The following is a 57,510-nucleotide window of genomic DNA, read 5'->3' as shown; positions in this document are numbered from 1 at the left end:
ACTCTTGTTTAACGAGCTTGGTGACCATCTCACTGACCGAAGCCGCGGACACGTTCAGGCTCGCAACGATTTGCTTGTTGCTGACCTTGCGCGTGTCGCCGCCCAATTCCAAAATAATCTTGAGATAGTCCTCTTTATTCGGAGTCATTTTTTCCCTCACTTTTGTCTACGGATTACATTATAGCAAATATCCCCGGCGATTTTCGGACTAGAAGTTAGGTCAGCCGTAATTTTTCCGGACGTTATTTTCAGCAAGCGGCTTGTAGCCTGTTTTGCCGGAGAAATTGGGACCATTACGGCGCCGCAGCTGGATATTGTTCAGTCCCAGCGCTGTTTTTAAATCAAAATAATTGCGTTTTTTGGAAAAATATCGTTGACAAGCATTAGAGTTCGGGGTTAAGCTAGCGTCAATCAGATGGCAATGAAAGAATAAGTACTTCGGGTACGTGCCCAGAGAGCTGACGTTGGTGCGAGTCAGCCACTACCCCCGGAGGAAAATGGTTCTGGAGCCATAGTAGTTGCGAGCTGCGGTTAGCGACTTCCGGGAGCGCCCGTTAACGCGCTAAGGTATCGCGTCATGAAGACTGACGCCGTACCTAACGAGTGGCTAGTAGTGATGCTAACCAAAAAACGGGTGGTAACACGAGTAATCGTCCCGGAGAACACGAATTGTGTTCTCCGGGACTTTTTTTGTTTCCACGCCCCTGATTGCACATATTGTAGTAACCCACACACATTCACAAAAGGAGTTTGACATTATGACCAAACAGAAGCTTACCTACAAATTCGACCAAGTTGGCTCTTACCTGCGCCCAGCAGCACTGAAGGCCGCCCATAAAGATTTCGCCGCCGGTGACATCACCGAGCAGCAATTGACCGACATCAAGCACACCGCGATCGAAGCCGTTGTCGCTAAGGAAGTCGCCGCCGGCCTGCACGGCATCACGGACGGTGAATTCAACCGTTCTTGGTGGCACCTCGATTTTCTCTGGAACCTGACCGGTGCCGCGAAGTTCGACTACCACGCATCCTACAAGTTCCACGGCAGCAAGACCCGGACCGACAACGTTGAACTCGTCGGCAAGATTGCAGCCAACCCAAACCACCCATTCTACGCCGACTTTGATTTCCTGAAGTCCATCCTGCCTGCTGGCGTGGAACCCAAGGTGACGATCCCATCTCCAAGCATGTTCTTCCGTGACAACCGGTCCGATAACTGGCACAAGTTCTACGCGACCTGGGGCGCTTACCTGAACGACTTGGCGCAGGCCTACCACGACACCTTGCTCCAGTTCTACGCCCGCGGTGCCCGCTACATCCAGCTCGACGACACCACTTGGGCATTCCTCATCGCCCGGCTCACCGAGAACCAGGACGACCCAACGGAATTCACCAAGTACGCCCAGATTGCTGAGGACATCGTGTACGTCGTCAACAAGGTGCTCGCTGACCTGCCAGATGATTTGAAGGTATCCACCCACATCTGCCGCGGGAACTTCAAGTCCACCTACCTGTTCGAAGGTTCGTACGCACCCGTTGCCGCTTACCTCGGCCAGTTGAACTACGACGCCTTCTTCTTGGAATACGACAATCAGCGTTCCGGGGACTTCGAACCACTGCAGCAGATTTGGAACGGCCGCGACAACGTAGAAATCGTCCTTGGCCTGGTCACCAGCAAGTTCCCTGAATTGGAAGCCAAGGACGCGGTCAAGGCCCGCATCACTGAAGCCACGAAGTACGTGCCCCTGAGCAACCTCGCCCTTTCCACCCAGTGCGGCTTCTCTTCTACCGAAGAAGGTAACGAACTGACCGAAGCCGACGAGTTCGCCAAGTTGAACCTCATCCGCGAAATCAGCGAAGAGGTATGGGGTTAATCCCAGCACCAACTAACTAAAGTATTCGCAGAGCAGCGTGGCTACTCTGCCCATGGGCGCAGCTGTGTGTGGGTACGTCCATGGGCAGGTTAGCCACACTAACCGCACCAACATTCATGAATTGGCAGTTATGTAGACTGATTGCGCAGTCAGCCTGCAATTAATCAAACCCGACACTAAGTAATTCGGCGCCACCGCGGGCCCCCTGGCACACCGCGTGCTTAGTGTTAGTCAACCACAGCACCGCAAAATCATTTGTCCTAGGAAGGAAAAATCACATGACAGAATCCAATTACCGTTTTGAAACCTTGCAACTCCACGCCGGCCAGGAACAACCTGACCCCGCAACTGGCGCCCGCGTAACGCCAATCTACCAGACCGCGGCGTTCGTCTTCAAGGACGCCAAGCAGGCCGCCGACCGCTTCGCCCTGCGCGATGCCGGTAACATTTACGGCCGTCTGACTAACTCCACGAACGCCGCCCTTGAAGCCCGCATTGCGGCACTTGAAGGCGGGACCGCCGCAATCTCCCTGGCTTCCGGGGCTGCGGCCGTGACCGCGGCGCTGCTCAACGTGGTCGGTTCCGGCGACCACATCGTCAGTGCCAGCACCATCTACGGCGGGACGTACGAACTGTTCTCCGAAACGTTCAAGCATCTTGGCATCGACGTAACCTTCGTTGATCCCGACGACCCGGCGAACTTCGAAGCGGCCATCCAGGACAACACTAAGGCAATCTTCTATGAATCACTCGGCAACCCGGCCATCAACATCGTCGACTTCGACGCGGTGAGCGCCATTGCCAAGAAGCACGGAATTCTGTCCATCGTCGACTCTACCTTCGCAACACCATACCTCATCCGGCCATTCGACCACGGGGTTGACGTGGTGGTTCACTCCGCGACTAAGTTCATCGGCGGTCACGGTGCCACCCTGGGCGGTCTCGTGATTGAAAAGGGTGACTTCGACTACGCTGCTAGTGGCCGTTACCCTGGCTTCACCACCCCAGTCCCATCCTACAACGGCATTGTGTGGCAGGACCTCGGCAGTGCGGCCTTCACCACCAAGATTCGCGCTGAACACCTGCGCGACACCGGCGCCACGCTCGCCCCACAGTCCGCATGGCTGCTGGAACAGGGACTGGAAACTTTGTCGCTGCGCGTTGAACGCCACGTCGCTAACGCCCGCAAGGTAGTGGAATTCCTCGAAAACAACGACAAGGTTGCCTGGGTTTCCTACCCCGAAACGGCCGACTCCAAGTACAAGGACCTGGCTAAGAAGTACTTCCCGAAAGGTGCGGGTTCAATCTTCACGTTCGGCCTCAAGTCCGGTGAAGAAGGCGCAGTTAAGCTGATTAACCACCTCAAGCTGTTCAGCCTCCTCGCTAACGTTGGGGACGCCAAGAGCCTGATTATTCACCCGAAGTCCACGACGCACGCCCAGTTGTCGGACGAGCAGCTGAAGACCGCCGGCATCACCCCAGACCTCATCCGGATCTCCGTCGGGATTGAAAACATCGACGACATCCTGGAAGACCTGCAGCAGGCATTGGATCAGATTTAAGTATATGTAAGAATCCCCCGCAGCCGAATGCTACGGGGGATTTTTGTGGCTGGCAGAATTAATAACGGTGCCCCGGTGCCACCACAACGCCAGCAACCTAAAACCGCGGTAACTCAACAATTGGTCGTTGAGTTGCCGCGGTTTTCTTTTTACCGGTGGTTAGTGCAAATTGAATTACACCCGCCGCACGTCGAAGTGGACCCCATTTTTATAGCCACTGCCCATGATGACAATGAGCACCACACCGATGACGGCCCAGGCCCCGGCATAGATGAGCGAGTTCAGGAACCCGCCGGCAACGGCAATAACCATGACGCCCAGCATAATGCCCATCTGCAGCCACTGGATTTTGGCCGTGCCGCCCTTATTGGTGGGGCTGAACTCCTGACTGAACGGCAAATCGGCGCCGAACATCATCCGGCCGAAAGTTATCGTCAACGCGTACATGAGCACAATCATCGCCACTGAGGTCAAAAAGCCTTTAACCCCGCCAACCGCACTGAAAATAACCAGCAAAAACAGCATGAGTGGCAAGCAAATTCGCGCAAACATCGCGTTGATAATTCCGCGCAGCAGCAATCCGTGCTGCTGCAGAGGGACCCGCTGGAATAGACGCATGGCTAAGGGCTGGGCGGAGAAGTTCAGACTCCACAGGCCAAAGGGAATGCCCATGAACAGCCCGAGCAACATGTACGGTGCAAACTTGCGTATCAGCTCCAGCGAATTGCCCAAAGCATCCCCAATGGAAACAAAGGAGAAGAGTAGGATAATCGGAATAATCATCCCGTACGCCAGCTGCGGGTACACACGCAATTTGAACTCGCGCTCTTCCCGGATAATTGACCAACCGAAGTCGAAGTAAGTGCGTTCCGCCTGCGAGCGGGCGAACAGCTTTTGCGTCAACCGGAAGTACCAGCCTTGCTTGTGCCGCGTGCCGTTTGAATTGTTGAGTTTTTCCAAATACTGTTCGAAATTACCCGCATTCTTGGCGTACACGCCGGTCAAAACGACCGTCACTAGCACCGCCATGACGCTCATCAATACGCTAAGTAGCGTCACCTTGCCCATGGCCAGGAGCGGCAAACCGGCAAACCACATCGGGACAACCAAAATGTAGTACCAGATAAAACGCGGCGTCACGTCCGAGGTCAGCAGCATGTTCGTGCTGACCCGTGGTAAAATCTGGCTGCCCACGTAGATGCCAATCATCATCGCAATCTGGACGATGTTCAGAATGTTCTTGAGCCGTTCACCGTCGAAGTAGCGGAGCACAACCAGGTACAAGAACAGCGCGAGGGTGAAGGAAAAGAGCGCCAGCAGTAAGACGGCCACCAATTGCCCGAGAAACGCCAATATGCCAAAGCGGATGAAAATCGGCACGAGTCCTGGTAACCCAAGCGCCGCCACGGTGAGCAGCAGGTACATCCCCACCACCGTCAGCCGCGCCGCATTGAGGGTGCGGTTGCTGACGCCGCGGACGGTGAATATCGGGTGGTCGTGCGGATCCAGCATCATCCCCGAAAAACTCGTCAGCATGCTGAGGAAGGTCATGACAAACAGGATGCCGAAGTACGCCGATAGCATGTAGAACACCGGCCCACTGACCAGGTAGACTGCAAACAGCACCCCAATGACTAGGTACAGCAAAAATGAGGTGCGCAAGGGGTGCTGTGCCGGTTTGTTGGTGTTCACGGTGGCACCCAGGCCTACGTGTTCGCGATTTGCCAGCTTGAGCTTCACGCCGACAATCAGGCGGTACTGCGCGTAGTCAATCCCGAGGCGCGTGATGACGCCCTGAAACCGGTCGAGAACGGCCATTACCTGGGGCATGGCCTCCCCGCTAGATTCGTAATCACTCGGAGTCTGATTCTGCATCGGCTTGAGCATTTTCATCATCAGCACCTCCCATCACGATGTCGACGAACGCTTTGGCCTTCTCGCCGTGCTCCGCAAATCCAGTCATTTCGTTGAACAGCTGTTGCAGACTGGTGTCCGGGCTCGCCGCCAACTGATTGAACGGGCCATCTGCAACCACCGTCCCGGCATTCAGCAGGATAATCCGGTCCGAGAGTTTTTGCACCACGTCCATGATGTGACTGGAGTAAAAAATCGTTTTGCCGCGGTTGCGTAACTCCTGCAGGATTTCTTCTACCACCAGCACCGCGTTGGCATCCAGCCCGTTCAGCGGTTCGTCCCAGAACAGAATGTCAGGGTCGTGCAACAGACTGGCGATAATCAGCACCAGCTGGCGCATCCCCTTGGAATAGGAGGCAATCCGGCGGTCGAAGGCGGCACCCAGCCCGACAATCTCGGCCAGTTGCTGTGCTTTGTAGTCCGCCTCACTTTCAGGCAACCCGTACAGCTGCCCCACCAACTGCAAGTATTCGCGGGCGGTCAACGCCTCGAACAGGTCGGCCCCTTCTGGCACGTAACCGATGCGGCGCTTGTACATTGGGTCATCCCGGTCGACGGCGCGGCCGAAAATCGAGACCGTCCCCGCGTCCTGGTCGAGCAGACCCAGAATGATTTTGACCGTGGTACTCTTCCCGGCCCCGTTCTGCCCGATGTACCCCACAATCGTCCCCGGCGCGATTTTTAAGTTCACGTCCCGCAAAACTTGCTTGCCGGCAAACGACTTGGCAATGCCATCCAGCTCAATTGCATATTGCTCCATAATAATCCTCCTTGCATACCCGGCGGAAACCCCAACATCCGCCACCTCAGTGCATAAACTGCACACGATATTAGAAAAAGTATGCGCTTGCTTGGCGCACTTGTCCACTGGTTTACATAGATAACTGCTGTTATATAGTTGGCTAAGTTCTACCCGCTGCCTATAACGCATCACAGTTAACTGATATACCTATTATCGCGGGCCGCAGTCCACTATAATAAAGTAAGATTCATTAATCCGTCCGTGTCCATAACCCAAGCCGGGCGTTATCACTGGAGGTTACCATGACCGTAATTTTAAAAGCAAAACCCGTAATTGAATCCTTAACAACCAGCCTGACCGCGGACGCGGCGCACGTCACCGCTACGCTGGGCCGCAAGCCACACCTGACCGTCGTCCTCGTCGGCGATGATCCGGCCAGTGCCATCTACGTCCGCAACAAGCAGCGCCGCGCTGAAGAAGTGGGCGTGCAGTCCGAGACTATCCGTCTGAACGCCGATGTTTCCCAGGCTGAAGTGGTGGCTAAGGTGCAACAACTCAACGCCGACCCGGCCGTGGATGGCATCATCGTCCAGCTGCCCTTGCCAAATCAAATCGACGCGGACGTCATCATCAACACCATCGCTGACGCCAAGGACGTGGACGGCTTCACCCTGGCTGCTACCGGCCGGCTGTGGACTCTGCCAAAGAACAGCCAGGCAACGGTCGGCCCCTGCACGCCTCTGGGCATTATGGCCCTGCTGGATTACTACGGCATTGACGTTGCCGGCAAGAACGCCGTGATTGTGGGCCGCTCCAACATCGTCGGCAAGCCGATGGCGGCAATGCTCTTAAACCGTGGGGCCACCGTCACAATTGCCCACTCGCAAACCACTGACCTCAAGGCAGCAACACAGACTGCCGACATCATCGTCGCCGCAACGGGCCGCCGCAACCTCATCACCGCCGACATGGTCAAGCCTGGGGCCACCATCATCGACGTCGGCATGAACCGTTACGTTGATGCCGCCGGCAAAAAGCACCTCACCGGCGATGTCGATTACGCGAACGTCGCACCCATCGCCGGCGCCATCACCCCCGTGCCGGGGGGCGTGGGCCCAATGACAGTCAACATGCTGCTCAAGCAAACCATCGCGGCCGCAGCACGCACCGCAGCTGAATAAGTGCAAAAAATAGGAACTGGCTGCACGGCAATTGCCGCGCAACCAGTTCCTTTTCGTTTAGTATTTAATGTCTGCAATCGGGTGTTTCTGCGTCAACGCGTGCACCGCACCGGCCACTTGTTTCATTGCGGCATCATCATTGCGGTGCGCAATTGCTTGCACAATCAGTTGCCCAACGGCATAACAATCCGCTTCATCAAAGCCGCGCGTGGTAATTGCCGCCGTCCCGAGCCGCACACCACTGGTGCGGAACGGGCCGTTCTGCTCACCTGGGACCTGGTTCTTGTTGGTGGTAATCATCACCCCGTCGATCAGGTCCTGCACTTCCCGGCCGGTAACCCCGTAGCCGGTAACGTTCACGAGGGCCAAGTGGTTATCGGAACCACCCGAAACAACCTGCAACTTGGAGCCATCCGCAGTTAACCCGCGCACCATCGCCTGCATGTTCTTAATAATCTGCTTGGCGTAGGTGGTGAATTCGGGCCGCAGTGCTTCACCCAACGCCACGGCCTTAGCCGCAATCACGTGTTCCAGTGGGCCACCCTGAATGCCAGGGAAGAGTGCGGAGTTCACTTGCTTGATGTACTTTTCTTTGCACAGAATCATGCCGCCACGGGGGCCACGCAACGTTTTGTGCGTCGTCGTGGTCACGATGTCGGCGTACGGGACGGGACTCTGGTGCACACCGGCGGCAACCAGGCCGGCAATGTGGGCCATGTCGACCATCAGCAGCGCGCCGACCGCATCCGCGATTTGCTTGAACCGGGCGAAATCAATGGCGCGACTGTACGCGCTGGCACCGGCCACAATCAGCTTGGGCTGAACTTCCTCAGCCTGACGGGCAATTGCGTCATAGTCCAGCAAGCCGTTAGCGTCCAGTCCGTAGTGGAAGAACGTGTAGGTTTGGCCGGAAAAGTTCACATCGGCACCGTGGGTCAAGTGACCGCCATCGGTTAGATCCATCGCCAGCACGATATCCCCGTCGTGCAAAAGCGCCCGGTACGCGGCCATGTTCGCCTGCGAGCCAGAGTGCGGCTGCACGTTAGCGGCCTCGGCGCCAAACAGTTCCTTGGCGCGGTCGATGGCGAGCTGCTCAACGACGTCGATGTACTGGTTTCCGCCGTAGTAGCGCTTGCCCGGATAGCCTTCGGAGTATTTGTTCGTCAGCACGGAACCCTGTGCCGCCCGCACAGCCGGCGACACTATGTTCTCGGACGCAATGAGTTCAATGTTGTCCTGCTGCCGCTGCTCCTCGTTTGCGATTGCCTGCCAGAGTTTTGGGTCTTGTTGTTTGAAATTAGTCATGAATATGCTTCCCTTCTTGTCATACGGTTCGGCCACTTGCGGCCTACAACTACATTAGTAATCAGACGTTGCGACACGTTTGTGCGTACGATCGGGGTACTTCACTGAGATCTAATCTTTGGGCTTTTGTCCTCCACATTTGGTTGTTACGTTTTCTGCAAGCTTTATTATACCGGATTGACTACCTGAAAAACCATCTTTACTTACAGAAAGTTATTAAGTCATGTGATTCGTTGCAAAAATAAGGTGACGGGCACGCAAAAAGCGAGGCGCACGCGCCCCGCTTTTGTTAATTACTTGTCTTCGGTAGTTGTGTCTTCAGCCTTAGCTTCGTCAGCCTGAGCTTCACCAACTGTGGTTTCTTCAACCTGGTCATCCTTGGCTTCGTCAGCAGTTGCGTGCTTAACTTCAACCTTGGAAGTGGATGTGTGCGTAACCTGACCAACAGCCTGGAGGGCGAAGGTGAGGAAGACGCCGTTAGCATCGAGAACCACGGTCCCCTTCTTCAGGTTAACGGAGTCGATGACACCGTGCAGGCCCCCAACAGTGACAACTGTGTCGCCCTTCTTCAGGCCGTTGTACATCTGCTGCCGCTTCTCCTGCTGCTTCTTAGGACCACGAACTGATGTGAAGTACATCATCACAACCATAATGATGATGAAAACAATCACCACAATACTATTTCCGCCCATATTCTACTGCACCTCATTTTTTCTTAATGTCATATTCCACTGTAGCAAACTTTGCGCCATAACGAAAGCGTAATCCCATATCTGTCACCGTTAATTGGCGAAAATTTAGTTTTCCGGAAAAATCCGGCCCATATGTGCATATCCGGCCTTGGTCACGGTCCGCCCCCGCGGCGTCCGCTGGATGAACCCAATCTGCAGTAAGTACGGTTCGTAGACTTCCTCGATGGTCGTCATTTCTTCCCCAATATTGGCCGCAATCGTGCTCAGACCCACGGGACCACCGGCGTACTGATCAATCATGAGCGCCAGAATCTTCCGGTCCGTGCCGTCAAGCCCGCGGTTATCCACCTGCAGGGCATTGAGCGCGGTATCCACCAACTCGGCATTGGCCGTGTCGAGGTCCGCCACGTCGGCAAAGTCCCGCACCCGCTTGAGCAGCCGGTTGGCAATCCGCGGAGTGCCGCGGGAACGCAGCGCAATCTCGTGGATACCATCCGGGTCGATATTCAGGTTAAAGATGCCGGCAGAACGGGTCACGATTTGGCTGAGATCTGCCGTGGTGTAGTAGGCCATGTGCGCAGAAATTCCGAACCGGTCGCGCAGGGGCGCCGAGAGTGCACCCGCGCGCGTGGTCGCGCCAATGAGCGTGAACGGCGGCAACGGGAAGTGGACTGGGTGGGCGGCGGGGCCTTGCCCCACCACGATGTCGATGTAGAAGTCCTCCATCGCGGAGTACAGCATTTCCTCAACCACCTTAGGCAACCGGTGGATTTCGTCAATGAACAACACGTCCCCCGCCTGCAGTTCGTTCAGCAAGGCCACGAGGTCCCCGGGCTTGTCGATTGCCGGGCCACTAGTGGTGCGGATGTTCACCCCGAGTTCATTGGCAATCACCAGTGCCATCGTGGTTTTCCCCAAGCCAGGCGGGCCATACAGTAGCACGTGGTCCAGGGACTCTTCGCGCTTCTTGGCGGCGGTGATGTAAACATCCAGCTGGTTCTTCACGGCGTCCTGGCCGACGTATTGCGCCAGCGTGCGCGGACGCAGCGTTATATCCGCAGCCGTATCCGCGTCTTGGGCGCCGGAATCGAGCAAGCGTTCATCTTCAGCCATGGAATCTCCTTTCTGCGCAACCAGTGCGGCTTATTTTAGTGTTTCGTCAGCAGCTTCAGCCCGGCACGCAGATAGGCGTCGGTATCATCGAGCTGCTCTTTGACTAGCTTTGGTTCAATCTTCTTCACTTCGCGCTCGGTGAAGCCCAGCGCGGTGAGGGCGGCCAGCGCATCGGCGAGTTTAGCACTCGCCGGCGCCGCGCTATCCGCCACTTCCGGTGTGAACAGGTCGAGGTGCTGGTCGATTTTGCCCTGCAAATCCAGGATAATCTGTGCGGCGGTCTTTTTGCCGATGCCGGGGAACCGGGTCAAGAACGCCACGTCATTGGCGCTAATCGCCTGGGCCAGGCCCTGGGTGTCGACGTTGGCCAGAATCGCCAGTGCACTCTTCGGCCCAATACCGGTCACGGACAGTAACAGGTTGAATAACCGCTTTTGTTCCTGGTCATTGAACCCGTACAGACTCTGCTCGTTTTCACGAATAATTAACTGCGCGTAAACCAGCGTGTCCTCCCCGACGTGGAAGCTGTATGGATTGGCAACCAGCAATCGGTAGCCGACCCCATTCACATCAATAACCACACAATCCGGCGCAATCGCGGCGACCTGCCCGCGGAAAAATTCGTACATATTGTCCTCCATCACGCCGGTACTCCCAGCCATTTCACTTCACGAACGTATATTCGCTTCTAATTCTAGCACAAGGCTGCAGCAATTACAGCATGCGGACCAGTGTGCTAATGGGCAAGCCCATGACGTTGTAGTAATCCCCAGCGATGCCCTTAATCAGCAGGGCCCCGTCGTCTTGAATCCCGTACGCTCCGGCCTTATCCCGGTAGGTACCGAAATCTAGGTACCGCTCGATTTCAGCGGGGGTCAGCGGCCAGAAGGTCACCGCGGTGGTAACCACCACGGCGTTCTCGCTGCCGTCTGGGCGGCGTACCACCATGCCGGTGTGGACGTGGTGTGTCCGCCCCGCCAAGCGGGAAATATCGGCGTACGCGGCCGCGCGGTTTGCCGGCTTACCTAACAGTTCAGCCCCCAATGCGACCATGGTGTCGGCCGCAATCACCGTGGCGTCAGGGTTTTGGGCTGCCACGGCGCGGGCCTTAGCAATAGCCAGTTCCTTGACGTAAGCTTCCGGGGCAAGGACTGGTAATGCGCGCTCGTCAATTGCCGCGGGCTGCACCGTAAAGACGGGAACAATGCGCGCCAGCAACTCCTGCCGGCGCGGCGAGCCACTTGCGAGAATTATCATTCACTCCACCGATCACTTTCATGGCTATCCTGAATCCGCTTGAACATCTTCTCGAGGTCGGTGTTGCTAAACGAGACCAGAACGGGCCGGCCGTGGGGACAGTTGTACGGATTTTCTGCTTCCGCCAGCTTCGTCAGGAGGGCCTGCGCTTGGCGTGCATCGAGGTGGTGGTTCGCCTTGATTGCCCGCTTACAGCTCATCATGATGGCCGCCTTCTCGCGGAACGCCGCTACTGAAATGTGTCCGTCAGCGAGCACCCAGTCAATCATTTCCTTCAGTGTGTCCTCTTCCTGGCCCGGCTTGAACCAGGTCGGATGGGCACTGGCGATGAAACTATTCTGGCCGAATTCTTCCAGGTCGACGCCGACTTCATGGAGAACATCCCGGGCCGCACGGATTTTCAGCGCGTCCCCTGCCGGATAGTCGAGCACAATCGGCGTCAATAATTGCTGCTGAGCAGGCTCAACCTTGCCGATTTCGACCCGGTAGTACTCGTAATTAATCCGCTCTTGGGCCGCGTGCTGGTCAACCATGTAGAAGGCTTTTTCCGTTTCTGCCAGCAGGTACGTACCGTGCAACTGACCGAGATAGCGCAAATCCGGGAAGGGTTCCGTGCTGCCCGTGGCACCAATGGCAACGGGCGCGGCCGCGGTTTCGGGAGCGGGCAGATTGCCAAACGGTTCGGTCTGCGCCGGCTGGGCGTACTTCTTGTCCCAGGCTGCTAGTCGGTCCGGTTCCGTGAAAATGCTGGTGCCGTCCAAATCATCGATACCCAGATCCACCTTTTGGTCATCGGTGGTTTGCTGGTCATCTTGGCTAGCAGCGCGCTGCTCGTCCGCTGGTGCCGGTGCTGGTGCTGGCTGGGCCCACGTTTGGTTTTGCCGCCGCGCATTCACGTCGGCGGGCATGCCAAAGAGGGAGCGCCCGGTGCTCAAGGTGCGCGCTTCTGTCGCATCGGCCCCGCTGTCGCGCACCGTGCTGACGTCACGCTGCACGTTGAACGTAGTCTGCTCGGCCTTCTTTGGTTGTACTTGTCGGTTCAGGTTGTGCAACGCATCGGGAATCAGGTTCTGGTTGCTGAGGCGAGCATAAATGCTGGTTTTCAGCAGGTCCGCCAGTTCACGTTCCTTACTGATGCGCACCTCTTGCTTGGTTGGGTGCACGTTGACGTCAACCAGCTTCGGGTCCAGTTCAATGGCGATGACCGCCACGGGGAACCGGCCCACCATGAGCTTAGAGCCATAGCCGGCGATGATGCCCTTCACCAGGTTGTAGTTCTTGAAGTAACGGCCGTTAATGAGCAGGGTAATATTGTTCCGGCTCGACCGGGTTGTGTCTGGCAGGCTAACGTACCCGGAGATGCTGAAGTCGCTGTCCGTCGCCGCAATTGCCAGCATCGACCTAGCAATGTTAACTCCGTACACGCCGGCAATGGTTTGCTGCAAATCGCCGTTACCCGTCGTCTTGAAGGCCACCTTGTCCCCGTTGCGCAGGGTGAACGCAATCTCCGGGTGGCCAAGCGCGAGCCGACTCACGATATCAACGATGTGACTCAGTTCGGTCGCTTGCGAGCGGACATACTTCAGGCGCGCCGGCGTATTGAAGAACAGGTCCGCGACCTTGATGGAAGTTCCCTGGCGGAAGGCTTGACTGTGCTGGTCAACGAGTTTGCCCCCGACCAGATGGGCTTCGGTGCCCACGCCGGCCACCGTTGCGGTTGCCAGCGTCACATCCGCAACGGAGGCGATGGAGGCGAGCGCTTCACCACGAAAGCCAAGCGAGTGGATGGCAAACAGATCCCGCACCGTCGCAATTTTGCTGGTTGCGTGACGCTTAAACGCAACGGGGACGTCTTCGCGGTCAATCCCGCTACCGTTATCCATCACTTCCATCAGCGTTAGACCGGCATCGACCACCCGAATGTCAATCTGGGTGGCCCCGGCGTCGATGCTGTTTTCCGTCAGTTCCTTAATCAAGGACGCCGGGCGTTCGATGACTTCCCCAGCCGCAATCTGGTTGGTTAAGGCTTCGGATAATTCGTGAATGTGTGGCAACTAATCACTTCCCTGCTTTTAGTTTCTGTTGCAATTCATACAGTAAGTTCATGGCGGCCATCGGGTTGGCGCCCATGAGGTCAAAGTTACTCAGTTCTTTCAGTACCGCGTCCTCGCGCTTGCTGTGCGCGGGTTTAACGGGTGCTGCCGGTTCGGGGGCAAACAACTCCAGCTGTTGGTCCGCGTCCGCATCCGCAGTTGCCGGATTGTCGGCCACCACCGGACTTGCCGGCGTCTGCGCGTCCGCGTATGCATCCGTGTGCGCAGTCGCCAGTCCGGGCAATGCACCGTGTTTGGCCGCCGGAATTTCTGGCTGGTCGCCACCTTCCAGGGCGGTCAAAATCGTGTCGGCCCGTTGCAACAGGCTGTCTGGCAACCCAGCAAGTTTCGCCACGTGAATCCCGTACGACTTGTCGGCGGGGCCATTGAGCATTTTGTGCTGGAACACCAGGTTGCCGTTCTCGAGCGTCGCGCCCACGTGCACGTTCTTCAGGCGCGGCAGGGTGTCTGCCAGTGCCGTCAGTTCGTGGTAATGGGTGGAAAATAGGGTCTTGGCGTGCACGTGGTTGTGCAGGTATTCAATGATGGCCTGGGCCAGCGCCATCCCGTCGTAAGTGGCCGTTCCGCGTCCGATTTCGTCGAACAGTACCAGACTGCGGTCGGTCGCGTGGCTCAGCGCTTCATTTGCTTCCAGCATTTCGACCATGAAGGTACTCTGCCCGTTGGCGAGGTCGTCCGCGGCCCCGATGCGGGTGAAGATGTGGTCGAAAATCGGCAGGTCCGCACTGGTTGCGGGCACGAAACTACCCGCCTGCGCCAGAATCACGATCAGGGCCATCTGCCGCATGTACGTACTCTTCCCAGACATGTTCGGCCCGGTAATCAGCAGCATATCGACATCCCCGCGCATGTCCACGTCGTTCGGGATGTAACTGGCCTTGCCAATCACCTTCTCCACCACGGGGTGCCGCCCCGCTTCAATATGCACATCGTGGCTGGTCATGCTCATCTGGGGCCGAACAAAGTGCTGGTTCTCGGCAATCTGGGCGAAACTCTGGAGCACGTCCAGTTCAGCCACCTTCGCCGCCAGCGTTTGCAGCCGTTCAATTTGGGCCTTGATTGCTTCCCGCAGTTGCAGGAACAGCTTGTATTCCAGCGCGGTTGAGCTAGCCTCGGCCTCCAGGATTTCGGATTCCTTCTCCTTCAGTTCCGGGGTCATGAACCGTTCGGCGTTGGTCAAGGTCTGCTTGCGGTCGTACCGGTCTTCAGGCACCAGGTCCAGGTTGGCCTTCGTGACTTCGATGTAGTAACCAAAGACCTTGTTGTACTTAATCTTCAGGTTGTGAATCCCGGTTGCTTGACGCTCTTGTTCCTGCAAGTTGGCCAGCCACGTCTTACTGTTGCGGGAAACGTCGCGGTAATGGTCGAGCTGCTCGTTGTACCCATCGCGAATCACGCCCCCATCGGTCACCGAAATCGGTGGTTCGTCGGCAACGGCCCGGTGGATGAGGTCAGCGATGTCCCCCACAACATCCAAGTTTTGGTACGGCGCCATACTCTTGGCGTTCATTCGGCTGAGCACGTCTTGAATGCTTGGCATCTGGTCCAAACTGGTGGCCAGTTGCAGCAGATCCCGCCCGTTGACGGTGCCAAATGCAACCCGACCGGCGAGGCGTTCCAAGTCATAAACCTTCGTCAAGGCATCCGCAAGTTCAGTGCGTTCAAAGAAGTTATCAATGAGCGTTTGCACTTGCTCCTGCCGGGCGGCAATCGCGTTGACATCCAGCAACGGCCGTTCGAGCCAAGAACGGAGCATCCGGCCACCCATTGCGGTTCGGGTGTTATCCATCAGCCCGAGCAAACTGCCGGCTTTGCGCCCAGTGCGGCTGTTGCTGACAATATCGAGGTTGCGCCGGGCGTCAGCATCCATGTCCAGGAAGGCCGCCGGCGCGTAGGCCTTTGCCTTTTGGATGTGCGCCAAACTGCGCTTTTGGGTCTCCAGCAAGTAGCGCATGAGCATCGTCACCACGCTAATCTGGGCGCTATCCGTCAGCGTCTGGGTCACGTAGCTGATTTCGGCGTGCTTGCTGCCATCGTCGGGCTGCACACTGAGCATCCGGTCGCTGGTTTGCAGAGCATTCGCGACAGCATCATCCAACTGCTCTGGTACCACCACTTCCACCGAACCCAGGGCGGCCAGTTCGTTTTGCACACTGAACATGTCTGCGAGGGTCGTCACCTGCAGTTCACCGGTGGATAAGTCGCTGTACGCAAAAGCAAAGCCGGACTCTAGGGGCAGCACGGCACTCAGGTAGTTGTTGGTCTTGGCCGCACCCGGCTGCACGTTCATCGTCGTGCCGGGGGTCACCAGCTGAATGACGTCGCGTTTGACCATGGTGCCCGTCGGTACTTGTTTCGGGTCTTCCATCTGTTCACAAATGGCGACTTTGTACCCCTGATCAATCAAAATATTAATGTAATTGTCCACAGCGTGGTGCGGCACCCCACACATCGGGATGGGGTTATCTGCGGACTTGTTCCGCGCAGTCAGCGTGAGTTCAAGGAGCTGCGAACCCTTAATGGCGTCGTCGAAGAACAATTCGTAAAAGTCACCAATGCGATAGAACAAGAACGCGTCCGGATATTGGTCCTTCACGGCCTTGTATTGCTGCATCATTGGTGTGTCGGTTACTTTCTTGGGCATAATATTCCCTCTCAATTATCATTTCCGCATTGCACGCAAAAATCGCGCGTCTATAGTACATTTTCCCGCGAATGCCGCAAAAAGTCCACGGACAGAATGCAGATACGGACTAAAAGACCAAAATTCATGGCAATGGCCGTCCGTTGCACTTTTCTTGAAACCAAACATACCAAAATGCCAACTATTTGCCATTTTCACGCAGTTTTTTTCATTTCCTTCATAATTTCTACATATTTAGCGACGAAAATGTACCTTGTAAACAAACACGCACGTACCTTTGGGGGAGTATCAATGACAAAATTAACGGAAGCATTCAACACCCAGTTAGCGGCCCATCAGTACAGTCGCTTCATCAAGGATTTAACCGCTGACCAGTGGTTTACCGGCAGTGACATCGCCATCGCCCGGGACCAGCTGCGCACCAAGTTGCAGGAACAGGGCGTTCATAGCGGCGACCTCGTCCTCATCAGCCTGCCCAATTCAGTCACCCACGTGGTCGCACTCATGGCCACGCTCGATCTGAACGCCATCGCCTACACCATTAACCCGAACATGCCGGCACCGGAGCTTGCAGAAATTATTGGTCGGCACCACTACGCCGCGGCCATCTTCAATCCGGACCACGCGGACGCCACCGCCGAATTGCAGCGCTTGACCGGCGTGACCTTCACGCCTGTGGCCGCCCAGCTGCTCGGCCACGCGCAGCAAGTCTTCAGTCTCGGCAACCAAAAGCAGGACGCAAATCCGCTCTTCACCCAGTTCCAAGCGCACGCGGACAGTCCGCTCGGGGTGCTCATGTACACCAGTGGCACCACCGGCTTACCCAAGGCGGTAGTTCTCACGCACAACCAATTGTTCGCGGCGGCAAAGGACATCAGCCAGTCGCAGCAACTAACGGAAAACGACCGGTCGCTGCTCATCTTGCCGCTGTTCCACATCAACGCGCAGGTCATCACCGTCCTGTCCACCATTATCTCCGGGGGCAAGTTGCTGGTCGCCCCGAAGTTCTCCGCCAGCCGCTTCTGGTCCACGATTGAACGCGAACAAATCACTTGGGTGTCCGCTGCTCCCGCCATCATCGCGATTCTGCTCAAGACCAAACCGGCCGTGGCACCAGTGACCCCACAACTGCGGTTCATTCGTTCGGCCAGCGCGCCCCTCTTACCCGCCGTGCAGCAGGAGTTTGAAGCGTACTTTGGCACCCCCATCCTGCAAGGTTACGGCATGACGGAAGTTGCCAGCCAGATTACCTTGAACCCGCTAGGTGCCAGCAAGTCTGGTTCCGTTGGTAAGGCCACCGGCACCGAGCTCACCATCCGCCGCGACGACGATACGGTTGCCGCACCTGGCGAATCCGGCGAAATTTGCCTCCACGGCGATCACGTCATCACCGGCTACCTGGATCCGCAGTACCACGCTGATTTCCAGAATGGCTGGTTCCACACCGGGGACGTCGGGTACGTCGACGCTGAGGGGTACCTCTTCATCGTTGGCCGCAAGAAGGAACTAATCAACCGCAGCGGGGACAAAATTAGCCCCGTAGAAGTCGAGAACGTCCTGATTCAGCACCCTGCAATCCGCAGTCTGGCCATCGTTGGTCTGCCCGACCCGATTTACGGTGAAAGCGTAGCGGCCGTCATCATTCCGGAAGACGACTACATCGGTAGCGCAGAATTATCCGCAAACCTGCAGGACTTCGCGGCCACGAAGCTGGCGAAGTTCAAGGTGCCAACGCGGTTCTTCTACACCGACCACCTCGCTGCCGGCCCCACCGGCAAAATCCAACACACCCGCGTCCGCCGGGAACTCATGAACAATCTCGCAAATGCTTAACCAGCAAAGGAGCTCATTATGCAGTTAGCTGAAACTACCAAACCCACCCGTGTTTCCCGTGCCGGGGGCGCAGTGGTTAAGTCCATCCTGCCATGGACCATTCCAATTCTCATCATCATTTTCTGGCAAATCGCATCCAGTATCGGCCTGATTGATGCCAGTGTGCTGCCCGGTCCCTGGGCAGTGGTCAAAACCACCATCCAAAGCGCCAAGACCGGCGTGCTCGAACGCAACATGGCGATTTCCCTTTACCGTGCGGTCTCCGGCTTTATCATTGGTGGTCTGATTGGTTTCATCCTCGCCCTGTGCACTGGCCTGTCCAAAACCTTGAACCTGTTGCTGGACTCGTCCGTGCAGATGCTGCGGAACATCCCGCACCTGGCGCTGATTCCGCTGGTCATCATCTGGTTCGGGGTTGGTGAAGCTTCCAAGATTTCCCTGGTTGCCATCGGGGTGCTCTTCCCCATCTACATCAACACGTATCACGGTCTGCGTTCCGTTGACCCGAAGCTGATCGAGATGGGCCGCTCCTACCAGCTGTCCAAGTGGGAACTGTTCCGCAAGATTCTGCTGCCAGGCGCGCTGCCAACCATCCTCGTCGGGGTCCGGTACGCACTGGGGGTCATGTGGACCACCCTGATTGTTTCTGAAACCATCGCCGCAAGTTCTGGGGTTGGCTACATGTCCACGAACGCCCAGAACTTCATGGACATGCCAACCATCCTGATGTGTATCGTAATTTACGCCATTCTCGGGAAGATTTCTGACTTAATGGCTAAATCTCTAGAAAACTCACTACTGCAGTGGCAGCACAACGGAATGGAGGACTAACCATGACCGAAGCACTTCTTGAAGTAAACGACATCCAAAAGTACTACGGCGACGCGCACGTACTCCGTAACATCAACTTCGACATCCAGCCCGGCGAATTCGTCGCGCTCGTCGGTCAGTCCGGGGGCGGTAAAAGTACCCTGCTGCGCCTCATCGCCGGGCTCGAACACGCCACGTCCGGTTCCATCAAGCAGGATGGCACCGAAATTAACAGGTTGAACGCGCACAGCCGGGTTATGTTCCAGGACGACCGCCTGCTGCCATGGCTGACCGTCAGTGAGAACCTGACGTTCGGGGCTACCCATTCAAAAGAGCAAAAAGAGCACGTGGCCAAACTGCTAGCCCGCGTGGAACTGACCGATTTTGCGGATGCATACCCCAACTCATTATCCGGGGGCCAGCGGCAACGGGTCGCACTCGCCCGTGCCCTCATGGCTAATCCGCAGCTGCTATTACTCGACGAACCCCTCGGTGCACTCGACGCGCTCACCCGGCGCAAGATGCAGGATCTCATCATGGATCTCTGGCAAGAACGCAAGATGACCACGATTCTGGTTACCCACGACGTGAACGAAGCCGTGCGCCTCGCTAACCGCATCTTCGTGGTCCGCGACCACCAGATTGCGTGGGCCGGCAGCAATGATCTGCCCTACCCCCGCACCGATCAGGCTATCGCGCCCCTAGCCAACACCATTTTGAACGAAATCATCACCGAAGGCTGACCATACTAATAGAACGCCGCCGTGCTCACGGGCACGGCGGCGTTCTTTTTTGCATTAACAGATTAATCATCAGGGAACAACGCTGCAATCAAGGTTAGCATGAACATGAGTAGACTAGCGAAGACGCACAACCAGGTGGCGGCACCGACGTGCTGCATGCTCACGTGCATGCTGTTGAAGGCAAAATTGACCATGCGGTTAGTGCAGACGGCCAAAATTAGTTGCAGCGTGAAGTTTAGTCCCGCTGCGCACGCGGCAAAGATGCGGGTGAAGCGAGTGCTGACCAGCACGCAGAGCAGCACAATCAGCGGCATCCAGATGAGCAGCCCTTCCAGCAGGGCGAGCGGCCACACGCTCAAAACAAAACGGTTAGTGAATGCATTGTCGGCCGCCACTAAGATTTGCCACACCGAGGGACTGGTGGTGCTGTAGCCAAAATTCAGGTAATCGGGCACAAAGAGCGCCGCCAGGTTGATGATGGCAACGATGAAGGTCCCTTCCAGAACGCCGATGTGAATGCGCGGCGCGTGCACGCTAATTTTCTGTAACATATCCCCAAGCTCCCCATTTGCATAACCTAATCCACCGTTATTATAGTGGTTTACCAGCCGTAAACACAAGTGGGCTAGTTCACCTCGCCCGGCGCTTAGCGTATACTGAAACCAGAGATAACCAACCGATGGAGGAAATTATGCGTAAAATCCAGCAAAAAGCCAGCCAAATCGCCGCGGCCAGCCCCCTGTTCGCCTGCCCCGTATGCAGTGAACCACTGAGCATCACCGACACCAGCCTAATCTGCAGCCAGAACCACCGCTTCGACCTCGCCAAGAAGGGAACGGTGAATTTTCTGAATGCCCCTGTGGCCACCGAATATACCGAGACCATGCTTGCGGCGCGGCGCCGCGTCTTGCAGGCCGGTTTCTTCGATCAATTCCTGAACGCCATCGCGGATAAGCTGACAGCCACCGACCGCGTGCTCGACATCGGCTGCGGCGAGGGTACCCCCACCGCCAAGCTGACCCCGGAAAGCGGAACGGCCGTTGGCTTCGACATCTCTGCCCCCGCCATCAAGCTCGCCGGGGCCCTGGATACCAGCGCCATCTTCTGCGTGGCCGACCTTACGCACCTGCCATTTACGGACAATTCTTTTTCGGCCATCACCGACATTTTCTCCCCCGGCGCCTACAACGAATTCGCCCGCGTCCTACAGCCCGGCGGTAAGATTTACAAAATCATCCCGGCGGCCGGCTACCTGCGCGAACTGCGCCAGGCACTGTACGCCGACACGCCCAAAGCCACGTATGATAACAGCAAGGTTCTGAACCACTTCATGGAGCGGTATCCGGACGCAACGCAAGAATCCATCAGCTATGACTTCCCCGTTCCCGGCGCCCTGTTTGCCGACCTCGTCGAGATGACACCGCTGAGCTGGCAGGCACCAGCCGCAAAACGCGCCGCCCTGCTGGCTAATCCGCCCGCAACCATCCACGTTGACGTCCTGCTGCTGAGCACCACGGTTTAACCTAAAGTTTACGGTAACATGCAAAAAGAGAGCGGAAAATCCGCCCTCTTTTTTTGGTTACTTCTTCAAATGGTAAGAATACGTCGCCAGAATGATGTTCTCACGGCTGGAGAACGCCCGCCGCAACCGGAACGTGGTCTGGTTGTGCAGGATGTCCTGCCAGCGCTCCTTAGGCACAAACTGCGGAATGAGCACGGTGGTGGTGAAGTTGCGTTTAGCCGCATTCCGGGCAATCATGTCCACGAAGCGAATCGTTGGCCCCTCAACGGAACGGTAGGACGAATGGACGTCAACAAACCGCACATTCGGGAAGTCCCGCTTGAATTCATTTTGCGTTTCTTGTTCCTTATTCGGATTTTCATCCATCGACACGTGCATCGCAATCACGTAATCGCCGATGGTCTGCGCGTAGTTCAGCGCCCCGCGCGTAACCCGGGTGACGTTGCCGACCAGGACGATAACGGTACTGCCGTCGTAATCGTGCAGCGCCACTTCTTCAACTGAATCAGGCAGGCGCAGCTGCTCCGCCACGTTCTGGTAGTGCCCGTGGATGCGGTAGAAGATCCACAGCAATACCGGCATGATGATGAAGAACGGCCAGATGTCCCCGAGACGGTAAACGAACAGGATGACCAGGATGGCGAAGGAAATCAGCGCCCCGGAGAAGTTGGCGATGGTTTTGCCCATCCACCCCTTAGGCCGGTTGCGCAGCCAGTGAATAATCATCCCGGTCTGACTCAATGTGAACGGAATGAACACCCCGATGGCATACAACGGAATCAGACGTTCAGTGCTCCCGTGGAAAATCGCAATCAGAATAATTGAGCCGATTGCCAGGGTCATAATCCCGTTCGAGTATCCAAGTCGGTCCCCACGGTCTTGGTACATGTGGGGCATGAACTTGTCCTTCGCCAAGTTGTAGGCGAGGACCGGAAAGGCAGAGAACCCGGTGTTCGCGGCGACCGCCAGAATCAAGGCCGTCGCGAACTGGATGATGTAGTACATGACCCCGTGGCCAAAGGTGAAGGCCGCCACCTGGGACAGCACGGTTACCTTCGCTACGGGTACAATCCCGTACCAGTAGTTCAGGAAGGTGATACCGGCAAAGAAGAACCCGAGGATGGATGCCATGATTGCCAGCGTGGACGCCGCATTGTGCGCCCGCGGCTTCTTGAAGAACGGGACCGCGTTACTGATGGCTTCAACCCCAGTCAGGGATGATGACCCACTACTGAAGGCTTTGAAAATCAGGGCCGCACTGATGCCGGGAACGACACTGCCGACCACCCCACGGGCTTGCATCGGGATGTCCCCGGTCACAATCCGGAAGAGTCCCCAGATAATCATCGCCGTGATGGACACAACGAAGAGGTAAACGGGAATCATCAAGAAGTTAGCTGACTCACTCATCCCCCGCAAGTTCATCGCCATCAGTAGCAAGACGATGACGATGGAGATGACGACCTCATGCCCGTAAAGGAACGGAATCGCCGAGGTGATGGCCTCCGAACCCGCCGAGACGGAAACCGCCACGGTGAGCATGTAGTCAATCAGCAAGGAGCCCCCAGCAAGGAGCCCAGCGTTTTGGCCCAGGTTCTCGCTTGAAACAACGTATGCACCGCCACCACCAGGGTAGGCGTGAATGATTTGCCGGTAAGACAAGGTCAGGCTAAGCAGCAAGACGAGCACGAACGCAGCGATTGGGATTGAGTACCAAATGGCCGCGGCTGAGAGCGTGGTCAGAACGAGTACAATCTGTTCGGTCCCGTACGCAACTGAAGACAGCGCGTCAGAACTGAGCATCGCAAGTGCTTTTAACTTGCCTAACTTTTGCCCACCCTATTCGGACGACTTGAGTGGCCGCCCGATGAGGAAGCGTTTAAGTTGTTGCATTTCACTAACTCCTGATTTTTAAGATATGGTAAACAAACGATATGTTAACACTCTATTCCGGAAAATGCTATATCAAGTGTTGGCGGCGGTGAAAACACCCGTCGCGCCCTCAGCCTTTTTTCATAAAATGGGTTGTACGCACCCCGTAACACTCCGGTAATGTCATCATAACCGATGCAGCACCAAAAAGCCCATACAAAAAGGCGAACGAAGAGGAATTCCGTTCACCCAATGATTAATTTGCTTCTTCCAGACTGTTCACACCCACATTGTCCTGAAGCTGGGTAATCAGCTCCTCGAAGTTATCGGACACGAACACGTTGTCCAGCACGGAGGCGTTCGCGAATTCCTGATCCACGAACTTGTCCAGTAAGTCCACCATGCCGTCATAGAAATGGTTCATGTTGAAAATACCGATTGGCTTAGCGGGCAACAAATCGATTGCCATCCAGGACAGTGCCTGCGAGATTTCCTCGAGCGTTCCGAGGCCGCCGGGAAATACGAGGAAGGCGTCTGGTTCTGACAGCAACAACCGCTTGCGTTCGTCGATATCCTTGGTCACAATGTTGCGCGTGGCGTCGTACCGGGGCACCTCACTGGCAAACAAGCCTTCGGGGGAAATCCCGGTGACCGCGCCCCCTGCGGCGAGAACGGCCCCACTAATTGTGCCCATGATTCCGGACTGGGAACCACCATAGATGAGCTCGATGTTGCTGCGGCCCATGTACCAACCCAGGGCGGTTGCAACCTGTTCGTAGCTCTTCTTCTTGCCAAAGCGGGCGCCGCAAAATACAGAAATCTTCAACTGCGTCACTCCTTCTTGCCGCTTTTATACGGCTTGATATTTGAAAGTTAATAAGTATCTAGTTTACTCTATTTGGCAACAATAAAACAACCCACCAAAATTGGCGGGTTGTTTTGTTGGTACGATTTTAATTAATTCATGGAAGGCAGAATTACATCATGCCCATGCCGGGGTTCATGCCCCCAGCTGGTGCTGCAGGAGCTGCTTCCTTAGGTTCAGGCTTGTTGGCCACAACGGCTTCGGTGGTGAGCATGAGGGCTGCAACAGAGGCAGCGTTCTGCAGTGCGGAACGGGTAACCTTGGTTGGGTCAATAATCCCAGCAGCGGCCATGTCTTCCCAGGTGCCGGTTGCGGCGTTGAAACCAAAGCCGACCTTTTCACCCTTCAGACGTTCAACAATGACGGAACCTTCGAGACCAGCGTTGGCAACAATCTGGCGGACAGGTTCTTCAAGGGCACGCAGCACGATGTTGATCCCGGTCTGGACATCGCCCTCTTCGCTGAGCTTAGCAACAGCAGGAATGGCGTCAACCAGCGCAACACCACCACCAGCAACGTAACCTTCTTCGACGGCCGCACGGGTAGCGTTCAGCGCGTCTTCAATCCGGTATTTGCGTTCCTTCAGTTCAGTTTCAGTTGCGGCACCAACCTTGATGACGGCAACCCCACCGGCGAGCTTAGCCAGGCGTTCCTGGAGCTTTTCGCGGTCGAAGTCACTTGTGGTTTCAGCAATCTGGGACTTGATGATGTTCACGCGTTCGTCGATGGCATCCTTGGAACCAGCACCTTCAACAATCGTGGTGTTGTCCTTGGTGATGGTAACCTTGCCGGCCTGGCCGAGCTGTTCAAGCTTGGTGTCCTTAAGTTCAAGGCCGAGGTCAGAGGTGATAACCGTCCCGCCAGTCAGGGCAGCGATGTCTTCAAGCATTGCCTTGCGCCGGTCGCCAAAGCCAGGTGCCTTAACCGCAACCACGTTGAAGGTCCCACGAATCTTGTTCAGAACCAAGGTTGGCAGTGCTTCACCATCAACATCATCGGCAATGATGAGGAGCGCCTTACCCTGCTGCACGATTTCTTGCAGCAATGGCAGGATGTCCTGGATGTTACTAATCTTCTTGTCGGTAATCAGGATGTATGGGTTGTCGAGGTCGGCTTCCATCTTGTCGTTATCGGTCACCATGTACTGAGACAGGTAGCCCCGGTCGAACTGCATCCCTTCAACAACGGAGAGTTCGGTCTGAATCCCCTTGGACTCTTCAATGGTGATAACCCCGTCGTTACCAACCTTCTCCATCGCGTCGGCAATGAGGCTCCCAACTTCTTCGTTAGCGGAAGATACGGAAGCAACCTGCGCGATTTCCTTCTTCGTGGATACCTTGTGGGAGTTCGCGTGCAAAGCGTCAACGGCGGCGTTCGTTGCCAGTTCAATCCCGCGACGAATACCAACTGGGTTAGCACCGGCGGTCACGTTCTTCATGCCTTCACGAATGATGGACTGGGCCAGAACCGTTGCGGTCGTGGTCCCATCACCTGCGATGTCGTTCGTCTTGGAAGCAACTTCGGCCACGAGCTTTGCACCCATGTTTTCGAAGTGGTCTTCCAAATCGATTGACTTCGCGATGGTCACACCATCGTTCGTGATTTCTGGTGCGCCGTAATCCTTATCCAAAACAACGTTGCGCCCCTTAGGACCAATCGTGGTCTTAACGGTGTTCGCCAACTTATCGACACCGCGGAGCATTGCCGCGCGTGCATCTTCAGAGAACTTAATTTCTTTAGCCATTGTTCAAATTCACCTCAAAATGTTCAGTTATAGTTTCAGCGCCAATGATTTAATCCAGCGTCGCGTACTACTTATCTTACTTAACGATTGCCATGATGTCCTTGTCGTGCATCACAAGGTACTTCTGGCCTTCGTACTTCACTTCAGAGCCAGCGTACTTGTCGTACATCACAACATCGCCCTCGGCTACGGACATTGGCAGGCGCTTACCATCTGGTGATAATGCACCAGCGCCCACGGCAATTACCTTACCGGTCTGTGGCTTCTCCTTAGCGTTGCTGGCAAGAACGATGCCACCCACAGTCTGTTCCTCTTCTTCGGCCACCTCAACAATGACACGATCTCCTAATGGTTTTAGCAAGACAATCCCTCCATGAAGAATATTTTTTAGCACTCATTCGTTTCAAGTGCTAACACAAGTATTACTATAACATGCACGGCTTCGATTGCAACCCCTAATAATTGCCACTTGGGCCAAAAAAGCGGGCTGAATGCCGTCATGACGCGTGTTTGCTGATTTTAGCACTTTTTTGCCACGAGTGCTAAGTTGCGGGTTTCTTAACAAAATTCGGGCGTTTTAGCTGCGTTTTTTGCAAACACGCTACCGGTTAACGCCAAAAAAAATCCCCCACGCACACCGCGCAGAGGATAAATGCCTATTCTTTAGTATCCAAGAAGTAAATGATGGTTTGGAGTTCAGTGGCTAAATCAATGTTTTGCACGTGCACCGTCTTCGGCACCGTGAGCCGCACCGGCGTGAAGTTCATAATGCCGCGGACGCCCGCAGCCACAAGCTTAGTGGCAACGGCCTGCGCCTTCGCTTCATCAACCGTCAAGATAACGATGCGAATCTGCTGGTCGCTTAATTGCTTCTCCAGTTCCGCAACATCATACACCGGGACCCCCGACTGAATCGTGCCGATGAGCTTTTCGTCCTCATCGAATGCGGCACTAATGCGAATGTTGCTCGACGCGCGAAAATTGTACTGCAAGAGTGCTTGACCCATTGACCCCAAACCGACCAACCCAACATTCGTGAGGTGATCTTGACTCAGCGTCTTCTTGAAGAATTCGACCAAGGCCTTAACGTCATAACCATAACCACGCTTGCCTAGTGCGCCGAAATACGAGAAGTCGCGGCGAATCGTTGCTGAATCCACCTTGACCGCATCTGCAAGTTCAGTTGAAGATATTCGCTCGGTGCCGGATTCCGCCAAGAACGACAAGTAGCGATAGTACAGTGGTAACCGCTTGGCGGTCGCCTTCGGAATTGCAGAACCAGACATGTTTCACCCTCCGTTCATTTGTGAACATATTCCAAAAAAATACCCGCTCATCAATGTACATCTATAGATAATCATATTCGCAATGACACAAAAAAACAAGCGCTTGCATAACGCTTTTAGGAATTAATTTAAATGTAACCAATTTCAGTTTCTTTGAGCCAATGCATATTGGTACCCATAAAATTGCCAATATGCCGTTTTTGTATAACAAAAACCATTATATTGTGTTTATAGTTTGATTATGCCCGTCATGTACAATTTTGAACAATTTTGCCGAGCGGCGTTTGCGTGGACCTGCGCAAGCCCCACCTCGGCCCCACCTCGACATGGAGTGCGGACAGACGGGCTAGTTACCGTGGGGGCGCGCTCTGTGTTATATTTAAACATAGAACTTTTAACGGAGGAAACACACGTGATTTTACTGCAAGCACAAGGTGTCGGCCGCGCTTTTGACGGTGCCGACCTGTTTACCAATATCTCCTTGCAAATCCAAGAAGGCGGCCGCGTCGCCCTCGTTGGCCCCAACGGAATTGGGAAGACCACACTGCTGGAAATTCTGAACGGCGACAAGGAGCCCGATTACGGGACCGTCTCTACGAAGAAAAACATTTCCATTGGTTACCTGGCCCAAAATTCGGGGCTGGACTCGGATAAAGAGATTTACGCCGAAATGCTCGACGGGTTCAGCGACCTGCGCGCGATGGAAGCCAAGTTGCACGCGCTGGAACAGGACCTGTCCGATCCCGCCGTTCTGAACAACGAAAAGCGCTACAACGAGACCCTGACCACCTACGACAACATGAGTCACGAGTTCAAGGAACGCAACGGTTACGGTTACGAGGCGGAAATCCGCAACGTCCTGGCGGGATTCAACTTCCCCGCTGACCGGTACCACGACCGCGTGGCGACCCTCTCTGGGGGTGAACGTAGTCGGCTCGCATTGGCCAAGATGCTGCTGCAAGGGCACGACCTGATCATCCTGGACGAACCAACCAACCACCTGGACATCGACACGCTCACCTGGCTTGAAGGTTACCTGCGCGCATACAAGGGCGCTATCCTGATTGTCAGCCACGACCAGTACTTCCTCGACCACTCAGTTAATGAAGTGTACGAGCTCAGCCCAACCGGTGCCACCCATTACCACGGGAATTACACGGAATACCGCAAGCAACGCGCGGCGAACATCGACCAGGCGTGGAAGGCCTACAACAAGCAACAGGAAGAAATCGCGAAGTTGCAGGATTACGTCGACAAGAACCTGGTGCGCGCAAGTACAACCAAGATGGCGCAGAGTCGGCGCAAGCAACTCGAGAAGATGGACCGTCTCGCTAAGCCAACCGGTGAAGCGAGCGCCCACTTCAGCTTTACGGCTGATCACCCTAGCGGTAACGTGGTACTCACCGTAAGCAACGCCACGGTCGGGTACGAAAGCGATGAACCCATGGCCGGCCCGATTGACTTCGAACTGCGCAAGGGCGAACGGCTCGCGATTGTCGGGCCAAACGGGGTCGGCAAATCCACCCTACTGAAGTCCATTCTGGGTAAGATTAAGTTCCTCGCTGGCTCCAGTAAGTTCGGCGCCAACGTGGATCCCGGTTACTATGACCAAGACCAGCACAATCTGCACGAAACCAACACGGTCATCGACGAAGTGTGGAACGAGCACAAGATGATGCCAGAAAAGGACATTCGCAGCGCCCTGGCCGCTTTCCTGCTGACCGCTGAGGACGTTGACAAGATGGTCAGCTCCCTGTCTGGGGGGCAGCGGGCACGACTGCTGCTGACCAAACTCGCCCTGAACCACGCGAACCTGCTCATCTTGGACGAACCGACCAACCACTTGGACATCAACAGTAAGGAAGTCCTCGAAGCCGCCCTCGCTGACTTCGACGGGACCGTCCTCTTCGTTTCCCATGACCGGTACTTCATCAACAGCCTCGCCAACCGCGTAATCGCCATCGCGCCAACTGGTAGCACCACTTACTTGGGTAACTGGGATTACTACCAGGAAAAACTGGCGGAGCAAAACGCACCGGCAGAAACAACCAGTGATGCCCCCGCGGCAACCACTAGCGCTGCGAGCCAGGCCTACCAGGATTCAAAGGAAGACCAGAAGGCGAAGCGCAAGTTGCAGCGCCAGATTGATGACGCCGAGGCCCAGATTGATCAGCTAACCGCTAAGCACGAAGAAATCGAAACCGAAATGGCCAAACCCGAAAATGCCGCCCGCGCACTGAAGCTGGCGGACATGCAAAAGGAATTGGAGGAGCTCGACCAGCAGATTGCCGCGCAAGAGGAAATCTGGGAAAACGTCAGCTTGGAACTGGAAGAATATTAAAAAAACGGCCGCATCCTCGAGGGTGCGGCCGTTTGTGTATCTAGTTACGGAGTAGTTTAGAGCCAGCCAATGTGCTGCAGGCCCAGCATAATCCCGTCGCTTTCGGAATCAGCGGTCACCCAGTCTGCCGTCGCTTGAACGTCTGGCGTTGCGTGACCCATGGCAATCCCAATCCCAACTGAACTGAGCATTTCCTTGTCGTTTTGGTTATCGCCGAACGCCACGATGTCTGCGTTGGCCACTCCGAGGTGCGCGGCTAGCTGCGCAATCCCCGCGGCCTTCGAACCATCTGCGGGCAACACATCCACCCCGATGGGCCCAAAGCGCTTGAAGATGATGTGCTTCAGCTCCGGTGCGTTTTGCTCCTGCTGCTCGCTGATAATGGCCAGTCCCTGCACGATGTCGTGCTCCAGGCCGTAGTTGTGACCCGGCAGGAAGAAGGTGCCCGTCCCGGCGATGATTTTCTCCATCACCGGATCCGGCGTCTTGTCCGCATACAGTTCCGTCGCCGATTCAGCCAGAATATTCGTCCCGATTGTGCGGATATACTCGGTGAAAGTTGCCACGTCCGTGCGGTCCAGGGTTCGCTGACTGACGAGCTCATCGTTGACGAAGATGGCCGAACCGTTGCAGACCACGTAATCGTGAATGTGGGTGGCCTCAATCACCGACTGGGCCATCTTGTAGTTACGCCCCGTGGCAATCGCGACGTGAACCCCACGTTCCTGCAGCTGCGCAATCGCGCTTAAGGTGCTGGGCAAAATGGTGTTTTCCATCGTCTCCAGGGTGCCATCAATATCAAAAATTGCTAATCGTTTATTACTCAAGAATTTTTACCTCGCAACAAAATCAGATTTGACCAACTGGTGGCGAATACCCGGGCGAATCGCCTGGTTAAACGCAATGTGGCCAAGGGTTTCCAAATGGTGGTTAATGGTCGGTAGGTGCAGTAACTGCCCGGACAGCTGGTTTTCCGTGCCCATAATTCCGGGCATCGGGCCGCCCAGTTCCTTGTATGCCGCGTACACCCCCGCAGCAATATCATCGCCGTTCGCCATCACAAAGTCAATCTGGGCGTCGGTGGTGGCTAAGAATTGGGCGGCAGCGTAGCCATCCTGCCGGGTCGCGACCCCGCCGCGAAACCGCGCTTCGCTAAGCGGCGCGTGGAAAACGTACTCGTACGCTGCAAGCAAATCGCGCGTGGTTTCACTGTGTTCCGGCCCCCGCAGGCCTAAAATGGCCACGTTCCGGTACCCGCGCGTCCAAATCCACCGCAGTGCCGCGCGGTACGTTGCCGTGCGGTCGGAATACACCGACGTGATTTGCCGGTCACCCACATTCTCACACGTCACAACCTGACCGTACCGCACGTAGCTCTCCAGCTCAGTCAGGGGGAGCTGCCGCGACACGAAGATCATTCCGGCGTACATTTTTTGCTGAAACTCGCGCAGGTACTGCCGCTCGAATTCTTCCAGGTAGTTGGTCGGCAGTAAGGTCACCCGGTACCCAGTGGGAAAGGCCGCATCCGTAATCCCGTTAACGATGTGGGCAAAATACGGGTGGTGGCTATTGGGCAACACCACCCCCACATTGCGGCTTTGACCCAGGGACAAGCCCCGCGCCATCGCGTTTGGCGTGTAGTTCAGTTCCGCCATGACTTGCTCAATCTTTTGCCGCGTTTTCGGCGCCACCCGCTCCGGCCGGTTGATGACGTTCGATACCGTTCCGAGCGAAAAGCCGGCAATGCGCGCCACATCATGAATTGTCGCCACTACACCTCAGCTCCTTTCTGTGCATATTTCCCGGGAAATACTCGCATGCTATGTAATGAATAATGATGACGCTTTCTATCATAGCATGAAAAGCAGCGATAACGATTACAATATTAATAGAAGCAACGAAAAATTCCCGCCCTTTACGCGGCTAAACCGTGTAAAAAGCGGGAACTTTCCCCATTAAGCACCAATATTAAATTAATCTGGTAATGGTTAAATTACGCGCGTGCGAAGTTCAGGTTCGGTTCCGCATTCAACGTTTCGCCGGCAAAAACGTGCTTGCCCCGCAAGATGTGGGCTGCCGCGCCAATCATGGCGGCGTTGTCCCCGCACAGGCGCAGTGGTGGCACAATCAGTTCGACATCCGGCATCTGGGTAGCAAGTCGCGCCCCGAGCGCCTCGCGCAGGCCCTGGTTGGCTGCGACCCCGCCGGCGACAATCAGCTGCTTCACGGGATGCTGCTGCAAGGCCGTCATGGTTTTGTCCACCAGCACCTCGACCACTGCCGCCTGGAAGCTAGCCGCCAAATCCTCACGACTGAGCGTCTGGTGCAGCTGGTCAGCGTGGTGCACCGTGTTGATGAACGCGGACTTCAAGCCACTAAAGCTAAAGTCCAAGTTGTCGCTATTGTCCATCGCACGGGGGAAGTTGAACGTGTCCTGACCCAGGTGTGCCAACCGGTCAATCTCCTTACCCGCGGGATACGTGATGCCCAGCACCCGACCCACTTTGTCGTAAGCTTCACCGGCAGCATCGTCGCGCGTCTCACCGATAATGCTGAAATCAGCCGGACCATTCAGCATCACCAGCTCCGTGTGCCCCCCAGATACCATGAGGGCCAGCAGCGGGTACTGCAACTTGGTGACAAAGGCCGCGGCGTAAATGTGCCCGGCCATGTGGTTCACCGGAATCAGTGGCAGGTGGTGCGCGTAGGCAATTGTCTTGGCCGCCGTCACCCCGATGAGCAGGGAGCCGACCAAACCGGGACCATACGTCACGGCCACGGCATCGATATCGTCGTAGCTAATGCCAGATTCCTTCAGGGCATCATCGATAATAATGGTGATTTCTTCCACATGGTGCCGGCTGGCAACCTCTGGCACCACCCCACCGAAGCGCTTGTGACTATTAATCTGCGTGGCGATAATATTACTCATAATCGTGTCGCCATTCTTAATGACAGCAACAGAAGTTTCGTCACAACTAGATTCAAACGCCAAAATAATTTCGTCTTGAGACACAGTTATACCTCACTAATACTGCCCGCCAAATTGCGGCGGGTTTTAAGTTCATCCATTCACGCGGTGGTCCCAGTCTTGGGCCAGCGCTTGCTGCAGCTGGCCATCTAGCTGCAACGTCATGTCGAGCGCGTCCGCATGCTCCCGCGTGTAGTAATTGCGCCGGACCCGCCCGTCAACAAAGCCGAGCGTCCGGTACAGCGACTGCGCGTGCACGTTATCGAGCCGCACTTCCAGCGAAACGGTCCGCATGCCCATTGCTCGGGACAAGGTCAGCATGAGTTCCAGCAACTTGCGCCCGATTCCCTGGCGTTGATAGTCGGGGAGCACCGCGATATTCGTGATGTGCGAATCGGTACGTTTGAACGAAATCCCGATGAACGCAACAATGGCGGCGGTCTGCGGATCCACCAGTACCAGGTACATCGCGGTTGCCGTCTTGGCCAACTCAGACATGAACGCCACCCGCTCCCACGGGGTATCCGCATAAACCGCGCGCTCAATGTCCAGCGCCGCCGGAATATCTTCATTCGTCATGCGCCGCAACGTGTACGGCTTATCATTCACAGTGATTGTTTGGGCCGGCACCGGCGCGCTCACTGCGCGGCGGCGTTCAAGCCATTCCTTAAACCTTTTGTACATAATTGCTCCGGTCAGCATTCGGGTTGTTCTTCAGCCAGTTCGTTTCTGCTTCGGTGAGGCGCAGGTAGTTCGGGACGAATGACGCCACATCCGCTGCGGGCAAGTCGCGGCCAAGTTCAGCCGCCCGACTAGCCCGGGGCAGGTTGTCCAGCTCATCGGTGAACGCTGCCTGCGTACCGAGGGTGCTGCGGATTTGTTCCCGCATTACCGGCGTGGTGCCGACAAAAATGGCGGGCTGTTCCAGTGCTGCAACTTCCTTGACCAACTGTTCCAGACTCGTGTGTCGGTCCAGGAGCACGTTGACCAATTTATCGTCCGCCCACTGGTAGATGCCGGTGAAGACGTTGCTGCGCCGCGCATCCATCACGGGCACGATGAGCGCTGCTTCTTTGCGGACGTTCGCCGCCAGCACCGCCAAACTGGAGACGCCAACCAGTTCAATGTTGAGCGTGTACGCCAGGGTCTTGGCCGTGGTGACGCCAATCCGCAGCCCGGTGTAACTACCCGGACCCGCAGCAACAACGACCCGATCAATATCGTCTGGCGTCAGGCCGCTCAGTGCAATCAAGTTGTCCACGGTGGGCAGCAATTGTTCACTGTGCGTCTTCATTCTGTTCAACGTCGTTTCCGCAAGTGGGGTCGCATCCTGCATCACCGCCACGCTCATCGCCTTGTTCGACGTATCAAGCGCCAAAATATTCATCGTTTTGCCTCCTGGTCCCTGCTGCAAAAGTAGCAGTCCTCCATCATAATTCTGACTTCTAGTTTACCACAATTGCGAAAATTATTGTTTTTGTTCACCGCAAAGCAAAAGGGCAGACCAATTCGGCCTACCCCTTGCAACGTGTCCTGCGCTTTAAGGACACTTAGTATAACTCTGGACGCACCCGTACCACTGCCTTCAATACAGTGTAGGCAAGTACGGCTTGAATTGGCAACACGATTAAATTCTTAATCACCCGTGGCCAGATAATGACGTCGAACTTGAACCCCATCATGACCAGCCATAAGGTGTCCAGCCCAATGTTCACGACCAGGACGACCAGCGCCATTGCCACCACGACGCGCCAAACTTTAACGACCTTCTTGTGGAAAAATAGGCCGTAAATCAATGCCCCCACGGCTGCGGAAACGGTGAACCCGAGGAAGTTAGCCCCGGTCCCCCACAGCATGAACGCGATTTGATCATTCAGCGCTCCGGCCAACGCGGCAAGCCACGGGCCAAAATAATACCCCAAAATCACGGTCGCGATGAACGCCGGACTGATTTTAATCCAGTCATTCCCGACCGAAAAGCGGCCGAGCACCAGTTGCATTGCCATCAGCATGGCTAAATACACTAAATTCCGCGTCGTGAGCTTGGGGCTTGCCAAACTAACTATTTGCATGTTGCCATCTCCCTTTTGGAGACGCCCTATTCAGGCGAATGCGGTCCCAACATCGCATCAAAAGATTTCGTCCGGTGTTCACATTCCGTTCCACCGGCACTTAACGCGTTGAGGCCTACTCCTTATTATTTGTAAGTGTCCTACTTACTCAATAACATTACCATGAAACCAGGGCGTACGCAACAGCTGTGCCTACTTTTGCCACCCCTTAGTGCAACCGCACAATTCGATACCCAACCCCGTTTAACCCGCGATCCACAATCAGCTTGTACGTGTCACCCTCACGCCACAACTCCGTCAGTGACTGATTCAAGCGTCTGCGCGCGGCAGTTTCGCTACCCATAATGACATCCGTGCGCAAGATTACGTTGGTCAACCCATCAACGTAAGTCACCATAAGCGCACCGCGATGGTGATCCTCCAAGACCCGACTAGTGATGTTACTAATGCGCATTTTGTACCGCAACCGGTCAAACGCAACTGCTAACCCCGTTATTTGCATCTAATCACTTTCTTCCAAATGTTATGCGAACATAACTCCCTTGAAGATAATTATATTCGCTGCATCAGACCCACCAAATGCAGGATTAGCAAACTAATCTTTCGTTTTTTTAAGCACCACCACGAAGACAAAGTAAAAGGCGAACAATGGATTCAACTGTCCGCATCCATTAGTTCGCCCGCACGGGTTCGTTATTAAATTATTTGTTTTGCCATTCTAAATGGGCAGTGGCGTTGACGGTTTCGCCCACCCGCACCTGGTGGTAAGTGGCAAGCTTGCCGTCTTCTTGCACCACCTTGTACTGCGACTGCAACTGGGTGCCGGGTTCAACTTCCCGCTCGTACTTAATGTTGGCTGCGGTCAATGTGTGCGTACGCATCCAGTCATAGCCGATCGCGTCTTGCATCCAGTCAAAATAATGAACGTTATTCACGTGGTGGTTGGTGTCGATATCAAAGTAGCGTACCCAGTATGTGCGCTCGCCTTCAGGGTCGGCAAACTTAGGCAGCCGGGGCAGGCGCTTCACCCGCGTCACTTTGGCCGCGCCGAAGTCTTCGACAATGGCGTCGATGACCGGTACAATCTTGCGCGTGCTTAAATCCATCATCACCCACGTGCTGTGGACAGTCACGATGTCGTTGCCGTCTGCATCAATCACGCCGTAATCACGGTAGCACAGCAGCCGGTTGTACGCAGTTGCTTCAGTCCACAGGGTGACCTGTTCCTCGGCCTGTGGCATGCGCTTAATCTCGATTTGGGATTGCGTAATCACCCAACCGATGTTGTAGCGGGCAACCAGGTCAAGCTGGCTACTGCGCCCGTGCAGTTGGTGTTCTGACACCTGTTGCACCAGGTTAACCAGGTTGGCCAGGGTCAAGGTGCCCTCTTCATTCACCATGTAAAATGGAATGCTAATTGATTCAGAATATCGCACAAGAACTTCCTTTCTGACTACTGCCAGCACCTGGCGGGACCAACGTGCAGCCCCACTACCGCTTAATCGATTTCGTGGAATTCATTGTAGACCGCTTGGCGCTCCAGCCCGCGTTCCTTTGCCACCTGCTTAATGGCCGCGTTTGGCTTCTGCCCCGCATCAATCAGGGTCTGCACCGCTTCCACCACGGGTAGCTCCGGTCCGGCAGCTTCTGCTGGTGCTGCCGCGGGACCGGGCGCAACCAGAATCACGTACTCGCCCCGCGGATTGGCGGCCTGCTCAATGAGCTCGGTGAGCGTTCCGCGCGCGAATTCTTCATAGCGCTTGGTTAATTCACGAGCGAGGACCGCACGCCGGTCGCCGCCAAATGCCGCCGCCATCGCCGTCAGCGTTTTGGCCAGCCGGTGCGGTGCTTCATAGAAAATCAGGGTCGCCGGGTGGTGCGCTAAGCCGGCTAATTCCTCAGCCTGCACCGATTTTTTGCGCTGCACAAAACCGTAGAAAGTAAATGGCTGCGGCGCCAAACCAGATGCAATCAGCGCGGTGATGCCGGCGTTGGCCCCTGGTAGCGGCACAACCGGAATGTCCGCGTCGATTGCCGCGGCCACGAGTTCCTTGCCGGGATCGCTAATCGACGGCATGCCGGCGTCACTCACCTGCGCAATGCTCTGACCATCCCGCAGGTACTGCAGCAATTCCGGAATTCGCTGCTGCGTGTTGTGCTCGTGGAAGCTAATCTGCTTGGTGGTGATTTCGAAGTGGTTGAGCAGTTTGGCGGTATTCCGTGTGTCCTCCGCCGCAATCATGTCGACATCCTGGAGCGTCTTCACGGCGCGCATAGTCATGTCGTCCAGATTGCCAATGGGGGTGGGCACCAAATATAGTGTCCCGGTATTGTGGTTTGCAAAACTAGATTGAAGCTGCATAATCGATCCTTCCTAATCCACTGCCACCGTCAGCAATTGGCTTAACGGCCGCGGTCACCGTAGATGATGTCCGTGCAAAAAGCGCAGGACTCGCCGGGCTCCAGATGCTGACCGTAGAATTTCGAGCACACGTGGTACCCCTCCATATAAATCTTTTCGAGGTTTTGGCGGGACTTACTCATCCCCGTCTCGGCACTTGGCGCCACCGTCTCCGGTTCACTGGCCTCCGCCTCAGTGGTTAGCTGTTCAATCCGTTCACGCAGCCGGCCGTTGTTCATCCGTAATTCTGCATTTTGCTCCAGCACCACCGTCACCGCATCCTTCAATCCGGCCACCTTGGCACTGAGCTCCTCGGCTTGTTTGCTGAGGGTCATGAATTCTTCCAAAAGATTCGTCTGTTCCATGTTGCATCTCCCCGTGAGCCCCTGCCCACCGTTTAATTACTTGGTTAATTCTGGCGCCCGCTGCAATAATTTCAGCACCAGCTGTTCACAGTTCGCCTGGAAGGCCACGTTGCCCTCCAGCTGCACGGTCGCGGTCAAAATTGCATCGAGCCCGTCACTCAGCTGGCGCAGGGACTTGCTGGCCAGCTGGTCTACCGCCGCATCATTTTTTAACAATTGCGCTGGTGCGCCGGTGCTGCGCCGCATGGCCTCCGCGTAAATCAGTGCGAGCAAACGCAGTACTTGGCGCTGGTCGTTTTTGTCACTGACTTGCTTCATCAGGTCCGTCTGGATGAATGGAAAAGCCAGGCCATCGCCGCTGGCCAGTAATTGCACCAGCTTTTTCACGCTAGCCAGGCGGTTGTTAAAGTCCTCATCACCGGCCAGAGTGACGCCCGCCGCAACATCACTGGTCAGCCGGGCAATCAATGGGGCCAGTGATCCTGATACCCCCGCAGCACTTAACGCGTCGACGGTTGCCTGCCACGCTGGCGGCGGGAACTGCACAATCTGCGCCCGTGATAACACGGTGGGCAGCAGCCGGTTCTTGGCGGTGGTGGTCAGGATAATAATCATCCCCGGCAGTGGTTCCTCGAAGAACTTCAGCAGGCTGTTGGCCGCGCTGACGGTCATCCGGTCCGCATCCTGAATGATGAAGATGCGCCGGTGGCCTTCAACGGAGCTCTTGCCCATTTCTTCCTTGAGTCCGCGAATGGCCTCGGCCTTAATGCTCTGGCCTTCTGGCGCCACGGTCAACACATCGGGATTATTCCCCGTGTCGATGCGCAGGCACTCACCGCACGCATTGCACGGCTGACCAGCTTGCAGGTTCGTGCAAAAAAGGCGCTTGGCAATCCACATTGCCAGCGGCACTTTGCCCGCACCCGCAGCCCCTGCGAAAATGTACGCCTGACTGAGTTGGTCACGGTCGATGACGTTGCTGAACTGCCGGACTAACCCTGCCGGCAAATTTGTCCCCGTCGCCATTAGAACTGGTGGAATGAATCCACAGGCATCACGAAGACGGTCGCCCCGCCAACGCGGACCTCAATTGGCCGCACTGCCGCGGAATCGCCCGCCGCTGCGTCAACGCTAATCAGTGGCGGCGTCGTGTACTCTTCCCGGGATTCACAGTTGCGCTTGATGATGTCGAGCACTTCCTGCACCCGCTTATCGTCCACCCCCACGATGTACGTGGAGTTGCCGGCGCGCAGGAAGCCCCCGGTCGAACTGAGCTTAGTCGCCCGCACGTTGTTGTCGACGAAGGCTGCACTGAGACGGGCAGCATCCTGATCCTGAACGATTGCTAATACTAATTTCATGTTCATCCTCCTAAACTGGTAGCACTAACGCGGAATGTTCTCGGTTAGTACTGCCTGGACATCGGCAATGACTGCCGCCAAGGGCTGCATTGCATCAACGGTGACGATGCGCTCCGGATTGGCCTGCGCCAACCGTAAGTACGCCGCGCGCACCCGGTCGTGAAAAGCCGTTTCTTCCTGGTCAAGCCGGTCATACTGGGTGTCTTTGCGGTGCGCCTTAATCCGGTCGAGTCCGACCTGAGCGGGCACGTCGAGGTACACCGTCAAATCAGGCGTGCGCCCGTTCGTTGCGAACTGGTTGAGCGCGAAGACTTCCTGTTCACCAATCTGGCGGCCAGCGCCCTGGTACGCAACGGAACTGTCCACAAAGCGGTCGCAAATTACGACTGCGCCCCGCGCCAATGCGGGTTCAATCACATCTTGCAGGTGTTGCCGCCGGGAAGCCGCATATAACAGCGCCTCCGTTCGGTCATCCATCCGCGTGTTTTGGGGGTCCAAAATCACGTCGCGGATTTGCTCGGCAATGGGGTCACCGCCCGGTTCACGCGTAACCACTAACTTATCGCCCATCTTGGCCCGCAAGTCCGGGATAATCGCGTCGAGCACGCTATCCTTCCCCGCACCGTCTGGGCCTTCGAACGTAATGAATTTTCCAGGCACTGAATTCACTCCTTGTTAATCTTCTCGAGGTTAAACCGCACGGAGAATTCTTCCACCTGCTTGGCACTAACCTTCCGCGCCCGTGCTTGTCGGTGCAGGAAATCAAAGAGCCCTTCCTGGCTGGCAATGCTGGCCTTCTGCCGTTCGGTCATTCCGCCGACATTGGCGCTGGCAAGCGAACGTTCCCGGGCAATCCCGTCGCGCACCGTGTAAATCAAGTTTAACAGGTTAGCGTCTTTTTGCGCCTTCGTCACGGTTTTCTTTCGTCCAAACATGTTCCGTTCACCTCAAGTGTTTTGTCTAAATCTCGGTGCGGCCCTCAACGGCCTTCATCAAGGTCATCTGGTCCGCGTATTCAATGTCGCTGCCGACCGCCAGTCCGTGGGCTAGGCGCGTCACGCGGATGCCCGCGGGCTTGATGAGCCGGGCCAGGTACATCGCGGTAGCTTCCCCTTCAGGCGTGGCGTTCGTCGCAACGATGACCTCGTTCACGGCGTCGTTATCCTGCAGCCGGTGCAACAAACTAGCGATGTTGAGGTCTTCCGGCCCCGTACCTTCAAGTGGGGACATCACCCCGTGCAAGACGTGGTACAGGCCGTGGTATTCATCCATCCGGTCGATACTCATGACGTCCTTCACCTGTTCCACCACTAGAATCTTGGTCTGGTCGCGGCTGGTGTCCGTGCAAATGCTGCAGGGGTCATCATCCGTGATGTTGCCGCAGACGGAGCAATAGTGCAGCTGCGTCTTGGCTGCGGTGAGACTGCTAGCAAAAGCCGCCACGTCATCCTGGTCCATGTCGATGGTGAAAAAAGCGAGGCGGGTGGCCGTCTTCTCCCCGATTCCGGGCAGTTTCATGTAACTATCAATTAAGCGTTCAATTGGTTCTGGATACTGCAAGAGCAAACCTCCACGAATATTATGCGCAACAGTAGCAACGCAGGGGGCAGATTAGAAGCCCATGCCCCGGGTGTACTTGCCCATCTTGGACTGGGTCGCCTTTTCAACGGCGGCCAGACCGTTATTCACGGCTTCGAGTACCAGGTCGGCAACCATGTCGGGATCATCAGGGTCGATGGCTTCAGGCTTGATGTTCAGTTCGGTCAGCTTCCGCTCGCCGGTGAAGGTGGCGGTGACCATGTCCTGCGCACTGGTACCCGTGAACGTGGATGCGTTCAGTTCCTTTTGCGCGTTCTCGAGGTCCTTTTGCATCTTCTTGGCCTGACGCATCATGTTCTGCATGTTACCCATTCCCATATTTGGCATAATTGTTCTCCTTTTAATTGCGGTCGCAACTGCTGCGCACCGCTTTTGCTATTTATATTTTAGTCGTTCTTAACGTCAACGTTCTCGCTGCCAAACAGATTTGTCAGTTCCTTAACCACTCCGTCATCGGTGGTTGCCGGTGCAGCGGGTGCTGGTTGGTCTGGCGTGCTGGTTGGTGCTTTGTCGGCCGCGGGCGTTGCTTCTATTGCTTGTGGCTCTGCTGCCGGCGTGTCCTTCGGGGTGCGGGTGAAGCCCACTTCCTTGATGAAGTTCTGCCGCACGCGGGGCCACTGGGCTTTTTCAACCAGGACCACTTTTTCATCCCGGCCCGTCATTGCCTTCAGTCCATCGCGCATTTCTTGCAGCAACGTCGCATCGCCCAAGACCCGCTCAATGTAAAAGTCGTTGTCAAAACTGACAATCACGCCTTCCTTGCTGGCGGCCACGGGTTCCGACACGTTCATCATGCTGTGCTTGATGTCGCTGAGCCGATTCAGTACGTCCGGCCAGACATCCTGCAGAGCGTTGAGGTCGTCACGGGTGGCGTGTTGCAAAATTGGGTAAATCGCGGCGGTGTTCACCTTGGGCTTCCCGCTTGCTTGGCGCTGGCGTGGCGCCCGCCGCACAGCCGTTCCGGCACTTGTCGGGGCTGCAGCGGCTGGCCGTTCAGCAAGACCGTTCACCTGCGCCTGCAATTGGGCCAGTTGCGCCTTTAGTTGCGCGACCTCGGCATTGTCGGCAGTAGCAGTTGGCGTTTGCGTCTGAACGACGGGCTGGTTTGCTAGCTCTGCCAGGCGCACCGTCGCCACCTGCAAGTACAAATCGGGCTGGTTGGTTGCCCGCAACTGCTGCTGCGTGCCGTTCAAAAGGTCCACCACCTGATACAACCAACTCGCCGGCAACGCTGTGGCCAAAGCCGCAAAGCCGTCGTCAAGCAGCGCCATATCCGCTGCATCCACCAGCTTCGGTGCCGCCTGGTACACCAGAAGGTCGCGGGCGTAACTAATCAAATCTTCAATCAGCCGGGCCGCGTCCCGACCCGCGCTTAAAATGCGGTCGATGGTCGCTAACCCCGCCGCCACGTCGCCGCCATGCACCGCCTTAAGGTAGCCGCCGAGGTCCGCCGTGGTGACCGACCCCGTGACGTCGCGCGCGTTTTGCTCCGTGACGTGGTTGTCGCCGAAACTCAGCACCTGATCGAGGATGGAGAGTGCATCCCGCATCCCCCCATCGGCAGCCCGGGCAATAACCGCGAGTGCCTTGTCGTCGTAGGTGATTGACTTATCGGCCAGGATTTCGGCCAGGTGGCCTTCAATATCGGCACTGGTGATGCGGCGGAAGTCAAACCGTTGCGTCCGGGAAATAATGGTGGCGGGAATCTTATTTGGTTCCGTGGTCGCCAGAATGAACACCACGTGCGCGGGCGGTTCTTCCAGCGTCTTCAGCAGCGCGTTGAATGCCCCTGTGGACAACATGTGCACTTCGTCGATGATGTAGACCTTCACGCGGGCTTCGGTCGGCGCGTACTTGGCCTTATCCCGAATTTCGCGAATCTCGTCCACACCGTTGTTACTGGCCGCGTCGATTTCGATGACATCTGGTTGGCTACCGTTGTTAATCGCGGTACAAATGGCACAGGTGTTGTCCGGCTCGCCATCAACCAGGTGCAAACAGTTCAGTGCCTTGGCCAGAATCTTCGCCACAGAGGTTTTCCCCGTCCCCCGCGGACCCGTGAACAGGTACGCGTGACTGGTCTGTCCGGACACAACGGCATTTTTTAGGGTCTGGGTTATCGCATCCTGCCCGACCACCGTGCTGAAGGTCTGCGGACGCCATACGCGATAAAGTGCTTGATAACTCACGGTACCCTTCCTTTCTAATTGCGCCGCGCTAGTTGACCCGCATTGCAACTTACCCAATAATTTTGCTCCACTACTTGCGAGCATACTCTGGTCTTAATTCTATCATTGATTCAGACAAATTGCCGCCACGAGATTGCGCGAAAATAAAAACTCGGTCACCTTGACGCCTTCAAGCGCTTCGCTAATCGAGTTCTCAATCTACTAACTATTGTACAACCGGTAATAATATCCGTGCTTGGCCAGCAAGTCTGCGTGCGTCCCCTGCTCCACGATGCGGCCGTCATCCACCACCAGAATCTGGTTGGCATTAGCAATTGTGGACAAACGGTGGGCAATGACGAAACTGGTCTTGCCCGCCATCAGTGCCGTCATCGCTTTTTGCACCTGAACCTCGGTGTTCGTATCGATGGACGAGGTCGCTTCATCGAGCACGAGCACGGGTGCACCCGTGATGAACGCCCGGGCAATACTTAGCAGTTGGCGCTGACCTTGGGACAAGCTGCTGGCATTTTCGGTCAGGACCGTGTCGTAGCCATGTGGCAACTGGCGAATGAAGCCATCCGCGTTAGCCGCCTTGGCCGCCGCCACCACTTCGGCATCGGTCGCATCCGGTTTGGCGTAGCGAATATTATCCTTCACGCTGCCAGTAAACAGGTAAGATTCTTGCTGCACCACCGTGATCAGCCGGCGCAGACTGGCCCGCTTAATCGTCGTCACGTCGCGCCCATCGAGCAGGACGTGGCCGGAACGCAGCGGGTAGAGGTTCGTGAGCAGGTTCATCATCGTCGTTTTCCCCGCCCCCGTTGGCCCGACAATCGCCACCGTGTCCCCCGGCTTAGCGGTCACGTTGACGTCGTGCAGAATCACCCGGTCAGCGTACGCGAACGTCACGTGGTCAAACTGGACGTGGCCGCTAGTGGTATTCACCGCTGCGGCATCTTCCGCATCGGTTTCTACCGGCTTGTCGATTACTTCGAAGACCCGTTCCGCACTAGCTAAGGACAGCTGCAGGGTATTGATGAGGGACAGAATGTTGTTGATGGGCCCAGTGAAGTTACGCAGGTAGATGAGGAAGGTGAAAATGACGCCGACCGTGATGCCCGCATAACCATAAACAATGGCCAGCGCCCCGGCCGCCGTAATCAAGAGGTAGGCGATGTTGTTGGTCATGTTGTTGAACGGACCCATGGTGCCACTGAATACCTGGGCGCGGAACGCCGCCCGGGTGTATTTGGCATTCACTTGCTGAAACCGATTCAGGGTCGCGGTGCCGTGGCCAAACAGCTGCACCACCTGCTTACCCGAAACGGCCTCCTCAATCTGGGTGTTGAGTTCGCCCAAAGCGTCTTGCTGGGTCACGAACGCCGTCTGCGTCATCCTGGCCACGAACCGGGTGAACAAGTAGGTCATTCCCGAGCTCAGCAGCACAATCACCGTTAATAGTGGGCTCAAAATGAGCATTGCCGCCAGCATCCCCACTACCGAAACAATCCCGGTGAACAGCTGAATGAACGTCTGCATGAGCGCCATGTTGATGTTATCCACATCGTTACTCAGTCGGCTCATGATGTCCCCGTTACCGTGCACGTCAAAATAACGCATTGGCAATTGCTGCATCCGCGCGAAGATGTCGTGGCGAATCTGGGCACTCGTATCCTGGGCCACCTTAATCATCACCCGGTTCTGCCAGTACGTGAACCCACTCGCGATGAGGTAACTCACGGCCATGATGGCACAGACAAGTGCGAGCGCGGATAACCGGTGGTGGGCAATGTACGTGTCCACCACGATTCCGTTATAGCGGGTCCCCACGATGGTCGTCACCGTGGTCATCAAGAACACGCCCAGCAGCGCCATGCGGTAGTTACCCAAATACCGAACAAGGCGGATGATGGTGCCCCGGGCGTCTTTGATTCCGACCTTTTCACCGCGCGGGATGTAATGCCGGTGCCGGCTTCCTGGTTGCATCATGTTAATCCACCTCCTTTGCATGCAGCTGCGTTGCCGCTAATTCCTGGTAGAACTGTGAGGTACGCATTAACTGCGCGTGCGTGCCCTTGTCCGTGATGCGGCCGTTTTGCAGCACAATAATTTGGTCGCAAGCCATGACGTTGGTCAATCGCTGCGAAATAATCACCGTGGTGCGGTTCTTCCGGCTGGCAGTCAGTGCCGTGCGGATTTGCGCGTTAGTGGCTTGGTCCACCGCCGATGTGGCGTCATCGAGCACCAAGATGTCTGGATCCGGCGCTAGGGCGCGGGCAATGTTCAGCCGTTGCCGCTGGCCACCAGAAAAATTGCGGCCCATCTGTTCCACCGTCACGTCATAGCCGTTATCCTTGGCGAGGATGAAATCTTCCGCCTGTGCCACTGTTGCCGCAGTCTGCAGCGCCGCTTGATCGGCATCCGGGGCCCCATAGCGCAGATTCTCCGCTACGGTGCCAGCAAACAGCGTGCTGTCTTGAACCGCCACCGTGATTTTTGCGTGCAGCGCATCCGCACGTAAGGTGCCAATATCCTGCCCGCCAATTTTGATGGTGCCCCGATTACCCGTGAGCAACTTGGTCAGGAGGTTAATCAGGGTTGATTTGCCCGCACCCGTCGTGCCGATAATGCCCAGCCACTGGCCGTCCGCCACCTTAAAGCTGACGTCCTTGATGATGTCGTCGCGGTCGCTGTAGCCAAACGAGACGTGGTCGAACGTCACGGAACTGCTGGCCGGCAGTTCCGCTGTGGCCTTAGTTTCCGTAGCTTCAGCTTCATCCAGCACGGCCCGCACCCGCGTTGCCGAGGTGCTCGCCCGGGAGAAGGTCGTGATGGTGTTGACCATGTTAATCATCGCGTTGGTAATCTGAATCATGTAGTTAATGAACGCAATGATCTGGCCGTCCGTAATGCCGCCCACGGCAAATTTGTGGCCCCCGAGGTACAGCGCAAGGACAACCCCGAGATTGAGCATGAGCATAATCACCGGCGACATGATGATAGTCGAGCGCTGGGCCCGTTCGCTCTGGTCGCGCAGCTGCGCGTTGGCCACCTTGAATTGCTGGTACTGCCCCGGCTCCAATACGTACGACTTAATGGTCTTGATTCCATTGAGATTTTCCCGCATCACCCGGTTCAACTGGTCAATTTTTTGCTGCGCCACCGTGAACAGCGGAATACTGCGGTACACAATGTAGAACATGAAGGCCATGAGGAGCGGCATGATGATGAACAGAATCCACGCGAGTTGCGGGCTCACAACGACCGACATAATCATCCCACCCAGCAGCCACATGGGCGAGCGCACGAGTGACCGCGTCAGCATCATCACGAGGTTTTGCATCTGCGTGACGTCGTTAGTAATCCGCGTAATGATGGTCGCCGGCTCTAACCCGCCAATCTTGCGACTCGCCAGGGCAACCGTCAGCATGTGTTCCCGCAGTTTGGCCCCCATATTCAGCGACGCGTAGTTGGCCAGGGCGCCACAGCCAGCCCCGCAAACTAGGCCCGTGACCGCAAACAGGAGCATGATTACGGCGGTGCGCACAACGTAGTGCATGTCGCCGCGACCCAAGCCGTTATCCAAGATGTTCGCCATGAGTGTTGGTTGCTGCAGGTCGCAGAACACTTCGCCCAGCATCACGATGGGCGCCAGAATGAAGCAAAGGCGGGAAAGTCCGTGCATGTGTTGCCAGATTGTTTTAAGCATGTTCCCTCCACGTAACGGTATGTATTTGCCTAAGTCAGTAGATGCAAAATGGGTCATGAATCCCTTAGTCTAGTTTAAAGGACTAAGAATCCCTGACCCATTATTGCTGCGTTACTTTAAGCTCCATTACCCTTATAGATGATAATTATGCGCGCAAAACCGGCCGCTTGGCAAGCCGGTTTATTCACCTTGGGCACAAAAAAACGCACCTAGTTTCCTAGGTGCGTTCGCGTTGTTGCACTGGGCAACTATCTGCCGCAAACAGGAGTCGAACCTGCACATGGTTTCCCATACAGCGACCTGAACACTGCGCGTCTGCCAATTCCGCCATTGCGGCAACAACAGAAGTTAGTATATCAGGAATGGACAACTTTGCCAATACTTTTGTTACAAAAGTCTCCGGAAAAATTTTTTGACCCCCACCGCTAAGTTTACGGTTGAAAAATAGAACGGACGTTCGTATAATAAACTCGTACGAACATTTGTTCTAAAAGGAGGCTTCGCGCATGCTAAATTACGCCAACGAACCACACGGCATCTTCTTCTTGATTGATAGCAAATCGTTCTACGCCTCAGTGGAGTGCGTGGCGCGCGGACTGGATCCCCTTAAAACGGCCCTGGTCGTGATGTCGGAGCAGGAGAACACCAACGGCGGCCTCGTCTTGGCCACCTCGCCCGTCGCCAAGAAGGAATTCGGGCTGCAGTCCAACGTTTCCCGGCAACGGGACCTGCCCCAAAGCCCCGATTTGTTCGTCGTCCCGCCGCGCATGAACCTGTACATCCAGAAAAACCTGCGGATCAACAGCATTTTCCAACGCTTCGTCGCCCCTGAAGACCTGTGGCCGTACTCGATTGACGAGTCCATCTTGGACATTACCCGGTCCTGGCGCCTGTTCGGCAAGACGCCCATGGCTGTGGCCGAACGGATTCAAAACGTCATTCACGATGAACTGGGCATTTATACAACCGTGGGCATCGGCGAGAACCCCGTTCAGGCCAAACTAGCACTGGACCTATACGCCAAGCACGCGGATAGCCGTATCGGCGTGATTACATACGCCACCGTCCCCGACAAAATCTGGCCCATCACCGACATGACCAGCGTCTGGAGTATCGCGCACCGCACCGCCGCGCACCTCGCCCGCATGAACATCCACTCCATGTGGGACCTCGCCCACAGTAACCCCTACGCCATTAAACAGGAAATGGGGCTGGCGGGTGAACAACTCTTCGCCCTGGCCTGGGGCGTTGACCGCGCACACCCCGCCACACCAATTCGGGTGCACCATCCCTCAATCAGTAACTCGCAGGTACTGCCCCGCGATTACAAAATGCAAAGTGAAATCGAGCTGGTCATCAAGGAGATCGGCGAGCAGGTGGCTTCACGTCTGCGCCACCACCACTACCAGTGCGCCCAAGTCAGCCTAGGCGTCGGCTTTTCCTACGCCGGCGCCGAACTGGACGGCCGTTCCGGTTTCCACGGCGCCCTGCGCATCGATGTGACCAACAGCAACACCGACATCGTGGCGGCCCTCATCCGCATCTTCCGCAGCCAGTGGGCCAATCAACCTGTGCGTAACTTATACGCTGGGTGCGGGCGGCTCAGTCCCGATACGGGGCAACAGCTGAACTTATTCACACCCATCAAGGCGCAGATTAAGAACGTCAACCTGGAGCGCACCGTCGACAGTATTCGCCAGCGATTCGGGTTCACCAAGCTCGTGTACGCATCCAGCAACGTTCACGGCGGCACCGCCATCAACCGGGCTAGCCTGGTTGGCGGCCATAACGGAGGCAACGCTTATGACTAATCCCCAAGTGGATAAAATAGAACTTAGTAAATATTCACAGGTGATTTACGCCCGCGCCCAGGAGTTATTCACCAAGCACCGCAACACCCGCTACTGGCTCACCGTCGTCAATGAAAGATACGACCAGCAATTCAACTTCTTCTTCAACATCGTTCCCCGCGGCCAGCGGCACAAGTCCATCCCGCTGCACACACTGGAACGCTACAGCCTGCCGCTGCTGGAGCGCACGGTGGCCGAGTTGCGCAGCGTTTTGCCCGTCACGTACGAGTTTGTCGGCTTCACCGGCATGACCTGGCCGGAATCGGGGCGCGTCATCCAGTACCGGCGCGAGTTCGACGAATGAACTTCCAAAATGGCTGGTCGGAGGAGCTCGTCCAAAACTATTTCAGCCACGACTACCGCGACCGGGGGATGACTAAGTGGCAGGGGTATTACCTTTCTGATCACACTAGCGCTCTGAACAAGGCCAAACACGCCGCCGCCCGCACGTTCCCCGCCCGCCCGCAACAGAGCCAAGAAAGAATCGGGGCGCTACTGGCCAATGCGTTCGCCAACAACCACCCCGTCGCTATTCAGTTAGCGTCGATTTCGCCGGACGGCTTATTCGGCCCCGACATCATGGGCATGGTGCGCGGCTACACCGAAACTGACGTCGTCATCGGCAGCGACGAAATCAACTTCGAAACCATTCGCAATGTGATTGTCCTGTAACTAGCGGTAAGACACCGCGTGTTGGTACGGCGCACCCATGGGCAACAGCGCGTCCAGTGCATTGGGCAACAAATGCCCCTGCACGGAAGTTAATGGCTGCCAAACCAGCTTGGTGTCGGGTGCGAGGTCGACTTCATCCAGATGCAAATTCACCACGTGTGTGGCCTGTTTGTCAGTGAGGAGCGCCCGACTAATGAGAATAATCTGGTGGTAATCAACCCCAGCAAGCGTGAAAAACGCCTCAACGGTTCCCGCGGGTTCGAAATCCAGCTCCGTCAATTGCAACTCCTCTTGCACCTCACGGACAGCCGCAGCTATTGCCGACTCGCCGAACTTAACGGCCCCACCAGGCAGCTTGAACATTCCGGGTTGATCTGCTTCCGGGGTCACCAACAGCCTGCCCGCATTTTCAAGTAAGACCGCCGCCCGCACGTTAAACCGCTGCGTCGCGTTCAAAAAGTAACGAATATCTCCTGGTTCCTGCATCACGCACCTCCGCCATCTAATCGTGGGCTAAGTTTAGCGCGCTTGGGGTGCTTAAACAATACCCAAAGCGCCGTAAATATGCGAAAATAGGGGCAAACAAACACCGCACTGGAGGCTTACCAATGGCACGCACACCAATTACCGACATGACGTTCAGTTCCATTTACCCACTCTATTTGCAAAAGGTCGCACGCAAAGGCCACACCGAGGCGGAACTGAACACCGTCATTAGCTGGCTAACTGGCTACGACGAACAGGGACTGCAGGAACAACTTAAGTCAGCTGCCACCTTCAGCACCTTTTTCGCCCAGGCCCCGCAAATTAATCCGCACGCAAGCCGCATCAAGGGCGTAATTTGCGGCGTGCGCGTTGAGGACATTGAAGACCCCACCGTGCAGCAAATTCGTTACCTCGACAAGCTCGTCGATGAGATTGCAAAGGGCAAAAAGATGACCAACATCCTGCGTTAACGCATAGTGCAAAACAACCCATGCCGCGGCATGGGTTGTTTTTATTGCTGCTCTTTTTCTAAGTTACGCAGTTCTTCCTCGGTCGCCACCATGTGGTCGTCGAAGTGTGTTAGCTTCCACTGAAGGTGATCAATTGCGGCCTGCAAGTCGTCCCGCTTCTCTTCCATAATGGCAAGCTGTTCCTGGAGCAGCACTTTTTGTTCGGCCAGATTGTTCTCTTGCGCGTCGAACAGCTGGATATACCGGCGCAGTGCCTCAATGCTCATCCCCGCACCGCGCATCTGCTTGGCGAAGTTAATCCGCCGAATAATGCGGTCATCAATCTCACGTACGCCGGCCGGGCTGCGGTCAATGTCCGGAATCAGCCCTTCTTTTTCGTAATACCGAATCGTTGCTGCTGGAACCCCAGTCTGGGCGCTTGCTTCCTTGATGTTCATCGCGTACCTCCGTTTTTGATATTAAATAAATTATGCACTTCTAGCGTCGGAGTTGCCACTACTGCGGCCGGTTAATCCCGATACTTTCACGGGCGTACAGTTGATTATCCGCCAATAGTGCAACCACTAACTGTGCAATTGCCCGCCGCGAAACATCGTGACCGCCAAAGGGTGCGCCTTCCCGGGTAACTTCGTAGTCATCACTGCCGTTATCAAACCAGCCGGGGCGAATCACCGTGTAGTTCAGCGTTGACGCCGCAATAATGTCCGCAGCTTCGCGGTAAGGCCGCAAAACTGGATTGTGGTGCAGATTGCCCTGGGCGCCGACACTCGCGGGAATTTCGTCGTAAATCCCCATCGAGGAAATAAAGACAAGCCGCTGCGTCTTGCTTCCAGTCATCGCGGCCGTCACCGCCGTCGCGATTGCGGGCAACGCACCACTGACGGCCACAAAGACCGCATCCACATCCGTTAATGCTTGCGCGACTGCCGCAGCATTGCGGGCATCCAAGTTGAGTGCAACTTCGCGCTGCCCGTCAATTTGCATCGTACTGGCATGCCGGGAAGTAAGCACTAGCTGGTAATCCGTTGTCTGGAGCAATTGCGTGCGCACTGCGCGGCCAATTGAGCCCGTTGCGCCAATAAGTAAAATTTTCATCATTATCTCCTTTGTGCGCCTTAAGCGCGCTTGCCCGGCCGGACAATGTTCAAGGTTGCAAGTAACGCAAGCAACATAAAGCCGGCCATTAACCATGCCGAATGGTTGTATACGGCAACTGGACTACTAAAGTTTGCCGTCAGCGCCACAATCACGGACAACCCAAACGAACTACCAATCTGGTGCACTGTATTGACCACGCCCGAAGCGGAACCGGCAATCAAGACATCCGTGTGGGCAACACCAGCCACCGTAAGCGGACTGAGGGACAGCCCCTGACCAATCCCGATGATGACCATCGGGACGGCTAAGGCCCAGAAATATCCGCCGTTGATGCCCACGATTGCACCCATGATCACACCAACGAACGTAATCAGGACACCAGCAGTCAGCAGTTGATTGTTGGTAAAGCGGTCATTGAGCCGTGCCAAAATTGTGGCGGAGAGGAACTGCGGAATCGTTTCGGCCAAGAAACCCACAGCCGCCATCAAGGGGGTGTAGCCATAAACGTTTTGCATCGCTTGCGGCACCAAGAAAAAGTAGGAAATCATCGCCCCGAGGTAGAAGAAACGTGCCACATAGGCACTACTGCGCTCACGGCTTTTAAACAACTGCAGCGGCATAAGTGGTGATTGCTGGTGTGCCTCGACAAGGACAAAGGCAATGAGCGCAAATGCCGCAATAATCCCGGCTACCCCGCGAAGTACCGTCCCGTTAATACTATAGATGAGACCTGCAAAACCGACCACTGAGGTAATGGCCCCCGGCCAGTCCAACCGACCGCCCTGACCCGGACGCGCCGGCACGAAGATGATGGTGAGCACCAGCAACATGATTCCCACCGGCACGTTGAGCAAGAAGCCGTCCCGCCAGGTCAGGAAGCTGGCAATGAAGCCCCCCACTACCAGCCCAAAGCTGGCGCCAATCCCCGCGGTCGCACCGTAATAAGCAATCGCCTTGGTGCGCATATTGCCTTGGTAACTATCCATTAATAAGGCCAACGTGGTCGGTGCCAAGATTGCCGAGCCTACGCCCTGCAACGCCCGCATGGCGATAATCATCGCCCCATTTTGCGCCAGACCCACAAGAAGCGAGCCTAAGGTGAAAATGACTAAACCGAGCGTAAACACCCGCCGGCGCCCCAGAATGTCGCCGGCCTTCCCGCCCAGCATGAGCAGTCCGCCAAAGGTTAGCGCGTACGCATTGGTCACCCACGCCAGCGCCTGGGCATCCATTTGCAGGTCCTGCGCGATTTTCACCGTGCTGGTAAACACAATTGAATTATCCAGTAAAATCATAAAGTAACTAATCAAGATAATGGGCAAAACCGGCCCAAATTTTTGTTTTTGCATTAATAGCTCCAATCAAGTCGTCATGTAAGTCAGGCCATTTCCTAACTGATGAATTCAGCTTAAACCTTAAAGTTCACTTTAAGACAAGGGCTAATTTGCAAAAAAATGCCCCAATCCACAAAAACATTCGTGGATTGGGGCAAACAGCCAATTTACATAATAATCAGTGACTTAATCGCCGTCCGCTGGTCCATTGCGGCGTACGCGTCCTGGATGTGATCTAGATCAAACCGCTGCGTGAACACCTTGCCGGGGTGGATCTGCCCGTTCAAGACCGCCTGCAGCAGCACATCGCGGTCGTGGGTGGTCACACTAGCAATCCCGCCGCGCAAGCCGATGTTGCGCCAGAACAAAGCGTTGGTGTTCATCTCGGGCTTTTGCGGAATTCCTACCCGGCCAACAACACTGCCGGGGCGGCCCACCTGCACGGCGGTTGCCACCGACTGCTCGTTGCCGACACATTCGAGTACGGCATCCGCGCCGGCCCCGGCAGTTAATTCCATGACCCGCTGCACTGCTAAGTCGCCGCGTTCTGGCACCACGTCCGTCGCGCCAAACTCACGGGCGAGCTGTGCTCGGTCTTCGTGGCGGCTCATCGCAATAATGCGCTTTGCCCCCAGCAGCTTAGCGGAAAGAACCCCGGACAGGCCGACCGCACCATCACCCATAACGACCACGGTGTCACCAGCGTGCACCTCAGCCGAAACGGCGGCGTGGTAGCCCGTTGCCATCACGTCCGACAACGCGAGCAGGTCATTCAGCTGGGCATCCGTATAGTCTTCCGGCTGGCCGGGCACCTTAACCAGGGACCAATCGGCGTTTTCGTAACGCAAGTATTCCGCCTGGTAGCCCACGGGACTGCCCTGGTGGTGGAAGGTCAGGCAGTTGCCCTCAAAACCGGCCAGACAAGCTGCACAATGCCCGCAGCCATGGGTGAACGGCACGATGACGAAATCGCCAGGTTTAACGGCAGTGACCGCAGCGCCCACGCTTTCAACCACCCCGATGGCTTCGTGGCCCACGGGTTCGTTCGCCGGCCGCTTCGACAATCCGCGGTACCACCACAAATCTGAACCACAGACACACGCCCGCACAATCTTGATGACTGCATCCGTGGGGAATTCCACCACTGGCTGGGGTAATTCGCGGGCTTCCATTTGCCCTGGCTTAACAAAAATCGCTGCTTTCATGCTCAGTCCTCCTCTGCGGTCAGCGCGCTGCTGACCACAATCCACTAACATCATTGAATTACCTTACCGTACACCTTAAAGCCCACTTTAAGGCAAGCACCAATTCCATTTTCGCATAAATTCACCCAGCAAAAAACCACCCCGGGGTAATTCCGGGGTGGTCAATCTTATTCCGTGTAAATCTTCTTGGCAAGGCCAAATGCGGACCACGCCTTGGGCCAGCCAGCGTAAAACGCGAGGTGCGTGATTAACTCCACCATCTCGTCCTTGGTCACGCCGTTGGTCTTCGCGATGCGCATGTGCGCTTCAAGCTGGGGGAACAACCCCTGCGCCATCAGTGCGGACACCGTAATTAGGCTGCGGTCGCGGGCGGACATCTGCTCCTCGCGGGCCCACACCTCACCGAACAGCACGTCATCATTTAATTCCGCGAACTTCGGGGCAAAATCCCACAGCTGGTCGCGGCCAGCCGTTTGTTTTTGGGCCATCTTAGTCCTCCAATGCGTCATACTGTGCGTCGCTGACTGGTTCCAACCACTCTGGCGTCCCGGCCGTAATGGCAATGTGGCTGAACCAGCTGTCCTTCGTGGCGCCGTGCCAGTGCTTCACGCCGTCGCAAGTGACGACCACATCCCCCGCGTGCAACTTGCGCGCGGGTTGGCCTGCATCCTGGTACCAACCAGTTCCGGCGGTCACCAGCAAAATCTGGTAACCATCGTGGTGAATGTGCCAGTTGTTGCGGCACCCCGGCTCGAAGGTCACGTTGCCGACCCCGACGTTCACGTCCTTATCGGCCACAAGGGACTGCAAATAGCTCTGCCCCGTGAAGAACTGTTGGTAGGCGTCGTTCTTGGGTCCCATTTCAAAAATCCCGTTTTTGACTGTTTCTGCGTTGTTGCTCATGTGTCCACCGTCCTCGATTAGTAATACATTCATTTTAAGCCCGATGCATTCATGCACAAAATGCTTATTTTGTCCCAGTATATGCTCTGAAGGCATTGTATTGTGGACAAAAAACCGCCACCCAGGTTCGATGACGGTTAAACATATTTGAATTTAAATGACGGGGTCAAAATCGAAGGCCAGCGGTTCAGTCAGCGCGTTCGCCACAATCGTTAGTTCCTCCGCCAGGGCTTCCCGGTCGTTGTGCGCAACCCGAATCAAGTCGCCGTGCTCCGGCAAGTTCGGCACGTTGTCCGCAATCAGCACGGTTTTGCCCGCACGCAGCGCCTTCAGCACAACGCTTTGCACGTGGGGCACCGTTGACGCCACGTAAACTACATCAATGTCGGTGCGCTTCAGCAATGGCCGCACCTGCATATAAATGGAGTCAATCTCATGCTTCATGCTGAACTGTACGTTGCATTCGAATGTATCCGCGTAGGCAGCGTTCACGAAATACCGGCCGTCTTCCCGGATTGCGGCGAGTACGTTATCAGTGTTCGCGTCAATTCCAATCAGTGCAAGATTAAGCATCAATTCTCCTCCTTACCTGCATGCGGGCGCGTTGGTCCGCACACATATCCACATCTTCATCGGTGCCGCGCATCCCCCAGACTCGATGGACGGCACCACTTTTTTAACAGCATTATCCATTCTACTATCTTTTTGTAAGCATGTCAATATTTTCAGAAAATGTCTGGCCAGCTGACACGAAAATGAAAGCCAGCAGCGAGAGCCCGCCAGTATTTCTGTGCGGGTAACAAAAGTCACACACGATTTAGGTTATAATAAACTGCAGCAATGTTACTGGGACTAATGGGGAGGAAAAATATTGGGTGCAACAACCAAGCCGGTGATTGTGCGCTTACCGGCGGAAATTCAGGCACAACTGGGCGTCAAATCAAACACGCCAATGCAACTATCAATTCGCAATGGGCGCATTATCATTCAGCACACGGCGACTGACCGAATTAACCACAATCGGCTGTTCCTCATCTGGCCGCTGATCGCCGCGTTAATCACGACCATCGGCAGCTATATCTACTGGCTCAGCAAGGGACTAACTTACGTCCCCCTGTCCGGTGACGTCTCCGTTGCCAGCTTCATCATCGGCATTGGCGTGGTCACGGGCGTCACGTTGTTCACCGCGTTTTTCATCCGCAGCCGCAATGATGATCAGGGGCGGTTCTCCAGCCGCATTTACTGGCGGAACTTGCCCGTCATCATCATCTCGTTCACCATCATGCTGGGCCTGGCACTACTCGGGATTACCTGGCTGCTCGGAACCCTATTTCCGGGCGCGACCTTCGATGCCTTCACCGCGGCGCTGATTCTCCTGCTGCTGACCTTCATCGCGGATGCGTTCATGGTCGCAGCGGCCATCACCATCAACGCGACCATCCTGATACAGCTGCTGACCACCGTCATTATTACCGGCGTCGTCGTGGCCATGGCCGCAAACGGGGAGCGCCGCTGGTGGCAACACAACCTGAGCTTCCTCGGCACCAACATGGCCAGTAACTCCTGGCAGTTCAACCTGACCCTCATCATTACCGCCCTGCTCATGGTGGCGCTCATCGATTACATCTTCGTCACCTTGCGCGAGCGCTACCCCGAGAATCGCCGGCTCATCGTCCTGCGTATTCTGCTCACCCTAATCTCCTTAGAGGTCGCCTGCGTCGGGATTTTCCCCAACAACGCCGCGTCCCACTTCCTGCACGACCAGGCGGCGGGTCTGCTCATCATGACGATGGTGGTACTCATCATCGGCGTGCGTTGGCTCCTCCCGAACTCGTCCCGCGAGTTTCTCATCACGTCCTACGTCGTCGCCGTGCTGTTATTACTCTTGGATTTGGGTTTTCGCTTCTTCAAGTATCCGTCCCTGACCTCGTTTGAAATCCAGGCATTCATCCTGGCGTTTGGCTGGCTGCTCCTCCTCTTCAACCGCCTGCAAGCGCTGATGGCCCAAGGCGTGATGCGCTGGCCCGTCGTCATTCGCCGCCTGCATTAATTCAGACATCAAAAAAGGTTCGCCGCATTTACGTCATTGCGTAAATGCGGCGAACCTTTTTAATTGCTAATGATTAAAGGCGAACACCGTAATCAGGTGTGTAACCACTGATGCTGGTAATCTTCACCACGTCACCGGTGTGTGGTGCGTGGATGAACTGGCCACCGCCAATGTAGATCCCAACGTGGTGTGCTGGTGAACCCCAGAACACGAGGTCGCCGGGCTGGAGCTGGCTAACAGATACGCGCGTACCCATCTGGGACTGTGCGGCAGCGGAGTGGGGCAGAGAAATGCCAATCTTCGCAAATGCCCACATCGTCAGACCGGAGCAGTCGTAAGCGCTAGGGCCAGCGGCACCCCACTGGTAAGGCTTGCCCATCTGGGACTCAGCAGCAGAAATGGCGCTACCGTATGCGGCGCTGAAGGAGCTGTCGCTGCTGGAGCTGGATGATGATGTCGCTGCAGCACTGGACTTGTGGGAGCTGCTCTTAGCGGCCTTCTTGGTGCTGCTGGAAGCATTGCTTGAACTTGATGCACTAACAGTCAGGGCAGCAGACGTAGAAACGGTGGTAGCAGCCTGGCTGGACTTCTTGCTGTCAGCGCTCTTAGCGGCAACCTTAGCTGAAGCAGCGGCCTTCTTGGCGGCAGCTGCTGCTTGCTTAGCTTCGGCAGCACTGATCTGGGCCAGAACGTCCTTGTTGTCTTCAAGCATCTTGTTCAGCTTGGCAGATTCGGACTTCGCGTCCTTTTGCAGCCCAACAAGCTTGGCCTTGTCGGATACCAGCGTTGCGCGGGTGTCTTCCAGGGACTTCTCGGTTGCCTTCTGGTCGTCCTGTAAGTCGGACAGCTTATCCTTGGCGTCCTTCACCTGCTGAAGTGCTTCCTGGTTGGCCTGGTTCAACTTGCTGACGGTCGTCCCGCGGGAAATCAAGTCGGACAAGTTCTTGGAGTTCAGGACAAAGTCAACGTAGACGTTCCCAGTTACGGAGTCGCCGGCTTCCTTCTGCAAGGAAACCAGCTGCTTCTTCATGGCCTGGGTCCGGGCTGCGACTTCCTTCTTTTCCTTGGTAATCTTGGTTGCCAAATCGGCAATCTTGGCCTTGGAATCGGTAATCTTCTTGTCGGCGTTCTTGATGGCGGTGTTCTTAGCACTCACCTGATCAGCGAGTTCACCGTTCTTTTTGTCTTCGTTTTCAATCTTAGTGAGAATATCCTTGTTCTGCTGGGTAATCTCGGCTTTCGTGTTCGCGGCAGATACGGGGTGCACATTTGTCATGGCCACCGTTGCAAATGACAGTGATGCGATTGCTGCGATAAATAATTTAGATGACTTCACTTTCATAACCTCCGCGTTTTCTTAACTAACTGTAGGCTAGACT

General features: G+C 55.9%; 56 protein-coding genes, 1 tRNA gene, 1 pseudogene, 1 riboswitch and 1 other annotated feature (1 of these 60 running past the window's edge). Of the genes and pseudogenes, 13 read left to right on the top strand and 45 right to left on the bottom strand.

The genetic code is table 11. The annotated features are described in order from the left end of the window. A protein-coding gene (locus FC18_RS11300) for a metal-dependent transcriptional regulator (protein WP_054675685.1) crosses the window boundary here: on the bottom strand, positions 1-148 show its 5' portion. Its footprint begins 521 nt before the window's first position; the window shows 148 of its 669 coding nt (coding positions 1-148); the start codon lies at positions 146-148; the stop codon falls past the left edge of the window. Between the two features lie 264 nt (positions 149-412). Further along, positions 413-661, top strand: a binding site (T-box leader). A gap of 97 nt (positions 662-758) precedes the next feature. Between FC18_RS11300 and FC18_RS11295 the strand changes: the two genes are divergently transcribed. Both FC18_RS11295 and FC18_RS11290 read left to right on the top strand, forming a co-directional pair. Next, positions 759-1,874, top strand: coding sequence for a vitamin B12 independent methionine synthase (locus FC18_RS11295; protein WP_054675682.1), 1,116 nt, complete (start codon positions 759-761; stop codon positions 1,872-1,874). A 278-nt stretch (positions 1,875-2,152) separates the two neighbouring features. After that, the gene (locus FC18_RS11290) at positions 2,153-3,436 is read left to right on the top strand and encodes an O-acetylhomoserine aminocarboxypropyltransferase/cysteine synthase family protein (protein ID WP_054675679.1); all 1,284 of its coding nucleotides are present in this window, start codon (positions 2,153-2,155) and stop codon (positions 3,434-3,436) included. 174 nt (positions 3,437-3,610) lie between these two features. On the opposite strand, the gene FC18_RS11285 is transcribed toward FC18_RS11290, so the two are convergent. Together FC18_RS11285 and FC18_RS11280 are read right to left on the bottom strand one after the other, a co-directional pair. Next, complete coding sequence (locus FC18_RS11285) at positions 3,611-5,332, bottom strand: hypothetical protein (protein ID WP_156300749.1); 1,722 nt, start codon at positions 5,330-5,332, stop codon at positions 3,611-3,613. Beyond that, entirely contained in the window at positions 5,289-6,110 is an 822-nt protein-coding gene (locus FC18_RS11280; RefSeq protein WP_054675673.1) for an ABC transporter ATP-binding protein, read from the bottom strand. Before FC18_RS11280 ends, FC18_RS11285 begins: the two co-directional genes overlap by 44 nt. A 284-nt stretch (positions 6,111-6,394) precedes the next feature. Between FC18_RS11280 and FC18_RS11275 the strand changes: the two genes are divergently transcribed. Beyond that, on the top strand, positions 6,395-7,273 hold the full coding sequence (locus FC18_RS11275) for a bifunctional 5,10-methylenetetrahydrofolate dehydrogenase/5,10-methenyltetrahydrofolate cyclohydrolase (RefSeq protein ID WP_054675665.1): 879 nt from the start codon (positions 6,395-6,397) through the stop codon (positions 7,271-7,273). Positions 7,274-7,330: 57 nt separating this feature from the next. On the opposite strand, the gene FC18_RS11270 is transcribed toward FC18_RS11275, so the two are convergent. The 7 genes from FC18_RS11270 to mutS all read right to left on the bottom strand — a co-directional run bounded on the left by FC18_RS11270 (position 7,331) and on the right by mutS (position 16,398). After that, a complete protein-coding gene (locus tag FC18_RS11270; RefSeq protein ID WP_054675661.1) occupies positions 7,331-8,578 on the bottom strand; it encodes a serine hydroxymethyltransferase in 1,248 nt (415 codons plus the stop codon). Between the two features lie 293 nt (positions 8,579-8,871). Then, the gene (gene yajC / locus FC18_RS11265) at positions 8,872-9,270 is read right to left on the bottom strand and encodes a preprotein translocase subunit YajC (RefSeq protein ID WP_054675657.1); all 399 of its coding nucleotides are present in this window, start codon (positions 9,268-9,270) and stop codon (positions 8,872-8,874) included. Between the two features lie 105 nt (positions 9,271-9,375). After that, complete coding sequence (gene ruvB / locus FC18_RS11260) at positions 9,376-10,383, bottom strand: Holliday junction branch migration DNA helicase RuvB (RefSeq protein ID WP_056976341.1); 1,008 nt, start codon at positions 10,381-10,383, stop codon at positions 9,376-9,378. A 35-nt stretch (positions 10,384-10,418) separates the two neighbouring features. Beyond that, entirely contained in the window at positions 10,419-11,012 is a 594-nt protein-coding gene (ruvA, locus tag FC18_RS11255; protein ID WP_054675654.1) for a Holliday junction branch migration protein RuvA, read from the bottom strand. 85 nt (positions 11,013-11,097) lie between these two features. Beyond that, the gene (locus tag FC18_RS11250) at positions 11,098-11,640 is read right to left on the bottom strand and encodes a Maf family protein (protein ID WP_054675651.1); all 543 of its coding nucleotides are present in this window, start codon (positions 11,638-11,640) and stop codon (positions 11,098-11,100) included. Then, positions 11,637-13,694: a DNA mismatch repair endonuclease MutL gene (mutL, locus tag FC18_RS11245; protein ID WP_054675649.1), complete on the bottom strand. Its 2,058-nt coding sequence runs from the start codon at positions 13,692-13,694 to the stop codon at positions 11,637-11,639. Before mutL ends, FC18_RS11250 begins: the two co-directional genes overlap by 4 nt. A gap of 4 nt (positions 13,695-13,698) precedes the next feature. After that, on the bottom strand, positions 13,699-16,398 hold the full coding sequence (gene mutS / locus FC18_RS11240; protein WP_056976339.1) for a DNA mismatch repair protein MutS: 2,700 nt from the start codon (positions 16,396-16,398) through the stop codon (positions 13,699-13,701). Between the two features lie 291 nt (positions 16,399-16,689). Here mutS and FC18_RS11235 point away from each other — a divergent pair, with 291 nt between their 5' ends. Genes FC18_RS11235 through FC18_RS11225 form a run of 3 tightly spaced genes read left to right on the top strand, consistent with a single transcriptional unit; the run spans position 16,690 to position 19,784 of the window. Next, a complete protein-coding gene (locus FC18_RS11235) occupies positions 16,690-18,231 on the top strand; it encodes an AMP-binding protein (RefSeq protein ID WP_054675645.1) in 1,542 nt (513 codons plus the stop codon). Positions 18,232-18,249: 18 nt separating this feature from the next. Further along, positions 18,250-19,062, top strand: a complete 813-nt coding sequence (locus FC18_RS11230; RefSeq protein ID WP_054675642.1) for an ABC transporter permease subunit — start codon at positions 18,250-18,252, stop codon at positions 19,060-19,062. 2 nt (positions 19,063-19,064) lie between these two features. Further along, a complete protein-coding gene (locus tag FC18_RS11225) occupies positions 19,065-19,784 on the top strand; it encodes an ABC transporter ATP-binding protein (RefSeq protein ID WP_056976337.1) in 720 nt (239 codons plus the stop codon). Between the two features lie 62 nt (positions 19,785-19,846). Here FC18_RS11225 and FC18_RS11220 read toward each other — a convergent pair whose 3' ends face one another. Beyond that, the gene (locus tag FC18_RS11220; RefSeq protein ID WP_054675639.1) at positions 19,847-20,335 is read right to left on the bottom strand and encodes a hypothetical protein; all 489 of its coding nucleotides are present in this window, start codon (positions 20,333-20,335) and stop codon (positions 19,847-19,849) included. A 140-nt stretch (positions 20,336-20,475) separates the two neighbouring features. Between FC18_RS11220 and FC18_RS11215 the strand changes: the two genes are divergently transcribed. Next, a complete protein-coding gene (locus FC18_RS11215) occupies positions 20,476-21,306 on the top strand; it encodes a methyltransferase domain-containing protein (RefSeq protein WP_056976335.1) in 831 nt (276 codons plus the stop codon). Between the two features lie 57 nt (positions 21,307-21,363). Here FC18_RS11215 and FC18_RS11210 read toward each other — a convergent pair. The 5 genes and pseudogenes from FC18_RS11210 to FC18_RS11190 all read right to left on the bottom strand — a co-directional run bounded on the left by FC18_RS11210 (position 21,364) and on the right by FC18_RS11190 (position 27,073). Then, positions 21,364-23,199, bottom strand: a pseudogene (locus FC18_RS11210) (APC family permease). 235 nt (positions 23,200-23,434) lie between these two features. Then, positions 23,435-24,004, bottom strand: a complete 570-nt coding sequence (locus FC18_RS11205) for an LOG family protein (protein ID WP_054675636.1) — start codon at positions 24,002-24,004, stop codon at positions 23,435-23,437. Positions 24,005-24,155: 151 nt separating this feature from the next. Continuing rightward, a complete protein-coding gene (groL, locus tag FC18_RS11200) occupies positions 24,156-25,787 on the bottom strand; it encodes a chaperonin GroEL (RefSeq protein ID WP_054675633.1) in 1,632 nt (543 codons plus the stop codon). A gap of 76 nt (positions 25,788-25,863) precedes the next feature. Then, a complete protein-coding gene (groES, locus tag FC18_RS11195; protein ID WP_056976333.1) occupies positions 25,864-26,148 on the bottom strand; it encodes a co-chaperone GroES in 285 nt (94 codons plus the stop codon). A gap of 295 nt (positions 26,149-26,443) precedes the next feature. Further along, entirely contained in the window at positions 26,444-27,073 is a 630-nt protein-coding gene (locus FC18_RS11190; RefSeq protein ID WP_054675630.1) for a redox-sensing transcriptional repressor Rex, read from the bottom strand. A gap of 412 nt (positions 27,074-27,485) precedes the next feature. Between FC18_RS11190 and FC18_RS11185 the strand changes: the two genes are divergently transcribed. After that, positions 27,486-29,414, top strand: a complete 1,929-nt coding sequence (locus FC18_RS11185; RefSeq protein WP_054675627.1) for an ABC-F family ATP-binding cassette domain-containing protein — start codon at positions 27,486-27,488, stop codon at positions 29,412-29,414. Between the two features lie 56 nt (positions 29,415-29,470). On the opposite strand, the gene FC18_RS11180 is transcribed toward FC18_RS11185, so the two are convergent. The 20 genes from FC18_RS11180 to FC18_RS11085 all read right to left on the bottom strand — a co-directional run bounded on the left by FC18_RS11180 (position 29,471) and on the right by FC18_RS11085 (position 46,400). Beyond that, positions 29,471-30,241: a Cof-type HAD-IIB family hydrolase gene (locus FC18_RS11180; RefSeq protein ID WP_054675624.1), complete on the bottom strand. Its 771-nt coding sequence runs from the start codon at positions 30,239-30,241 to the stop codon at positions 29,471-29,473. A gap of 6 nt (positions 30,242-30,247) precedes the next feature. Continuing rightward, complete coding sequence (locus FC18_RS11175) at positions 30,248-31,186, bottom strand: LacI family DNA-binding transcriptional regulator (protein ID WP_056976331.1); 939 nt, start codon at positions 31,184-31,186, stop codon at positions 30,248-30,250. 221 nt (positions 31,187-31,407) lie between these two features. Further along, a complete protein-coding gene (gene tsaD, locus FC18_RS11170; RefSeq protein ID WP_056976329.1) occupies positions 31,408-32,430 on the bottom strand; it encodes a tRNA (adenosine(37)-N6)-threonylcarbamoyltransferase complex transferase subunit TsaD in 1,023 nt (340 codons plus the stop codon). Between the two features lie 48 nt (positions 32,431-32,478). Beyond that, entirely contained in the window at positions 32,479-33,069 is a 591-nt protein-coding gene (gene rimI / locus FC18_RS11165) for a ribosomal protein S18-alanine N-acetyltransferase (RefSeq protein WP_054675616.1), read from the bottom strand. Continuing rightward, the gene (gene tsaB, locus FC18_RS11160) at positions 33,053-33,772 is read right to left on the bottom strand and encodes a tRNA (adenosine(37)-N6)-threonylcarbamoyltransferase complex dimerization subunit type 1 TsaB (RefSeq protein WP_054675613.1); all 720 of its coding nucleotides are present in this window, start codon (positions 33,770-33,772) and stop codon (positions 33,053-33,055) included. The genes rimI and tsaB overlap by 17 nt, the downstream gene beginning before the upstream one ends. A 163-nt stretch (positions 33,773-33,935) precedes the next feature. Next, complete coding sequence (locus FC18_RS11155; RefSeq protein ID WP_054675611.1) at positions 33,936-34,457, bottom strand: folate family ECF transporter S component; 522 nt, start codon at positions 34,455-34,457, stop codon at positions 33,936-33,938. Positions 34,458-34,487: 30 nt separating this feature from the next. After that, positions 34,488-34,582: riboswitch (THF riboswitch) on the bottom strand. An 83-nt stretch (positions 34,583-34,665) separates the two neighbouring features. Next, positions 34,666-34,959 carry a hypothetical protein gene (locus FC18_RS11150; RefSeq protein ID WP_054675606.1) on the bottom strand — a complete coding sequence of 98 codons (294 nt, stop codon included), beginning with the start codon at positions 34,957-34,959 and terminating at the stop codon, positions 34,666-34,668. Positions 34,960-35,158: 199 nt separating this feature from the next. Further along, positions 35,159-35,893, bottom strand: a complete 735-nt coding sequence (locus FC18_RS11145; protein ID WP_082403763.1) for an acyl-[acyl-carrier-protein] thioesterase — start codon at positions 35,891-35,893, stop codon at positions 35,159-35,161. A 62-nt stretch (positions 35,894-35,955) separates the two neighbouring features. Further along, on the bottom strand, positions 35,956-36,819 hold the full coding sequence (rsmI, locus tag FC18_RS11140) for a 16S rRNA (cytidine(1402)-2'-O)-methyltransferase (protein ID WP_056976327.1): 864 nt from the start codon (positions 36,817-36,819) through the stop codon (positions 35,956-35,958). Between the two features lie 41 nt (positions 36,820-36,860). Next, positions 36,861-37,223 (bottom strand): DNA replication initiation control protein YabA, encoded by a 363-nt coding sequence (locus FC18_RS11135; RefSeq protein ID WP_054675603.1) that lies wholly within the window; start codon positions 37,221-37,223, stop codon positions 36,861-36,863. 36 nt (positions 37,224-37,259) lie between these two features. Then, the gene (gene holB / locus FC18_RS11130; RefSeq protein WP_235804226.1) at positions 37,260-38,231 is read right to left on the bottom strand and encodes a DNA polymerase III subunit delta'; all 972 of its coding nucleotides are present in this window, start codon (positions 38,229-38,231) and stop codon (positions 37,260-37,262) included. A 17-nt stretch (positions 38,232-38,248) separates the two neighbouring features. Further along, positions 38,249-38,584: a cyclic-di-AMP receptor gene (locus tag FC18_RS11125; protein WP_056976323.1), complete on the bottom strand. Its 336-nt coding sequence runs from the start codon at positions 38,582-38,584 to the stop codon at positions 38,249-38,251. Between the two features lie 24 nt (positions 38,585-38,608). Further along, positions 38,609-39,244, bottom strand: coding sequence for a dTMP kinase (gene tmk, locus FC18_RS11120; protein ID WP_054675939.1), 636 nt, complete (start codon positions 39,242-39,244; stop codon positions 38,609-38,611). Positions 39,245-39,249: 5 nt separating this feature from the next. After that, positions 39,250-39,519 carry a DUF2508 family protein gene (locus tag FC18_RS11115; protein ID WP_054675598.1) on the bottom strand — a complete coding sequence of 90 codons (270 nt, stop codon included), beginning with the start codon at positions 39,517-39,519 and terminating at the stop codon, positions 39,250-39,252. 25 nt (positions 39,520-39,544) lie between these two features. Then, complete coding sequence (gene recR, locus FC18_RS11110; RefSeq protein ID WP_056976321.1) at positions 39,545-40,144, bottom strand: recombination mediator RecR; 600 nt, start codon at positions 40,142-40,144, stop codon at positions 39,545-39,547. Between the two features lie 51 nt (positions 40,145-40,195). After that, positions 40,196-40,495, bottom strand: coding sequence for a YbaB/EbfC family nucleoid-associated protein (locus tag FC18_RS11105; protein WP_235804229.1), 300 nt, complete (start codon positions 40,493-40,495; stop codon positions 40,196-40,198). Between the two features lie 74 nt (positions 40,496-40,569). After that, the gene (dnaX, locus tag FC18_RS11100; RefSeq protein WP_054675595.1) at positions 40,570-42,372 is read right to left on the bottom strand and encodes a DNA polymerase III subunit gamma/tau; all 1,803 of its coding nucleotides are present in this window, start codon (positions 42,370-42,372) and stop codon (positions 40,570-40,572) included. A 201-nt stretch (positions 42,373-42,573) separates the two neighbouring features. Beyond that, entirely contained in the window at positions 42,574-44,343 is a 1,770-nt protein-coding gene (locus FC18_RS11095) for an ABC transporter ATP-binding protein (protein WP_191983040.1), read from the bottom strand. Between the two features lies 1 nt (position 44,344). Then, positions 44,345-46,063, bottom strand: a complete 1,719-nt coding sequence (locus tag FC18_RS11090) for an ABC transporter ATP-binding protein (protein WP_056976315.1) — start codon at positions 46,061-46,063, stop codon at positions 44,345-44,347. A gap of 253 nt (positions 46,064-46,316) precedes the next feature. Then, positions 46,317-46,400, bottom strand: a tRNA-Leu gene (locus FC18_RS11085). 169 nt (positions 46,401-46,569) lie between these two features. Here FC18_RS11085 and FC18_RS11080 point away from each other — a divergent pair. From FC18_RS11080 to FC18_RS11070, 3 genes are read left to right on the top strand one after another with little or no spacing between them, the layout of a single operon-like run. Then, positions 46,570-47,874: a Y-family DNA polymerase gene (locus FC18_RS11080; RefSeq protein ID WP_054675591.1), complete on the top strand. Its 1,305-nt coding sequence runs from the start codon at positions 46,570-46,572 to the stop codon at positions 47,872-47,874. After that, positions 47,867-48,217 carry a hypothetical protein gene (locus FC18_RS11075; RefSeq protein ID WP_054675588.1) on the top strand — a complete coding sequence of 117 codons (351 nt, stop codon included), beginning with the start codon at positions 47,867-47,869 and terminating at the stop codon, positions 48,215-48,217. Before FC18_RS11080 ends, FC18_RS11075 begins: the two co-directional genes overlap by 8 nt. Next, positions 48,214-48,585: a hypothetical protein gene (locus FC18_RS11070; protein WP_054675585.1), complete on the top strand. Its 372-nt coding sequence runs from the start codon at positions 48,214-48,216 to the stop codon at positions 48,583-48,585. Before FC18_RS11075 ends, FC18_RS11070 begins: the two co-directional genes overlap by 4 nt. On the opposite strand, the gene FC18_RS11065 is transcribed toward FC18_RS11070, so the two are convergent. Further along, complete coding sequence (locus FC18_RS11065) at positions 48,586-49,071, bottom strand: NUDIX domain-containing protein (RefSeq protein ID WP_056976313.1); 486 nt, start codon at positions 49,069-49,071, stop codon at positions 48,586-48,588. A gap of 122 nt (positions 49,072-49,193) precedes the next feature. Here FC18_RS11065 and FC18_RS11060 point away from each other — a divergent pair, with 122 nt between their 5' ends. After that, entirely contained in the window at positions 49,194-49,541 is a 348-nt protein-coding gene (locus FC18_RS11060; RefSeq protein ID WP_054675578.1) for a DUF2200 domain-containing protein, read from the top strand. A 41-nt stretch (positions 49,542-49,582) separates the two neighbouring features. Here FC18_RS11060 and FC18_RS11055 read toward each other — a convergent pair whose 3' ends face one another. The 7 genes from FC18_RS11055 to FC18_RS11025 all read right to left on the bottom strand — a co-directional run bounded on the left by FC18_RS11055 (position 49,583) and on the right by FC18_RS11025 (position 54,654). Next, entirely contained in the window at positions 49,583-49,978 is a 396-nt protein-coding gene (locus tag FC18_RS11055; protein ID WP_056976311.1) for a MerR family transcriptional regulator, read from the bottom strand. A gap of 58 nt (positions 49,979-50,036) precedes the next feature. Then, positions 50,037-50,639, bottom strand: coding sequence for an NAD(P)H-binding protein (locus FC18_RS11050; protein WP_156300748.1), 603 nt, complete (start codon positions 50,637-50,639; stop codon positions 50,037-50,039). Between the two features lie 17 nt (positions 50,640-50,656). After that, on the bottom strand, positions 50,657-51,988 hold the full coding sequence (locus FC18_RS11045; protein ID WP_056976309.1) for an MFS transporter: 1,332 nt from the start codon (positions 51,986-51,988) through the stop codon (positions 50,657-50,659). Positions 51,989-52,140: 152 nt separating this feature from the next. Next, positions 52,141-53,178, bottom strand: a complete 1,038-nt coding sequence (locus tag FC18_RS11040; RefSeq protein WP_056976307.1) for a zinc-dependent alcohol dehydrogenase family protein — start codon at positions 53,176-53,178, stop codon at positions 52,141-52,143. 167 nt (positions 53,179-53,345) lie between these two features. Then, positions 53,346-53,666, bottom strand: a complete 321-nt coding sequence (locus tag FC18_RS11035) for a carboxymuconolactone decarboxylase family protein (RefSeq protein WP_056976305.1) — start codon at positions 53,664-53,666, stop codon at positions 53,346-53,348. A gap of 1 nt (position 53,667) precedes the next feature. After that, complete coding sequence (locus FC18_RS11030) at positions 53,668-54,081, bottom strand: cupin domain-containing protein (protein WP_054675570.1); 414 nt, start codon at positions 54,079-54,081, stop codon at positions 53,668-53,670. A gap of 153 nt (positions 54,082-54,234) precedes the next feature. Next, a complete protein-coding gene (locus FC18_RS11025) occupies positions 54,235-54,654 on the bottom strand; it encodes a Gfo/Idh/MocA family oxidoreductase (protein WP_054675567.1) in 420 nt (139 codons plus the stop codon). A 298-nt stretch (positions 54,655-54,952) separates the two neighbouring features. On the opposite strand from FC18_RS11025, the gene FC18_RS11020 reads away from it, so the two are divergent. Beyond that, positions 54,953-56,131: an AbrB/MazE/SpoVT family DNA-binding domain-containing protein gene (locus tag FC18_RS11020; protein WP_054675564.1), complete on the top strand. Its 1,179-nt coding sequence runs from the start codon at positions 54,953-54,955 to the stop codon at positions 56,129-56,131. Between the two features lie 73 nt (positions 56,132-56,204). On the opposite strand, the gene FC18_RS11015 is transcribed toward FC18_RS11020, so the two are convergent. Beyond that, positions 56,205-57,467 (bottom strand): C40 family peptidase, encoded by a 1,263-nt coding sequence (locus tag FC18_RS11015; RefSeq protein ID WP_054675560.1) that lies wholly within the window; start codon positions 57,465-57,467, stop codon positions 56,205-56,207. Positions 57,468-57,510 lie beyond the last annotated feature (43 nt).

Source organism: Lacticaseibacillus sharpeae JCM 1186 = DSM 20505, from assembly GCF_001436225.1.
GTDB lineage: Bacteria > Bacillota > Bacilli > Lactobacillales > Lactobacillaceae > Lacticaseibacillus > Lacticaseibacillus sharpeae.
The sequence above is the reverse complement of the archived record's forward strand: the minus strand, read 5'-3'. Positions and strand labels throughout refer to the sequence as shown.

Excerpts from the sequence above, each read along its gene's own strand:
- FC18_RS11295 (WP_054675682.1), top strand. The coding sequence starts at position 759 with ATGACCAAACAGAAGCTTACCTACAAATTCGACCAAGTTGGCTCTTAC.
- FC18_RS11290 (WP_054675679.1), top strand. The coding sequence starts at position 2,153 with ATGACAGAATCCAATTACCGTTTTGAAACCTTGCAACTCCACGCCGGC.
- FC18_RS11285 (WP_156300749.1), bottom strand. The coding sequence starts at position 5,332 with ATGATGAAAATGCTCAAGCCGATGCAGAATCAGACTCCGAGTGATTAC.
- FC18_RS11280 (WP_054675673.1), bottom strand. The coding sequence starts at position 6,110 with ATGGAGCAATATGCAATTGAGCTGGATGGCATTGCCAAGTCGTTTGCC.
- FC18_RS11275 (WP_054675665.1), top strand. The coding sequence starts at position 6,395 with ATGACCGTAATTTTAAAAGCAAAACCCGTAATTGAATCCTTAACAACC.
- FC18_RS11270 (WP_054675661.1), bottom strand. The coding sequence starts at position 8,578 with ATGACTAATTTCAAACAACAAGACCCAAAACTCTGGCAGGCAATCGCA.
- yajC (WP_054675657.1), bottom strand. The coding sequence starts at position 9,270 with ATGGGCGGAAATAGTATTGTGGTGATTGTTTTCATCATCATTATGGTT.
- ruvB (WP_056976341.1), bottom strand. The coding sequence starts at position 10,383 with ATGGCTGAAGATGAACGCTTGCTCGATTCCGGCGCCCAAGACGCGGAT.
- ruvA (WP_054675654.1), bottom strand. The coding sequence starts at position 11,012 with ATGTACGAATTTTTCCGCGGGCAGGTCGCCGCGATTGCGCCGGATTGT.
- FC18_RS11250 (WP_054675651.1), bottom strand. The coding sequence starts at position 11,640 with ATGATAATTCTCGCAAGTGGCTCGCCGCGCCGGCAGGAGTTGCTGGCG.
- mutS (WP_056976339.1), bottom strand. The coding sequence starts at position 16,398 with ATGCCCAAGAAAGTAACCGACACACCAATGATGCAGCAATACAAGGCC.
- FC18_RS11235 (WP_054675645.1), top strand. The coding sequence starts at position 16,690 with ATGACAAAATTAACGGAAGCATTCAACACCCAGTTAGCGGCCCATCAG.
- FC18_RS11230 (WP_054675642.1), top strand. The coding sequence starts at position 18,250 with ATGCAGTTAGCTGAAACTACCAAACCCACCCGTGTTTCCCGTGCCGGG.
- FC18_RS11225 (WP_056976337.1), top strand. The coding sequence starts at position 19,065 with ATGACCGAAGCACTTCTTGAAGTAAACGACATCCAAAAGTACTACGGC.
- FC18_RS11220 (WP_054675639.1), bottom strand. The coding sequence starts at position 20,335 with ATGTTACAGAAAATTAGCGTGCACGCGCCGCGCATTCACATCGGCGTT.
- FC18_RS11215 (WP_056976335.1), top strand. The coding sequence starts at position 20,476 with ATGCGTAAAATCCAGCAAAAAGCCAGCCAAATCGCCGCGGCCAGCCCC.
- groL (WP_054675633.1), bottom strand. The coding sequence starts at position 25,787 with ATGGCTAAAGAAATTAAGTTCTCTGAAGATGCACGCGCGGCAATGCTC.
- FC18_RS11190 (WP_054675630.1), bottom strand. The coding sequence starts at position 27,073 with ATGTCTGGTTCTGCAATTCCGAAGGCGACCGCCAAGCGGTTACCACTG.
- rimI (WP_054675616.1), bottom strand. The coding sequence starts at position 33,069 with ATGTACAAAAGGTTTAAGGAATGGCTTGAACGCCGCCGCGCAGTGAGC.
- tsaB (WP_054675613.1), bottom strand. The coding sequence starts at position 33,772 with ATGAATATTTTGGCGCTTGATACGTCGAACAAGGCGATGAGCGTGGCG.
- FC18_RS11155 (WP_054675611.1), bottom strand. The coding sequence starts at position 34,457 with ATGCAAATAGTTAGTTTGGCAAGCCCCAAGCTCACGACGCGGAATTTA.
- FC18_RS11150 (WP_054675606.1), bottom strand. The coding sequence starts at position 34,959 with ATGCAAATAACGGGGTTAGCAGTTGCGTTTGACCGGTTGCGGTACAAA.
- rsmI (WP_056976327.1), bottom strand. The coding sequence starts at position 36,819 with ATGCAGCTTCAATCTAGTTTTGCAAACCACAATACCGGGACACTATAT.
- FC18_RS11135 (WP_054675603.1), bottom strand. The coding sequence starts at position 37,223 with ATGGAACAGACGAATCTTTTGGAAGAATTCATGACCCTCAGCAAACAA.
- FC18_RS11125 (WP_056976323.1), bottom strand. The coding sequence starts at position 38,584 with ATGAAATTAGTATTAGCAATCGTTCAGGATCAGGATGCTGCCCGTCTC.
- FC18_RS11115 (WP_054675598.1), bottom strand. The coding sequence starts at position 39,519 with ATGTTTGGACGAAAGAAAACCGTGACGAAGGCGCAAAAAGACGCTAAC.
- FC18_RS11105 (WP_235804229.1), bottom strand. The coding sequence starts at position 40,495 with ATGGGTAACATGCAGAACATGATGCGTCAGGCCAAGAAGATGCAAAAG.
- FC18_RS11095 (WP_191983040.1), bottom strand. The coding sequence starts at position 44,343 with ATGATGCAACCAGGAAGCCGGCACCGGCATTACATCCCGCGCGGTGAA.
- FC18_RS11090 (WP_056976315.1), bottom strand. The coding sequence starts at position 46,063 with ATGCTTAAAACAATCTGGCAACACATGCACGGACTTTCCCGCCTTTGC.
- FC18_RS11080 (WP_054675591.1), top strand. The coding sequence starts at position 46,570 with ATGCTAAATTACGCCAACGAACCACACGGCATCTTCTTCTTGATTGAT.
- FC18_RS11075 (WP_054675588.1), top strand. The coding sequence starts at position 47,867 with ATGACTAATCCCCAAGTGGATAAAATAGAACTTAGTAAATATTCACAG.
- FC18_RS11070 (WP_054675585.1), top strand. The coding sequence starts at position 48,214 with ATGAACTTCCAAAATGGCTGGTCGGAGGAGCTCGTCCAAAACTATTTC.
- FC18_RS11065 (WP_056976313.1), bottom strand. The coding sequence starts at position 49,071 with ATGCAGGAACCAGGAGATATTCGTTACTTTTTGAACGCGACGCAGCGG.
- FC18_RS11060 (WP_054675578.1), top strand. The coding sequence starts at position 49,194 with ATGGCACGCACACCAATTACCGACATGACGTTCAGTTCCATTTACCCA.
- FC18_RS11055 (WP_056976311.1), bottom strand. The coding sequence starts at position 49,978 with ATGAACATCAAGGAAGCAAGCGCCCAGACTGGGGTTCCAGCAGCAACG.
- FC18_RS11050 (WP_156300748.1), bottom strand. The coding sequence starts at position 50,639 with ATGATGAAAATTTTACTTATTGGCGCAACGGGCTCAATTGGCCGCGCA.
- FC18_RS11045 (WP_056976309.1), bottom strand. The coding sequence starts at position 51,988 with ATGCAAAAACAAAAATTTGGGCCGGTTTTGCCCATTATCTTGATTAGT.
- FC18_RS11040 (WP_056976307.1), bottom strand. The coding sequence starts at position 53,178 with ATGAAAGCAGCGATTTTTGTTAAGCCAGGGCAAATGGAAGCCCGCGAA.
- FC18_RS11035 (WP_056976305.1), bottom strand. The coding sequence starts at position 53,666 with ATGGCCCAAAAACAAACGGCTGGCCGCGACCAGCTGTGGGATTTTGCC.
- FC18_RS11030 (WP_054675570.1), bottom strand. The coding sequence starts at position 54,081 with ATGAGCAACAACGCAGAAACAGTCAAAAACGGGATTTTTGAAATGGGA.
- FC18_RS11025 (WP_054675567.1), bottom strand. The coding sequence starts at position 54,654 with ATGCTTAATCTTGCACTGATTGGAATTGACGCGAACACTGATAACGTA.